Annotated in this window: 51 protein-coding genes and 1 pseudogene (1 of these 52 running past the window's edge); 33 read left to right on the top strand and 19 right to left on the bottom strand. The window is 60.0% G+C overall.

The features are described from left to right. Positions 1-194, top strand: partial view of a DUF4358 domain-containing protein gene (locus tag WMO20_RS08990; RefSeq protein WP_112090644.1) — the 3' portion only. It extends 364 nt beyond the left edge of the window; only the last 194 of its 558 coding nucleotides appear in the window; the start codon falls outside the window, past its left edge; the stop codon is at positions 192-194. 267 nt (positions 195-461) lie between these two features. Here WMO20_RS08990 and WMO20_RS08985 read toward each other — a convergent pair whose 3' ends face one another. The 3 genes and pseudogenes from WMO20_RS08985 to WMO20_RS08975 all read right to left on the bottom strand — a co-directional run bounded on the left by WMO20_RS08985 (position 462) and on the right by WMO20_RS08975 (position 4,442). Further along, the gene (locus tag WMO20_RS08985; RefSeq protein ID WP_349186537.1) at positions 462-1,787 is read right to left on the bottom strand and encodes a 6-phospho-alpha-glucosidase; all 1,326 of its coding nucleotides are present in this window, start codon (positions 1,785-1,787) and stop codon (positions 462-464) included. A 60-nt stretch (positions 1,788-1,847) separates the two neighbouring features. Next, positions 1,848-3,450 (bottom strand): annotated as a pseudogene (locus tag WMO20_RS08980) (PTS transporter subunit EIIC). Positions 3,451-3,677: 227 nt separating this feature from the next. Next, on the bottom strand, positions 3,678-4,442 hold the full coding sequence (locus WMO20_RS08975) for a MurR/RpiR family transcriptional regulator (protein WP_349186536.1): 765 nt from the start codon (positions 4,440-4,442) through the stop codon (positions 3,678-3,680). Positions 4,443-4,848: 406 nt separating this feature from the next. Here WMO20_RS08975 and WMO20_RS08970 point away from each other — a divergent pair, with 406 nt between their 5' ends. The 18 genes from WMO20_RS08970 to WMO20_RS08885 all read left to right on the top strand — a co-directional run bounded on the left by WMO20_RS08970 (position 4,849) and on the right by WMO20_RS08885 (position 23,068). Then, positions 4,849-5,415 carry a glycerol-3-phosphate responsive antiterminator gene (locus tag WMO20_RS08970; RefSeq protein ID WP_112090643.1) on the top strand — a complete coding sequence of 189 codons (567 nt, stop codon included), beginning with the start codon at positions 4,849-4,851 and terminating at the stop codon, positions 5,413-5,415. A 241-nt stretch (positions 5,416-5,656) separates the two neighbouring features. Further along, positions 5,657-7,102, top strand: a complete 1,446-nt coding sequence (locus WMO20_RS08965) for an NAD(P)/FAD-dependent oxidoreductase (RefSeq protein WP_349186533.1) — start codon at positions 5,657-5,659, stop codon at positions 7,100-7,102. Next, a complete protein-coding gene (locus WMO20_RS08960) occupies positions 7,095-8,348 on the top strand; it encodes an NAD(P)/FAD-dependent oxidoreductase (RefSeq protein WP_349186532.1) in 1,254 nt (417 codons plus the stop codon). Before WMO20_RS08965 ends, WMO20_RS08960 begins: the two co-directional genes overlap by 8 nt. Before the next feature lie 5 nt (positions 8,349-8,353). Beyond that, a complete protein-coding gene (locus tag WMO20_RS08955; RefSeq protein WP_112090640.1) occupies positions 8,354-8,701 on the top strand; it encodes a DUF1667 domain-containing protein in 348 nt (115 codons plus the stop codon). Between the two features lie 215 nt (positions 8,702-8,916). Next, entirely contained in the window at positions 8,917-9,687 is a 771-nt protein-coding gene (locus tag WMO20_RS08950; RefSeq protein WP_349186531.1) for a formate dehydrogenase accessory sulfurtransferase FdhD, read from the top strand. Positions 9,688-9,866: 179 nt separating this feature from the next. Next, the gene (locus WMO20_RS08945; RefSeq protein ID WP_349186529.1) at positions 9,867-10,784 is read left to right on the top strand and encodes an FMN-binding protein; all 918 of its coding nucleotides are present in this window, start codon (positions 9,867-9,869) and stop codon (positions 10,782-10,784) included. A 22-nt stretch (positions 10,785-10,806) separates the two neighbouring features. Then, complete coding sequence (locus tag WMO20_RS08940) at positions 10,807-11,451, top strand: ferredoxin-like protein (protein ID WP_055186098.1); 645 nt, start codon at positions 10,807-10,809, stop codon at positions 11,449-11,451. 12 nt (positions 11,452-11,463) lie between these two features. Beyond that, the gene (locus tag WMO20_RS08935; RefSeq protein WP_112090637.1) at positions 11,464-13,620 is read left to right on the top strand and encodes an aldehyde ferredoxin oxidoreductase N-terminal domain-containing protein; all 2,157 of its coding nucleotides are present in this window, start codon (positions 11,464-11,466) and stop codon (positions 13,618-13,620) included. A 26-nt stretch (positions 13,621-13,646) separates the two neighbouring features. Beyond that, positions 13,647-14,564 (top strand): YdhW C-terminal domain-containing protein, encoded by a 918-nt coding sequence (locus tag WMO20_RS08930; protein ID WP_349186527.1) that lies wholly within the window; start codon positions 13,647-13,649, stop codon positions 14,562-14,564. Positions 14,565-14,982: 418 nt separating this feature from the next. After that, positions 14,983-16,236: a molybdopterin molybdotransferase MoeA gene (locus WMO20_RS08925; RefSeq protein WP_349186526.1), complete on the top strand. Its 1,254-nt coding sequence runs from the start codon at positions 14,983-14,985 to the stop codon at positions 16,234-16,236. After that, a complete protein-coding gene (mobB, locus tag WMO20_RS08920; protein WP_112090634.1) occupies positions 16,226-16,744 on the top strand; it encodes a molybdopterin-guanine dinucleotide biosynthesis protein B in 519 nt (172 codons plus the stop codon). The genes WMO20_RS08925 and mobB overlap by 11 nt, the downstream gene beginning before the upstream one ends. Positions 16,745-16,757: 13 nt before the next feature. Further along, positions 16,758-17,777: a molybdopterin-binding protein gene (locus WMO20_RS08915; protein ID WP_349186524.1), complete on the top strand. Its 1,020-nt coding sequence runs from the start codon at positions 16,758-16,760 to the stop codon at positions 17,775-17,777. Positions 17,778-17,974: 197 nt separating this feature from the next. Then, positions 17,975-18,472 (top strand): cyclic pyranopterin monophosphate synthase MoaC, encoded by a 498-nt coding sequence (moaC, locus tag WMO20_RS08910; protein ID WP_154265675.1) that lies wholly within the window; start codon positions 17,975-17,977, stop codon positions 18,470-18,472. Continuing rightward, the gene (gene moaA / locus WMO20_RS08905) at positions 18,465-19,442 is read left to right on the top strand and encodes a GTP 3',8-cyclase MoaA (protein WP_349186523.1); all 978 of its coding nucleotides are present in this window, start codon (positions 18,465-18,467) and stop codon (positions 19,440-19,442) included. Before moaC ends, moaA begins: the two co-directional genes overlap by 8 nt. Positions 19,443-19,448: 6 nt before the next feature. Further along, on the top strand, positions 19,449-20,381 hold the full coding sequence (locus tag WMO20_RS08900) for a molybdopterin-binding protein (protein WP_349186522.1): 933 nt from the start codon (positions 19,449-19,451) through the stop codon (positions 20,379-20,381). A 74-nt stretch (positions 20,382-20,455) separates the two neighbouring features. After that, complete coding sequence (modA, locus tag WMO20_RS08895; protein WP_349186521.1) at positions 20,456-21,340, top strand: molybdate ABC transporter substrate-binding protein; 885 nt, start codon at positions 20,456-20,458, stop codon at positions 21,338-21,340. Between the two features lie 10 nt (positions 21,341-21,350). Next, complete coding sequence (gene modB / locus WMO20_RS08890) at positions 21,351-22,022, top strand: molybdate ABC transporter permease subunit (RefSeq protein WP_113992860.1); 672 nt, start codon at positions 21,351-21,353, stop codon at positions 22,020-22,022. Beyond that, the gene (locus WMO20_RS08885; protein ID WP_349186520.1) at positions 22,019-23,068 is read left to right on the top strand and encodes a sulfate/molybdate ABC transporter ATP-binding protein; all 1,050 of its coding nucleotides are present in this window, start codon (positions 22,019-22,021) and stop codon (positions 23,066-23,068) included. The genes modB and WMO20_RS08885 overlap by 4 nt, the downstream gene beginning before the upstream one ends. A 73-nt stretch (positions 23,069-23,141) precedes the next feature. Here WMO20_RS08885 and ade read toward each other — a convergent pair whose 3' ends face one another. Beyond that, positions 23,142-24,881, bottom strand: a complete 1,740-nt coding sequence (gene ade / locus WMO20_RS08880; RefSeq protein WP_349186519.1) for an adenine deaminase — start codon at positions 24,879-24,881, stop codon at positions 23,142-23,144. A 68-nt stretch (positions 24,882-24,949) separates the two neighbouring features. Then, on the bottom strand, positions 24,950-26,320 hold the full coding sequence (locus WMO20_RS08875; RefSeq protein ID WP_112090625.1) for a sodium-dependent transporter: 1,371 nt from the start codon (positions 26,318-26,320) through the stop codon (positions 24,950-24,952). A 126-nt stretch (positions 26,321-26,446) separates the two neighbouring features. Between WMO20_RS08875 and WMO20_RS08870 the strand changes: the two genes are divergently transcribed. Further along, complete coding sequence (locus tag WMO20_RS08870; protein ID WP_146746790.1) at positions 26,447-26,701, top strand: hypothetical protein; 255 nt, start codon at positions 26,447-26,449, stop codon at positions 26,699-26,701. Between the two features lie 17 nt (positions 26,702-26,718). Here the strand turns inward: WMO20_RS08870 and WMO20_RS08865 are convergent, their stop codons facing one another. From WMO20_RS08865 to WMO20_RS08840, 6 genes are all read right to left on the bottom strand, one after another. Then, complete coding sequence (locus WMO20_RS08865) at positions 26,719-28,212, bottom strand: DUF1846 domain-containing protein (RefSeq protein ID WP_112090624.1); 1,494 nt, start codon at positions 28,210-28,212, stop codon at positions 26,719-26,721. A gap of 467 nt (positions 28,213-28,679) precedes the next feature. Beyond that, positions 28,680-30,608, bottom strand: a complete 1,929-nt coding sequence (locus tag WMO20_RS08860) for a PTS fructose transporter subunit IIABC (RefSeq protein ID WP_349186516.1) — start codon at positions 30,606-30,608, stop codon at positions 28,680-28,682. Positions 30,609-30,645: 37 nt separating this feature from the next. Then, positions 30,646-31,551: a 1-phosphofructokinase gene (gene pfkB / locus WMO20_RS08855; protein WP_316544627.1), complete on the bottom strand. Its 906-nt coding sequence runs from the start codon at positions 31,549-31,551 to the stop codon at positions 30,646-30,648. Next, on the bottom strand, positions 31,548-32,303 hold the full coding sequence (locus WMO20_RS08850; RefSeq protein WP_316544626.1) for a DeoR/GlpR family DNA-binding transcription regulator: 756 nt from the start codon (positions 32,301-32,303) through the stop codon (positions 31,548-31,550). Before WMO20_RS08850 ends, pfkB begins: the two co-directional genes overlap by 4 nt. Positions 32,304-32,587: 284 nt before the next feature. Further along, positions 32,588-34,072, bottom strand: a complete 1,485-nt coding sequence (locus WMO20_RS08845; RefSeq protein ID WP_349186514.1) for a C69 family dipeptidase — start codon at positions 34,070-34,072, stop codon at positions 32,588-32,590. A gap of 301 nt (positions 34,073-34,373) precedes the next feature. Further along, complete coding sequence (locus tag WMO20_RS08840) at positions 34,374-35,426, bottom strand: ABC transporter substrate-binding protein (RefSeq protein ID WP_349186513.1); 1,053 nt, start codon at positions 35,424-35,426, stop codon at positions 34,374-34,376. A gap of 186 nt (positions 35,427-35,612) precedes the next feature. Between WMO20_RS08840 and WMO20_RS08835 the strand changes: the two genes are divergently transcribed. From WMO20_RS08835 to WMO20_RS08825, 3 genes are read left to right on the top strand one after another with little or no spacing between them, the layout of a single operon-like run. Continuing rightward, positions 35,613-36,293 (top strand): Crp/Fnr family transcriptional regulator, encoded by a 681-nt coding sequence (locus WMO20_RS08835; RefSeq protein WP_349186512.1) that lies wholly within the window; start codon positions 35,613-35,615, stop codon positions 36,291-36,293. Between the two features lie 40 nt (positions 36,294-36,333). After that, a complete protein-coding gene (locus tag WMO20_RS08830) occupies positions 36,334-37,314 on the top strand; it encodes a glycosyltransferase family 2 protein (RefSeq protein ID WP_055186158.1) in 981 nt (326 codons plus the stop codon). Beyond that, entirely contained in the window at positions 37,311-37,895 is a 585-nt protein-coding gene (locus WMO20_RS08825; protein WP_349186511.1) for a flavin reductase family protein, read from the top strand. The genes WMO20_RS08830 and WMO20_RS08825 overlap by 4 nt, the downstream gene beginning before the upstream one ends. A gap of 38 nt (positions 37,896-37,933) precedes the next feature. Here the strand turns inward: WMO20_RS08825 and metA are convergent, their stop codons facing one another. The 5 genes from metA to WMO20_RS08800 form a co-directional block, all read right to left on the bottom strand. Beyond that, positions 37,934-38,869, bottom strand: coding sequence for a homoserine O-acetyltransferase MetA (gene metA / locus WMO20_RS08820; protein WP_308564637.1), 936 nt, complete (start codon positions 38,867-38,869; stop codon positions 37,934-37,936). 136 nt (positions 38,870-39,005) lie between these two features. Continuing rightward, the gene (locus WMO20_RS08815) at positions 39,006-40,280 is read right to left on the bottom strand and encodes an O-acetylhomoserine aminocarboxypropyltransferase/cysteine synthase family protein (protein WP_349186510.1); all 1,275 of its coding nucleotides are present in this window, start codon (positions 40,278-40,280) and stop codon (positions 39,006-39,008) included. Positions 40,281-40,372: 92 nt separating this feature from the next. Continuing rightward, a complete protein-coding gene (locus WMO20_RS08810) occupies positions 40,373-41,029 on the bottom strand; it encodes a methionine ABC transporter permease (RefSeq protein ID WP_113992408.1) in 657 nt (218 codons plus the stop codon). After that, complete coding sequence (locus tag WMO20_RS08805; protein WP_349186509.1) at positions 41,026-42,039, bottom strand: methionine ABC transporter ATP-binding protein; 1,014 nt, start codon at positions 42,037-42,039, stop codon at positions 41,026-41,028. The genes WMO20_RS08810 and WMO20_RS08805 overlap by 4 nt, the downstream gene beginning before the upstream one ends. An 18-nt stretch (positions 42,040-42,057) precedes the next feature. Beyond that, positions 42,058-42,969: a MetQ/NlpA family ABC transporter substrate-binding protein gene (locus WMO20_RS08800; RefSeq protein WP_349186508.1), complete on the bottom strand. Its 912-nt coding sequence runs from the start codon at positions 42,967-42,969 to the stop codon at positions 42,058-42,060. A 560-nt stretch (positions 42,970-43,529) separates the two neighbouring features. Between WMO20_RS08800 and WMO20_RS08795 the strand changes: the two genes are divergently transcribed. From WMO20_RS08795 to WMO20_RS08770, 6 genes are all read left to right on the top strand, one after another. Then, on the top strand, positions 43,530-44,321 hold the full coding sequence (locus tag WMO20_RS08795; RefSeq protein ID WP_055186150.1) for a threonine/serine exporter family protein: 792 nt from the start codon (positions 43,530-43,532) through the stop codon (positions 44,319-44,321). Then, complete coding sequence (locus WMO20_RS08790) at positions 44,321-44,770, top strand: threonine/serine exporter family protein (RefSeq protein ID WP_349186550.1); 450 nt, start codon at positions 44,321-44,323, stop codon at positions 44,768-44,770. Before WMO20_RS08795 ends, WMO20_RS08790 begins: the two co-directional genes overlap by 1 nt. Before the next feature lie 41 nt (positions 44,771-44,811). Next, complete coding sequence (locus tag WMO20_RS08785; protein ID WP_349186507.1) at positions 44,812-45,387, top strand: nitroreductase family protein; 576 nt, start codon at positions 44,812-44,814, stop codon at positions 45,385-45,387. 208 nt (positions 45,388-45,595) lie between these two features. Next, positions 45,596-46,432 carry an ABC transporter substrate-binding protein gene (locus WMO20_RS08780; protein WP_112090610.1) on the top strand — a complete coding sequence of 279 codons (837 nt, stop codon included), beginning with the start codon at positions 45,596-45,598 and terminating at the stop codon, positions 46,430-46,432. Between the two features lie 112 nt (positions 46,433-46,544). Beyond that, positions 46,545-47,309, top strand: a complete 765-nt coding sequence (locus tag WMO20_RS08775) for an amino acid ABC transporter permease (protein ID WP_112090609.1) — start codon at positions 46,545-46,547, stop codon at positions 47,307-47,309. Then, positions 47,299-48,063, top strand: coding sequence for an amino acid ABC transporter ATP-binding protein (locus WMO20_RS08770; RefSeq protein ID WP_349186506.1), 765 nt, complete (start codon positions 47,299-47,301; stop codon positions 48,061-48,063). Before WMO20_RS08775 ends, WMO20_RS08770 begins: the two co-directional genes overlap by 11 nt. A gap of 70 nt (positions 48,064-48,133) precedes the next feature. On the opposite strand, the gene WMO20_RS08765 is transcribed toward WMO20_RS08770, so the two are convergent. From WMO20_RS08765 to WMO20_RS08755, 3 genes are all read right to left on the bottom strand, one after another. Continuing rightward, positions 48,134-48,685 carry a TetR/AcrR family transcriptional regulator gene (locus tag WMO20_RS08765; RefSeq protein ID WP_349186505.1) on the bottom strand — a complete coding sequence of 184 codons (552 nt, stop codon included), beginning with the start codon at positions 48,683-48,685 and terminating at the stop codon, positions 48,134-48,136. Between the two features lie 96 nt (positions 48,686-48,781). Continuing rightward, entirely contained in the window at positions 48,782-49,300 is a 519-nt protein-coding gene (locus WMO20_RS08760) for a transcription repressor NadR (protein WP_349186504.1), read from the bottom strand. Between the two features lie 170 nt (positions 49,301-49,470). Next, a complete protein-coding gene (locus tag WMO20_RS08755) occupies positions 49,471-50,826 on the bottom strand; it encodes an alpha-amylase family glycosyl hydrolase (RefSeq protein WP_316539438.1) in 1,356 nt (451 codons plus the stop codon). A 235-nt stretch (positions 50,827-51,061) separates the two neighbouring features. On the opposite strand from WMO20_RS08755, the gene glgB reads away from it, so the two are divergent. The 4 genes from glgB (at position 51,062) to WMO20_RS08735 (ending at position 57,405) form a co-directional block, all read left to right on the top strand. Continuing rightward, positions 51,062-53,017, top strand: a complete 1,956-nt coding sequence (glgB, locus tag WMO20_RS08750; protein ID WP_349186503.1) for a 1,4-alpha-glucan branching protein GlgB — start codon at positions 51,062-51,064, stop codon at positions 53,015-53,017. 135 nt (positions 53,018-53,152) lie between these two features. Beyond that, positions 53,153-55,096, top strand: coding sequence for a hypothetical protein (locus WMO20_RS08745; RefSeq protein WP_349186502.1), 1,944 nt, complete (start codon positions 53,153-53,155; stop codon positions 55,094-55,096). Between the two features lie 30 nt (positions 55,097-55,126). Next, positions 55,127-56,101, top strand: coding sequence for a trigger factor (gene tig, locus WMO20_RS08740; protein ID WP_316544612.1), 975 nt, complete (start codon positions 55,127-55,129; stop codon positions 56,099-56,101). Between the two features lie 5 nt (positions 56,102-56,106). Beyond that, a complete protein-coding gene (locus WMO20_RS08735; RefSeq protein ID WP_112090601.1) occupies positions 56,107-57,405 on the top strand; it encodes a 4Fe-4S dicluster domain-containing protein in 1,299 nt (432 codons plus the stop codon). Positions 57,406-57,512: the final 107 nt, after the last annotated feature.

Raw genomic sequence — 57,512 nt, 5'->3', positions numbered from 1 at the left:
CCGATGCAGTAAAGGCTGCACTGGAAGCCTATGTTGCCAGCGAACAGCAGTCCATGGAGCATTATCTGGAGGATCAGTACCTTGTTGCAAAGGCTGCCACCGTCACCGTAGCGCCCACCGGCGAGGTGGTTCTGGTCTGCGCTGAGGATCACGACACCATTCTGTCCAACATTGAAAAGGCTCTGGCCGCGTAAAATGCGTTTCTGAGAGAAGCCGCTGCACAGCGTTTTGTGCAGCGGCTTCTTTTTTTCAGAACTTCAGCCGCTCCTGCAAAAAACGGCACAGCGGTGCAAGGGCATCCGGGGCAAAGCCGGGCACCAGCAGGGTTTGCCCGTCCAGCTCTGCTGGTGCAATATGCGTCCGCTGCACAAAAGGGCTGCTGCACATCGCGGTGCAGCAGCCCTTCAGTTTACCTTATGGAAATGGGGGATATCCGGGACAACGCTTCACAAGCGCAGCCTTTAGTGCAGCTCGGGCCAGTAGTCCTTGTTGGCCACGATCAGGTCGTCCAGGATTTCCTTGGCCACCTTGGCGCTGGGCACGGTCTTGCTCAGGGTCAGTGCCTGCCACATCTTCTGGTAGCTGCGCTCGCAGTAGGCTTCGACCACCAGCTTTTCCACAGCGACCTGCTGGTTCATCATGCCCAGCTGGAAGGTCGGGATCTCACCCTGGCACAGGGGCTCCGGACCATCGTTGCCCACCAGACAGGGCACTTCCACCATGGCGTGGGGATCAAAGTTGCTGATAGCGCCCTTGTTCTCCACGATGCAGAGCATCCGCTCGTGGGTGTTGTAGGCGATGGCGCGGGCCAGATCCACAATAAAGCTTGCGTGGTTGTCGATGCTGAACTCATCGCCCTTGAACTCGCCCGAGGCGGTAATGGCGCGTGCTGCACCGAACACGTTCTTCTCGCGGCCATCGATCACCTCGTTGGCGCGGGTGTAGTTGGGGTCGCTGTGCTCCACCACATAATCCGGGTACAGATAGTACTTCAGGTAGGTGTTGGGCAGGCAGTCCGGAGTAACAGCCAGCAGATCGGCTGCCTTGCGGTGGGTCTCCTGCCAGCTGGCATCCATGTGCTGGGTCTCGATGGCCTTCTGGGTCAGGTAGCCATTCTTGCTTACATAATCGATCAGCTGCGGGGTGTAGTCCGTGCCGTCCTTGTCCTTGACGCTGGTCCACCAGCCAAAGTGGTTCAGGCCAAAGTACCGCACATCCAGATCCTGCGGGGTCTTGCCCACAATGTAGCTCATGCGGCGCAGAGTACCCACCGGCATATCACAGATGTTGATGATCTTTGCGTGGGGACGCAGCACGCGGCAGGCTTCTGCCACGATGGATGCGGGGTTGGAATAGTTGAGCATCCAGCAGTTGGGGCTGTACTTTTCCATATAGTCGATCAGCTGCATGATGTCGGGAATGCTGCGCATACCGTAGGCAATGCCGCCGGGGCCGCAGGTCTCCTGACCCACTACGCCGTGGCTCAGGGGGATCTTTTCGTCCTGCTCACGCATGGGATAGCCGCCGCTGCGGATGTGTGCCATGCAGAAATCCACGTCGGTGAAGGCCTCTTCGGGGTCAGTAGTGTAGCTGAACGCCACATCCGGTGCAACCTTCTTCATTGCCAGTGCCACAGCATCGGCAATGACCTTCTGACGCTCAGGGTTATTGTCGTACAGCTTCAGGCTGCGGATCGGAAAGCGGTCCAGGCTGTGCATCAGCATCATAACGATACCCGGCGTATAGGTACTGCCGCCGCCGGCGATCACAATAGAAAACTTTTTCATGGAAAAATGCCCTCCCTCTTATGGATGTTTTTTATAAATCAATTTAAGGAACGCAATAGATCAATCTTCGCCGCTCAGGCCAAGCTCTGCATCCACGGCCTTGCGCACGGCGTTGACCTTCAGGCCATACACCACCTGCACATTTTTGCCCTTGTGGATAACGGCAGAAGCACCGGTCTGGTTCTTCAGCACATCGTCCTGCACCTTGTCGGGGGTCTGCCAGCTCGGTGCGCAGACGGGTGTAGCAGTTGGTCACCTTCAGGATGTTCTCCTTGCCGCCCAGTGCTTCCACGATGGTGGCAGCATCCACGGCAGCTTCCTGTGCGGGAGCAGCAGTGCCAGTCCCAGCGGCAGCAGTCTTAGCCTTGTACTCGGCCTTGGTATGCAGCTTCATCTCCATGCCATCGGCTTCGCGGCCCAGCGTGTGGAGGTTCATCTTGACGATCAGAACGCGGAAGATCACATAGTACAGGAAGAAGTACAGAACGCCTACGGCAATGTAAAGCGGCCAGCGGGTCTTGGCAATGCCCAGCGGCAGGTTGTACAGCAGGAAATCGATAAAGCCGTTGGGGCCGATGGCGCGGCAGCCCAGCAGGTTCAGCACCACAAAGCTGGAACCAGCCAGCACAGCGTGCATGACGAACAGAATGGGAGCCACAAACAGGAAGCTGAACTCGATGGGCTCGGTGACACCGGCGATAAAGGAGGTGACTGCAGCGGTGATCAGCACGGGCTTGATCTTTTCGCGGTTCTCAGGGCGTGCAGTCTGGTACATGGCCAGGCAGGCACCGATCAGACCAAACATCTTGGAAATGCCGCGGGCATCCCAGATGACGGACTGGCTCAGCACAGCAACGGAGGGATCTGCGATCTCGGCATAGTAGATGTTGCGGGCACTCTCCAGCACCTGACCGCCCACGGTGGCAGTGCCGCCCAGAGAGGTGTACAGGAACGGGGTGTAGACCAGATGGTGCAGACCGGTGGGGATCAGCAGACGCTCCAGCGTACCGTAGATGAACAGACCAAAGTTGCCTGCGCTGCGGATAAAGCCGCCCAGTGCATTGATGCCAGCCTGTGCATACGGCCACACAAAGGTGAACAGCACAGCCATGACCACCATGACCGGGATCAGCACGATGAATACGAAACGGGTACCGCCGTAGATCTGGAATGCATTATTGAACTCTGTTTCACAGAAGCGGTTGTGCACATAGGCCACCACAATGCCCAGCAGCAGGCCGATGAACACGCCCATGTCCAGCACCTGAACGCCCAGGACCATGGCCTGACCGGTGCCGGAAAGGCTGCCCTCTACCAGCATACCGCGCATGTTCATGAATTTGTTCATGGCATTGAGGAACACCAGGAATGCCAGCAGGGAGATAAAGCCTGCCTCAGACTTCTTTTTATTTGCCAGACCGACACTCAGGCCGACACAGAAGATGACACCCAGATTTGTAAGGATCGCATTGAGCGAACCGGACAGCAGAGTGCCGAAGCCGATGGTGATGGGATTATTCAAAAACGGCAGAACGGCCTGCAGGCGAACATTTGTGAACAGGTTGCCGACGGCGATCAGGATGCCGGCAATGGGCAGGATCAGCACGGGGATGAACATTGCTTTGGAAAACCGCTGCAACGCATCCATGACCTTATCCTTCATGGGTTTGACTCCTTCTTTCATTTCACATTTTTCAGATATCGTTCTTGCGCGGGATGCGTCCATCCACACATAACCGGCCGGATCTGTGCCATTACTATCGCACAAAAATTTGCATTTGTAAACAAATTCTGAACAGAAGAAAACGCGTTACTCAAACCGGTAACGCGTTTCTGGCGCTTCTGTGCAAAAAACGGAGTCTTTTTTTGCACATCCTGCACAAATACTCGTTATTTCATGTCTTTTCCAAGGCACAGACGGCGGTATTCGTAGGCGATCAGCTCGATCAGCATCATGGTCTGCGGAAAAAAGGTGTTGGGCATGGTGTTCTGGTCGTCCAGCTTCCACGGGTTCTCTATCCGAAACCACAGGTCGGCAAACTGTCCGATGCTATTTTTCTGCTCGCCGGTAATGGCTACCGTGCACACGCCGTTTTCCTGCGCAGTCTTGATCTTGTCGCGCACCATCGCGGTCTCGCCGGATTTGGAGATGCAGAAAAACATCCCCATCCGTTCCAGTGTATTTTCAAAGATGCCCACAGAATCGCCGCCTGTGGCGCTGACGCACAAAATACCCATATTGACCAGCTTCTGGGTCAGGTAGGTGCACACCGTACCGGAAAAGCCGGTGCCGTAGACAAAGACGATCTTATCCTTCTGCTCCAGAATTTTTTCCGCACAGGCTTTAAGCTGCGTATAGGTATTGTAGTTCAGCAGCGAATCCACACCAAAGCTGTTAAGAAAGTTTTCTTCCTCCTTCATCGTCTGGTGCGGTGTCTCGGTAAAGGAGCGCAGCTTATAGCACATATCCACAAAGCCGCTGTAATCCATCTTGCGCGCCAGCCGCATAATGGTGGAGGTGGAGGTATAGTTCGCCCGCGCTACCCCGCGCACGCCTTCCGTCTGCACCGTGTCCAGATGATCCAGAATGTACTCCAACACCGTCTGCTCGGTATCGGTCAGGTTCTTCCCCTGCGTGATCTTTTCAATATTCACAAAAGCGCCCTCCTGTACTTGATCGTTCTGTGTCATCCGCTTGCGGTCTGTTCTGCTTATTCCGCATCCGTTTGCCTTTTCATCGCTATGCTCGTATCGTACCGCTTATTCGTGCGGACGTCAAGAACAGATTTCAGGACGATAGGCCCATCGCCAAACAAGCCTTACCGGCCGGCGCTGCACAGATAAGCACCTGCTCTCGTTGGTCAGAGCGCCGGTCTTGTCCATGCACAGCACATCCATGTTGCCAAAGCCCTGCATGGCGTTGATATCCTTGATGATGGCGCTGCCTGCGGAGGCTGCCGCAATTTCACCGGAATTTTGCTAAAAATCATTGATTTTATCTGTCAAAGCATTCATAATATTTTTAACTGTAAAAGACGTTTTCGTGTGCAGGAGGAAAAGCATGAAACAGGAGCTGATGGACGCCATTCAGGAAATGCCGGTCATTGCTGCCGTCAAGGACGATGCCGGGCTTTGCAGCGCGCTGACCAACGAGAATATCCGGGTGGTCTTTGTATTATATGGAGATATCTGCAATATCTCCTCCATCGTGCGCCGCATCCACGAAGCGGGGCGCTTTGCCGTGGTGCACATAGATCTTATTGCCGGGCTGGCGGGCAAGGAGGTAGCGGTGGACTTCATCCGCAATACCACCGAAGCGGACGGCATCATCTCCACCCGGCAGTCCTTCATCCGCCGCGCCAAGGAGCTGGGGCTGGCTGCCATCCTGCGGGTATTCCTGCTGGATTCCATCGCGCTGGAAAGTCTGGACAAGATCCCCGCAAACCTGCCGGACTGTTTGGATCTGCTGCCCGGCGCTATGCCCAAGATCCTGCGCCGCGTCTGCGCCAAGGCCAAGGTGCCGGTGCTGACCGGCGGGCTGATCGCGGACAAGGAGGATGTGATGGCGGCTCTGGAAGCCGGTGCCACCGCTATTTCCACCACCAATCAGGCGGTGTGGGATATGTGATCCGCATTCTGCGCAAAAGCGGCGGGTGTTTTTTGTAAGGGTTTCACAAAAAGTGCAAAACACCTTGCTTTTTGTGCAGGGACAGGGTATCATAAAAGCAAACAAGTGCTGTTTGTTTCAAGAGATATGAGCGAAACGGACAAGGGCAGTTGCCTTTGTTTCGGTTCGCTCTTTTTTTGTACCATCAACAGCTGCCCGGCTCCCGACAGGCCAAGGCAGAACGGACAGGAGGAAAAGAACAATGTATGATGTAGCAATCATCGGCTGTGGTGTCATCGGTGCCGCTGCCGCCTACGCACTGTCGCGCTACGACAACAAGGTGGTCATCCTTGAGGCCGAGAACGATGTGGCAGACTGCACCACCAAGGCCAACAGCGCCATTCTCCACGCAGGCTACGACCCCGCCCCCGGCACCCGCATGGCACGGCTGAACGTGCGCGGCGTAGCACTGGCCAAGGAGATCTGCGCAAAGCTGGATGTCTCCTATAAGCAGTGCGGCTCTCTGGTGCTGGCACTGGACGAAAAGGAGCTGCCCCACCTGCAGCATCTGTTTGAGAACGGCACCGCAAACGGCGTGCCCGACATGAAGATCCTTTCCAAGGAAGAGGCCCTTGCCATGGAGCCGAGCCTCTCTGAGAAGGTCTGCGGCGCACTGTGGGCACCCAGCGCCGCCATCGTAAACCCGTGGGAGTACGCACTGGCCATGACCGAGGTGGCGGTACGCAACGGCGTGGAGTTGCGCCGCAACTGCAAGGTGACCGATGCCGAGTTCATCGAGGGCGGCTACCGCCTGACCGTGCCCAGCGGCACGGTGGAGACCCGCTGCGTCATCAACGCTGCCGGTATCTGGGCAGACAAGGTACACTCCATGGTGGAGCCCGCCAACTTCCACATCATTCCCACCCGCGGCGAGTACTATCTGCTGGACAAGAGCGAGGGCACCCGCGTGAGCCACGTCATCTTCCAGTGCCCCAACGCGCTGGGCAAGGGCGTGCTGGTAGCACCTACCGTGCACGGCAACCTGCTCGTCGGCCCCAACGCAGAGCCGGTGGAAGGCAACGACACCTCCTGCACCAGCAGCGGTCTGGAATTTGTCAAGACCACTGCCCAGCGCAGCGTGCCCAGTATCAACTTCGGCGAGTCCATCCGCAGCTTTGCGGGCGTGCGCGCCAATCTGGACGTGGACGACTTTATCATTGGCGAAGAGCCGGAAGCACCCGGCTGGATCGATCTTGCCGGCATGAAGAGCCCCGGCCTGTCCGCTGCCCCGGCGGTTGCTGAGGAAGCTGTTGCCATCCTGCAGCAGCGCGGTGTTCTGGGCGCTGAAAAGGCCGATTACAAGGACGGCCGCCGCCATATCCGCTTCAAGGAGCTTTCCGCAGAGGAAAAGGCGGCACTGGTCAGGGAACAGCCCGCCTATGGCCGGGTGATCTGCCGCTGCGAGACCATCACCGAGGGCGAGATCTTAGCAGCTCTCCACAGTGAGGTGCCCGCCACCACCATCGACGGCGTCAAGCGCCGCGCCGGTGCAGGCATGGGCCGCTGTCAGGGCGGCTTCTGCGGCCCCCGCGTGCTGGAACTGATCAGCCGTGAGCTGGGCATAGACCCCTTGGACATCCTGCAGGACAAGAACGGCTCGAACGTTCTGGTCAGCGAAACGAAGGTAGGAGGAAAGAGCAATGGTTGATCTGGTCATTATCGGCGGCGGCCCTGCGGGCCTTGCTGCTGCCTGCAAGGCATGGGAAAGCGGTCTGCGCGACATCCTCATTCTGGAGCGCGACAAGGAGCTGGGCGGCATTCTGAACCAGTGCATCCACAACGGCTTCGGTCTGCACCGCTTTGGCGAGCAGCTCACCGGCCCGGAGTACGCCGGACGCTTTATTGCGATGCTCAAGAACACCGGCGTGAAGGTTCATCTGGACACCATGGTGCTGGAAGTGACCCCGGATAAAAAGGTGCACTGTGTTTCTAAGGAGTACGGCTACCAGATCATCGAAGCCAAGAGCATCGTTCTGGGCATGGGCTGCCGCGAGCGCACCCGCGGTGCCATCGGCACCCCGGGTACCCGCCCTGCCGGTGTGTACACCGCCGGTGCCGCACAGCGCTATGTGAACATGGAAGGTTATCTGGTGGGCAGGCGGGTGCTGATCCTCGGCAGCGGCGACATCGGCCTGATCATGGCGCGCCGCATGACCCTTGAGGGCGCAAAGGTGCTGGCCTGCGTAGAGGTGATGCCCTACTCCGGCGGCCTGACCCGCAACATCGTGCAGTGCCTGAACGACTTTGATATTCCTCTGTACCTCTCCCACACCATCGTGGATATTCAGGGCAAGAATCGCGTAGAAAAGGCCATTGTGGCCGAGATCGGCCCCGACCGCAAGCCCATCCCCGGCACCGAGATGGAGTTTGATGTGGACACCATCCTGCTGAGCGTAGGTTTGATCCCCGAGAACGAGCTGACCAAGCAGGCCGGTATCGAGATGGATCCCCGCACCAAGGGTGCCATCGTGTACGAGAACATGGAGACCAGCATTCCCGGCGTGTTTGCCTGCGGCAACGTGGTGCAGGTACACGATCTGGTGGACTTTGTTTCCGGCGAGAGCGAGCTGGCCGGTGCGGCCGCTGCCAGCTACGTCCAGAACGGCCCCGTAGCCGAGGGACGCGTGCTGACCGTGAAGCCCGGTGCAGATCTTGGCTACACCCTGCCGCAGCGCATCCGTCTGGAGGGCGTGGAAAAGAGCACCAACGTCTCCTTCCGCGTCCGCCGCATCTGCGGCAGGAGCACCATCCTTGTCAAGAGCGGTGACACGGTGATCGCACGCTTCAAGCGCGACCGCCTTGCCCCCGGTGAGATGGAGCACATTGCCCTGCCCAGAGTGCTGCTGGACAGAGCCCCCGTGGACGAAGTGACCATTGAGATCGAGGAGGCATGAGCGATATGAAGGAAGTAATTTGCACCTGCTGCCCGCAGGGCTGCCATCTGCAGGTGGATGAGGCCAACGGCTATAAAGTGACCGGCAACGGCTGCCCCAACGGCATCGCCTACGGCAAGGAAGAGCTGACCCACCCCACCCGCATCATTACCAGCACCGTGCGCGCCGAGGGCTGCCTGCACTCCCGCTGCCCGGTCAAGACCTCCAAGCCCGTGCCCAAGGGACAGATGGCCGAGGTTGTCGCCGCGCTGGACAGCGTGGTGCTGCACGCACCCATCCATGTGGGTGATGTGGTGCTGCACAACGTCTGCGACACCGGGGCAGACATTGTGACCTGCCGCGATATGGCATAAAAGCCTTTCTGCACAAAGTCAAAGCAGCCGCTGCACCTTGCCGTGCGGCGGCTGCTTTGCGTTGGCGGTGCAAAACACAGGTGCAGCAAGCCCCCTTCCGGGTCGTCCCGTCTCCCATCGCAGCGCAAGCTGCTCTTGACTTTTTGCCGCCGAACCGGTATGTTGGTACTGTCCGTTTGCCACACAGCATTGCATTTATAATATAAGGTAACTTTATGAAAATACGCAGCACGACCCCTTTGCAGATCACTGACCGCTTTGGCGCACAGGCGGCCTTTGCCAGCCTGCGCCTGCCGGACGGCACCGAAGCCGCCGTACCGGCAGAGCACGCCGCCGCTATTTATGTAAACGAGCAGCCCGCTTTCCGGGTGGTATGCACCCCGGCGCTGCTGCCACAGCTGGCCTTGGGGCGGCTGCTCACCGAAGGGTGGATCGCATCTGCAGACGAGGTGGAGCAGATCGCCGTCTGCGCCGAGGGTGCAAAGGTGCAGGTATATCTGCGCCACCCGCTGCCCACCCGCCGCGCCGCCGCGCAGGAAGTTGCCAGCTGCTGCACCGATAATATCGCGCTGGGCAGCCCGGTGGAGCTGCAGCCCCTGCGCCCTGTGCCCGGGCTGGCACTACAGCCGGAATGGGTGCAGACCCTGACCACCGCCATGCACGCCGGACTGCCGCTGTACCGCGCCACCCGGGCGGTGCACAGCTGCTTTGTGCTGCACAAGGGCGAGATCGTTTTTGCCTGCGAGGATCTGGGGCGGCACAACGCGCTGGATAAGGCGGTGGGCTGCGCGGTGCTGGCGGGGCTGCCGCTGGCAGAATGTGTGCTGTACACCAGCGGCCGGGTGCCGCTGGATATGGTGCGCAAGGCCATCCGCGCCGGGGTGCCGGTGCTGGTAAGCAAAAGCATGCCCACCGTGCAATCCGCAGAGCTTGCTGCGGAATACGGCCTGCAGCTGGTGTGCGGGCGCAAATTCCCTAAAGTTTAAACAAATATTACAAAAACAATAGTTATAAAACGGAAAAGCCTGTCTGTTTCTGTTGACATACTCCGCGCACGCATGTTAATATATTATCGAAGAGACCGCTCCGCTGTTGCAGCAGCCAGAGCGGCCTCAATTGTTGTCCGGGGTTACCCGGCAAAAATAAAAAACAGGCAGGTGATAACATGAAGCAGGCAACCAACCCGTTTGCGCCCGTACCGCTGTGGCGCAAGCGGCTGCCGGGCTATGCAGCCATGGGCGTTGCGACCATCGCCTTGGCGGTCGGTCTGACCACCTTGCAAAGCGCACGCACCACGGTTGCCGGTACGCTGCTGCCGGTGTCGGAGGCGGATGCAGCCACCTACGGCATCAGCGCAGTGTACCAGCTCGACGATGGCAGCTACCGCGTGGAGGGCTCTCAGAAGGGCTTCCAGAGCGATGTGCAGGCTGCCGTGACCATTGACGCCGAGGGCAATGTTTCCGCAGTAGAGATCCTCTCTCAGGACGAAACGGAAAGCCTTGGCGGCCAGTGTGTCAATCCGGAGTTCACGTCCCAGTATCAGGGTGCAGCCCCCTTCACGCTGGCGGGCAAAAGCTACACCGTAACGGATCCCGTTACCGGTGCCGCCTATGCCGCTGCCGGTGCGGCGGAGGAGCAGCCCGCTGCTGCCGGGGATTTTGACCCCGCACAGTGGCGCACCTATGATACCTCTCCTGAGGCCGAGGCGACCCGCAAGATGTATGCTGCGGGGCTTACCCTCTCGGCACTAAATGGAGAGCCCTTGGACGATGAACTGGCTCCGCCGCTGGATTCCAGCGCAGAGGCCGTAGCACGGCGCAAGCTGTACGCAGCCATGCTCAGCAAGAGCGCACTGGACGGCGAGCCGATGGCGATCCCCTTTGCGGATCTCTCGGCAGAGGAGCAGTCTAAGGTGCGTCTGGAGCAGGCCAGCCTGACCACCACCGGCAATGCGTCCGGTGCCGTCAGCGCAGACCTGACCGAGGTGGACGCCCTTTCCGGCGCGACCATCACCTCTTCGGCTGTGACGACCATCGTCAACAACTCGTATTTCTATGTGACCGAGGTGCTCAGCGCAGAGTGACCTCAACGGAGGAATGGAACCTATGGCAAAAACTGATTTCCTGACGGCTGACATGACCCGCCGTCAATTCATGAAGATCTCGGGCAAGAGCCTTGCAGGGCTCACCCTGTCCGCTTCCATGCTGTCCCTGTTCGGCTGCTCTCAGCAGCAGGTGGATTCCGGCGCAGTGGCCACCTGGGCACTGCCGCAGGGCCTGCTGGTGGTCAACGCAGACCTGTGCACCGGCTGCCAGCGCTGCGAGATCAACTGCACCCTGACCAACGACGGCGTGTGCTCCTCTTACATCAGCCGCGTTAAGATCCAGCGCCGCCTGAATCTGGACGGCGCAGGCAACGGCCTGCTGTCCGGCACCGATAACTGCTTTGTCTACTTCCCGGATACCTGCCGCCAGTGCGAGGACCCCGCCTGCGGCAACGCCTGCCCGCAGAAGGCCATCACCACCGACGACCGCGGCATCCGCGTAGTGGATACCGACAAGTGCATTGGCTGCGGTGCCTGCCATGATGCCTGCCCGTGGCATATGCCCACCGTCAACCCCGAGACCGGCAAGTCCTCCAAGTGCATCGCCTGCGGTGCCTGCGTGGCAGGCTGCCCGTCCGGCGCTCTGTCCATCGTGGACTGGGATGCCGTTACCAGCGCAGCACAGGCTGCATACTTGGATCTGTAAGGAGGAACTACAATGGCTGAAAGTTATGGCTGGGCAGGCAAGATCCTGCGCGTCAACCTGACCACCGGCGAGATCACCACGCAGGATGACGAAAAGTACCATAAGTATATCGGCGGTATGGGCATGGCCTACCGCATTATGTATGAGGAAGCTCCCATGGAGCTGGACCCCTATGACGAGAAGGCTCTGGTCATCTTCGGTGTCGGCCCCCTGACCGGCGCAGGCGTGCCCTGCTCCGGCCGTATGAACGTGACCTTCCGCTCCACCTGGTCCAAGGGTCACTCCATCATCGATGCTCACATGGGCGGCCACATCGGCTCCATGCTGAAGTATGCCGGTTACGACGGCATCGTTGTCAGCGGCATCTCCGAAAAGCCCGTTTACCTGCGTATCGAGGACGGCGAGGTCTCTCTGGAGGACGCAACCGAGATCTGGGGCAAGGGCACCTTTGCTGCCAACAAGTGGATGGTAGAGCAGAACGGCCGCGAGTTCGAGACCGCTTCCATCGGCCCCGCCGGTGAGAATCTGGTGGACTACTCCACCCTGAACACCAGCTTCGGCAACTCCGGCGGTGCCGGTCTGGGCGCTGCCATGGGCAACAAGAAGCTGAAGGGTCTGGCTATCCGCGGCACCGGCAGCGTCAAGGTCGCTGACCCCAAGAAGGTGCTGGAGCTCTCCAACTACATGATGGGCAACCTGATCGGCGGCAACAACAACCACAACGTGCCCGCACAGCCCCAGAGCTGGGCAGAGTACAGCGCCACCTCCGGCAAGAACCGCTGGTCCGGCGCTCCCGGCCGTATGTGGAAGAAGGCTCCCGGCGGCCCCGTGGATACCGGCGAGCAGCCCTACAATGATATCAACAAGGTGGCTCTGCGCTGCTTCAAGGGCTACTTCGACTTCGGCGCTCCCGCTGCCGAGTACACCGTGAAGAACGGCGGCTGCTCCTCCTGCCCCATCCGCTGCTACACCGAGTATGATGTAGATCCGCTGGCAGATTACGATCTGCCCACCCACAACTCCAACACCTGTATGCCCGTGCTGTACGGCACCCGCGTCTACCCGGACGGCGTGCACGACTTCAAGTACGAGGGCGACGGCACCATGGTCATCAATCTGGCATGGTCTCATGCAGTGGACGATATGGGTCTGTGGGACAACTACGGCAACCTGAACCGCGACCTGCTGTGGATCCTGCGGATGCCCCGCGAGGAAGCCACCAAGTACATCAGCGAAGCCGAGTACGACTCTCTGCCTTGGGAGTGGGAGAAGGCCGGCGATCCCCGCTGGGAGGTCGAGCTGATCCGCCGCATGGCTTACGGCGAGGGCGACCTGTCCGTTATCGCCAAGGGCACGCTGGCCATGATGGAAAAGTTCGGCCTGCCCAAGAGCTGGCTGGACCGCGACGATGGCGCTACCAACTCCAACCTGATCTACAACGGCTTCCCCAACCACCACGGCCCTGCTGAGGCATGGCAGGTGGGTATGCTGTACAACCTCGTCTACAACCGTGACTGCATGATCCACGAGATCGTCTGCGAGACCGGTTCCGGCGCTCCCTATGAGGTGACCAAGAAGGTCATGGAGGACTTCTTCGGCGAGGGCTGCTATGATAAGGCCAAGGCCTACACTCCCATCAACGAGAACAAGGCAAAGCTGGCTGCCTACTGCGTCAACGACAAGAACTTCCACGATTCCGCCACCCTGTGCAACTGGATGTGGCCCATGACCCAGTCTCCCTCCAAGGAGCGCGACTACCACGGCGATCTGGATCTGCAGGCAGACTTTATGACTGCTGTTACCGGCGAGACCTATACCCAGGCCGGTCTGCAGGAGGACGGTGCCCGCATCACCCAGATGCTGCGCGCGATGACCGCCATCAGCTTCCAGCAGAACTGCGGCAGCGCAAACCTGCGGCAGGAGCACGACGCCATCTGCGACTGGGTGTTTGATAAGGACCCCGACTTCAAGGCATTTGAGGAAGGCACCACCAAGCTGGACCGCGCCGACATGGAGAAGGCAAAGGATCTGTTCTACGACATCTTCGGCTGGGACCGCACCACCGGTGTGCCCACCCGCGAGACGCTGGAAAAGTATGATCTGGCTGACATGGCCGATGATCTGGAGAAGCGCGGCATCTACGCCCAGAACACCGCAGCAGCTGAATAAATCCCATAGAAAGAGGAAAGACCGTCATGTTGTTTGGCAGACGTAAACCCGGCTACACCACCACGGTGGATGGCAGCGTAGACCCGGAACAGGCCGTTCTGGAGCTGCAAAAGGCAGAGCTGGCCGCCAAGAAAAAGCCCAAGGCAGAGGTGTTCGATATCGACGCCGCAAGCGAGACTGCCCGCCGCCTGAAAGAGACCGGCAGCACCTTTGACGGCAGCGCCGCCAAGACTGGCGAGGACGTGATCGCCGCAGTGGAGCGGGAGACCGCCGAGCTTGCCGCAAAGCAGGCCGTCGAGGCCGCACCCGAAGCCGCCGAAGCTGCGCAGCCCGATGCTGCGAAGCCGGAGCTGCTGGATTTTCTGGCAAGTGAACCGGAGGCAGAAAACGATCCCTTTGCAGATCAGCCCACCAAGACCGCCCCGGAGCTGCCGGAGCTGACCCCTGCACAGGAGCTGGCCGGTTACATTCGCGCCCGCTCTGCGGCTGCGCTGATTACCCCCCACGCTTTGCTGCTGGAGGAAGTGGAAAACGCCGATGAGCTGCTGGCGCAGATGCCCGCAGACCCCCAGTGCACCGATATCGTCACCCGCGCGGGTGCAAAGGACACCTACTACTATTCCAATGCCAACATGAGCGATAACTACGCCATGATCGCGCAGCTCATCGAGGACAAGGATCTGTGTGTGATGTTTGCTGAGATGGTGCGGTTCAACGCCCGCATCTACCCCAGCGCCACCCCGCTCAAGTACTTCCAGCGCTCTCCCTACGGCCTTGCGCCGGAGGTCATCGAGCAGACTTGGAAGGCCATGCAGGAGAACCCCGCCTATGCCGATATCGAGGAGCTGACCAACAACCAGAACGAACGGTTCCTCTTTTCCACCAAGCACCTCACCCGCCGCTACGCCAAGGCTATCAGCGACGTGGACGATTTCTGCGATTAAACCATAAACTACAATTGAATCAGGGTATAAGAGCTTCTTTGAGCAAAGGTGTCTAAACCACACAGGCACTGACACCGCGCCGCAATGCTAAGGGCTGCATAAGCCGGCATTCAAGGGTGGCGGGGGAAACCCCACCGCCTTCCCGCAGAAGAAACGCTGCAATTTGAAAAAAAGAACTCCTCCCATCTTCACAGATGCTTTTTGGCTGTGTGCTGCCGCTGCAAGGGCGGCGCATAGCCAAAGGCTGCCACCGGCGTAGCAGACTGCAAACTGCCGCAGCCGGTTTTGTGGGGATATTCTGCGGAGGCGTTTTGATTTTCCAGTCAAGACGTCTCCGCTTCTTTTTCACCTGCCTTTTTTGAAAAAAGAATACCCCTGCTCCCCCGCCTGAGCCATAGCAGGCCGGGAGAGCGGGTCTATGGAGGAAGTTATCATGAATCAGCCTTTCTGCTCCCCCGTTCAGGCGCTGCGCAGCGTGCTGGACGCGGCAGCGCTTCTGCCTTCTCCGTCCCCGGAGACCATCCCGCTGGAAGCCGCCTGCGGGCGCATTGCCGCCAGTGACATTTGCGCCCGGATGGACCAGCCCCCCTTTGACCGCAGCCCGCTGGACGGCTATGCCCTGCACAGTGCGGATACCGCCGGTGCAAGCCGGGAGAACCCGGTCACCCTGCCGGTGGTGATGAAGCTTTATGCGGGCGATGCCCCGGCTGCGGCGCTGCCCGCAGGTTGTGCCGCCCGCATCATGACCGGAGCCCCCCTGCCGGAGGGCGCGGACTGCGTCCTGATGCAGGAACTGACCGACAGCGGCGAAGAGACCGTGCAGCTTTATGCCGCCGTAAAGCCGCTGCAAAACGTGGTATTTCGCGGCGAGGATGTGGCCGCAGGCGCGGTCATTGCACCCGCCGGGACGGTGCTCTCCCCCGCCCATCTGGGTGTGCTGGCCGGGCAGGGCTACGCCGAGGTAACCGTCTGCCGCCCGCTGACCGTAGGCATCCTTTCCACCGGCAGCGAGCTGCTGGAACCCGGCGCACCGTGGGCACCCGGTAAAATTTACGATGCCAACGGGTTCCAGAATGCCGCCCGGCTGCGTCAGCTGGGCTTTGCCGTGGAGCGGCAGCAGTGCTCCGATGACCCGGAGGTCATCACCGGCAAAATGCAGGAGCTGCTGACTTGCTGCGATGCTGTCATCACCAGCGGCGGCGTCTCTGTGGGGCAGAAGGATTATCTGCCCCTTGTGCTGGAAAAGCTGGGCGCACAGCTGCTGGTGGAGGGCGTAGCCCAGAAACCCGGCAGCCCCATGCTGGCGGCTACATTTAACGGTAAGCTGGTGTTCTGCCTGTCCGGCAACCCCTTTGCCGCCGCTGCCACGCTGGAGCAGTACGCCATCCCTGCGCTGCTGCGCGCCGCCGGACGCCGGGAGGAGAGCTACCTTCCCGCCCGCACCGTCTGCACCCTGACCAATGGCTTTTCTAAACCCAGCAAGGGCAACCGCTATCTGCGGGCCACCGCCTGCGGCGGCAAGGTAACCCTGCCCGGTGCGGGCAACGCCGAGGCACACTCTTCCGGTGCACTGTCTGCCATGATGGGCTGCAACTGTCTGGTGGAGATCCCTGCCGACAGCGGGCCGGTAGAACCCGGTACAGAAGTGGAGGTGCTTTGCTTTGTACAGTGAACAAAAACAGGCGCTGGCCGAAACACAGGCGCTCAAGCGCCCGGCGGTGCTGGCGGTCAGCGGGGTGCACAACAGCGGTAAGACCACCCTGCTGGAAAAGCTGCTGCCCGTGCTGCGCAGCCGTGGACTGAAGGTGGGCGTTATCAAGCACGACGGCCACGATTTTACCCCGGATGTGCCCGGCACCGACAGTTACCGTCTGCGGGAAGCAGGTGCCGAGGGCGTAGCGGTCTACTCCGGCACGCGCTACCTGCTGACCGAGGAATTCCGCCTGACCGAGCAGGATCTGCTTGCCCTGTTCGAGCGTCACGGCTATGACCTTGTGCTGCTGGAAGGGTTCAAGTCCAGCGGCTGGCCGAAGATCGAGGTGGTGCGCAGCGCCATTTCGGATGCGCCCGTCTCCTTCCAGCCGCTGGCGGTGGTGGGGGATATTCCCGGCGCAGATTTTGACCTGAACGATATTCCGGCACTGGCAGACTGGATCGAAGCCCAGATGCCCGCGCTGTAAGGAGAATGCCATCATGAAACTGATCCGTACTGTTGACGCCGCAGGGCAGGTGCTCTGCCATGATATCACCCAGATCATCCCGGGCGAGTACAAGGATGCCCGCTTCCGCAAGGGGCACGTCATCCAGCCCGAGGATATTCCCGTGCTGCTTTCCATCGGCAAGGAGAACCTCTACGTCTGGGAAAAGCACCCCGGCATCCTCCACGAGGACGAAGCAGCCGCCCTGCTGTACAAGGCCGCTGCGGGCAAAAATATCCACGGCACTGCGCCGAAAGAAGGCAAGATCGAGCTGATCGCAGACTGCGATGGGCTGCTAAAGATCAACCGCAGGGCGCTTCTGGCTGTGAACAGCACCCCGCAGATGATGATCGCCACCATCCACGGCGACCTGCCGGTGAAAAAGGGCCAGAAGCTTGCCGGTACCCGCATCATCCCGCTGGTCATCGAGCAGGAGAAGATGGACGCCATGCAGGCCGCTGCCGGGGCAGAGCCTATCCTGAACGTGCTGCCCATGCAGGCCAAAAAGGTGGGCATCATCACCACCGGCAGCGAGGTGTTCAAGGGACGCATCGAGGATAAATTCACTCCCATCCTGCAAAGCAAGCTGGCCGTCTACGGCTGCGAGATGGTTTTCCACAAGGTCTGCGATGACGACCCCGCCGGGATCACCGCCGCCATTCTGGAAGCCAAGGCCGCAGGGTGTGAGCTGATCTTTACCACCGGCGGCATGAGCGTGGACCCCGACGACCGCACCCCGCTTGCCATCAAGAACACCGGGGCGGATATCATCACCTACGGTGCACCGGTGCTGCCGGGCGCGATGTTCCTTGTCAGCTATCTGGACGGTGTGCCGGTGTGCGGTCTGCCCGGCTGCGTGATGTACGCCAAGCGCACCATTTTTGACCTGCTGCTGCCTCGCCTGCTGGCAGATGACCCCATCACCGCCGAGGATATCGCCCGCTTGGGCGAAGGCGGCCTGTGCCTGAACTGCGAAGTGTGCCACTGGCCGAACTGCGGCTTTGGGCACTGCTAAGGGCAGCTTGCTCGCCCTCTCCGTCACGGCTTACGCCGTGCCACCTCTCCCAAAGGGAGAGGCCTTGGCAAAGAGATGAAGTTTGCGTGGACTGCCAAGGGCTCCCACTTTGGGGGAGCTGGCGAATGAAATGAGCCTGAGAGGGCGAGGACGTTTGCAAATTTGATTCATTTTAAAATAAGAAAGATACGATCTTTATGAATGATAATAATCTGACGCATTTTGATGCCGCCGGCAACGCCGTGATGGTGGACGTAAGCGCAAAGCCCGTCACCACCCGGGAAGCCACTGCCCACGGCATTATTACCATGAACGCCGAAGCCTTTGCCGCCGTGCAGAGCGGCACCGTGAAAAAGGGCGATGTGCTGGGCGTGGCGCGCATTGCGGGCATTATGGCCACCAAGCGCACCAGTGAGCTGATCCCCCTGTGCCATCCGCTGCCCCTGACCAAGGTAGGCATTGAGTTCCGTCTGCTGCCCGAGCGGCAGGCCGTGGAAGCCCTTTGCACCGTAAAAACCAGCGGCGTGACCGGCGTGGAGATGGAAGCGCTGACCGGCGTTTCCACCGCGCTGCTGACCATCTACGATATGTGCAAGGCCGTGGATAAGGGCATGGAGCTGGGCGAGATCCATCTGGTGGAAAAGACCGGCGGCAAAAGCGGCCACTATATCCGGGCGGAGGGCGGCTATGTTTGATCGCTACCAGCGCGAGATTCATTATCTGCGCCTGTCGGTGACCGACCTGTGCAACCTGCGCTGCCGCTACTGTATGCCGGACGGCGTGGAAAAGCTGGAGCGGGAAGCCGTGCTGACCTACGAGGAATTTCTGCGCTTGGCCGCGCTGTTTGCCCGGTGCGGCATTGACACCGTGCGAGTGACCGGCGGCGAGCCGCTGGTGCGCAAGAACGTGGCGCAGCTGGTTGCAGGGCTTAAAGAGACTCCGGGCATCCGCCGGGTCACCCTGACCACCAACGCAGTGCTGCTGGCAGAGCAGCTGCCCGCCCTGCTGGACGCCGGGCTGGACAGCGTGAACATCAGTCTGGACACTCTGCGCCCGGAGGTGTTCCGGCAGATCACTGCCCGGGACGATTTTGCCGCCGTGCAGGCGGGCTTGCAGGCGGCGCTGGAAAGCGGTCTGCCCGTCAAGCTAAACTGCGTGCCGCAGGCGGGCGTCAACGAGGGCGAGCTGGAAACGCTTGCCGCGCTGGCAAAGGACAACGCCATGCAGGTGCGGTTCATTGAGATGATGCCCATCGGCTACGGCGCTGCCATGCCCTGCATCTCCGGCCCGGAACTGCGGGCGCGGTTTGCCCGGCGCTGGCCGGAGCTTGCGCCCCTTTCCCCGGCGCAGGAGCACGCCTTGGGCGACGGCCCGGCGGTGTACTACACCGTGCCGGGCTGGCAGGGCAGCATCGGCTTTATTGCAGCGGTGCACGGCAAATTCTGCGCTTCCTGTAACCGGGTGCGGCTGACCAGTCAGGGCTTTTTGCGCCCCTGCCTTGCCAGCGAGACCGGGTGCGACCTGCGCGCCCTGCTGCGCAGCGGCGCGGACGATGCACAGCTGCTGGCCGCCATCCGGGAGACCATCTGGGCAAAGCCCCGGGAACACCATTTTAACGACAGTTCCATGCCCGCTACCCGCGGGATGTATCGCATTGGAGGATAAATAACTATGGGTAAGCTTCTGGCAATCTGTACCAGCCCCAAGCGGGGCACCGTAAAAACCGAGGTGCCCAGCGCCGTTTTGACCCCGGAATGGGGCATCGTGGAGGACGCCCACGGCGGCAACTGGCACCGTCAGGTCAGTATGCTCAGCGCCGAAAAAATCGAGGCGTTCCGCAAGAAGATCTGGGTGGACTACGGTGCCTTCGGCGAAAATCTGGTCATCGATGGCTTCGATTTCCGCAATCTGCCGGTGACCAGCCGGTTCGCCATCGGGGACGTGGTGCTGGAAATGACCCAGATCGGCAAGGAGTGCCACAACGACTGTGTCATCAAGCAGCAGACCGGCGAGTGCATCATGCCCCACGAGGGCGTGTTCGCCCGGGTACTCACCGGCGGCGAGATCCATGTGGGGGACGAGGTGACCCTGCTGCCCGCACTGGAAAACCCGCCCCTGCGTGCCGCCGTTATCACCCTTTCGGATAAGGGCAGCCGCGGCGAGCGGGAGGATAAAAGCGGCCCGCTGATTGCCCAAATGCTCACCGCCGCAGGCTATGTGGTGGAGGAGACCATGATTTTACCGGACGAGGCCAAGGCGCTGAAAGCACAGCTCATCCGCATGGCAGACGGCCGTCAGGTGAACCTTGTGCTCACCACCGGCGGCACCGGTTTCTCCCCCCGGGACATCACCCCGGAAGCCACCTGCGCCGTTGCCGACCGCAACGCCCCCGGCATTGCCGAAGCTATGCGCTACCACAGCCTGAGCATCACCCCGCGCGGGATGCTGAGCCGTGGCGTCAGCGTGCTGCGCGGCAAGACCCTGATCGTCAATCTGCCGGGCAGCCCCAAGGCAGTGCAGGAGAATCTGGAGTACATCCTGCCCAGCTTGGAGCACGGGGTACGCATCGCCGCAGGTCTGGACGGCGAGTGCGCCCGTAAGTAAGGTTTCCTGCCCTGTTTTCCTTTACGGGGCGTAGAAATATACTATTTTTTCACTTGAAGTAAGGAGAAACAGATATGAACAACCATCGCATTTCCCGCCGGAGTTTTCTGGCCGCTGCCGGTATGGCCGGTGCAGTCGCTGCCCTCACCGCCTGCGGCGGTGCTGCTTCCAGTGCAGCATCGTCCGTGGCTTCCTCTGCCGCCGCTTCCTCGGAGGCTAGCCAGAGCGTGGAGCTGATCGTGTTTGCCGCCGCCTCCCTCACCGAGACGCTGAACGCCATCGGCGAAAGCTACATGGCAGAGCACCCGGAGGTGACCTTCCGGTTCAACTTCGACTCTTCCGGCACCCTCAAGACCCAGATCCAGGAGGGCGCGGATTGCGATCTGTTCATCTCTGCCGGTCAGAAGCAGATGAACCAGCTGGACATCACCGCTTCTGCCGATGTGAACAAGGATGGCCTTGACTTTGTGGATGCCGATAGCCGCGTGAATCTGCTGGAAAATAAGGTGGTGCTCTGCGTGCCGGAGGGCAGCGACAAGGGCATTGACAGCTTTGACGCACTGGCCGAGCACCTGAAGGCGCAGGATATCCTGTTCTGCATGGGCAACAGCGATGTGCCCGTGGGGCAGTACACCCAGAAGATCCTTGCCTACTACCAACTGGACGAAGCTGCACTGGCCGCTGCGGGCGTGATCACCTACGGTTCCAACGTCAAGGAGGTGACCACGCAGGTCACCGAAGGCAGCGTGGATGCCGGTGTCGTTTACTGCACGGATGCGTACAGCGCCGGTCTGACCCCCGTGGACGAGGCCACCAAGGAGATGTGCGGTCAGGTCATCTATCCCGCCGCTGTGCTGAAAGCTGCCCCCAACGCGGAGACTGCCAAGGAGTTTTTGGCTTACTTACAGACCGACAAGGCCATGACCGTGTTCGAGGGCGTGGGCTTCAGCGCCGTATAAAGGAGCAGGCATGGACTGGTATCCGTTGTGGAACAGCCTGCGCATTGCTTTGATCAGCTGCGCGGCGGTGTTCTTTCTTGGCATTTTTGCGGCCTATTATATTGCTCGTCTGCCCCGGGTGGTCAAGGGTGTGCTGGACGTGCTGCTCACCCTGCCCATGGTGCTGCCGCCCACGGTGGTGGGCTACTTTCTGCTGCTGCTCTTCGGCGCAAAGCGGCCGCTGGGCATCTTTTTCATGCAGCATTTCGGGGTAAAGCTGGTCATGAACTGGTACAGCGCCATCTTTGCCTCCATCGTGGTGGCTTTTCCGCTGATGTACCGCACCGCGCGCGGCGCGTTTGAAAGCTTTGACGAAACACTGGCGTGGTCGGCGCAGACGCTGGGACAGTCCGATACATGGATCTTCTGGCGGGTGCGGATGCCCGCCTGCCGTCAGGGCATTCTGGCGGGCACAGTGCTGGCTTTTGCCCGGGCACTGGGCGAATACGGCGCTACCAGCATGATCGCGGGCTACACCCCCGGCAAGACCGCCACCATCGCCACCACGGTCTACCAGCTCTGGCGCACCAACGATGAACTGGGTGCCATGCGGTGGGTGCTGGTGGATATCGCCATTTCGGCGGTGGTGCTGCTGGCGGTGAACCTGCTGGAGAAAAAACAGAAAGCGGGTGCCCGGAAATGAGCCTTGAAGTCAACATTGAAAAAAAGCTGGACGGCTTCACCCTCCGCGCCGCCTTTACCGCCGGTAACACCTCCACCGCTTTGCTGGGAGCTTCCGGCTGCGGCAAAAGCATGACATTGCGGTGCATTGCAGGCATCGTAAAGCCGGACTGCGGACGCATCGTGCTGGACGGGCGGGTGCTGTTCGACAGTGCACAGCACATCGACCTGCCGCCGCAGCAGCGGGGCGTGGGGCTGCTGTTCCAGAACTACGCCCTGTTCCCCAACATGACCGTGGAGCAGAATGTCCTTTGCGGCCTGAAGGCGGAAAAAGACCCCGCTGCCCGCCGCGCCGCCTGCGCCGAAATGCTGCGTGCCATGCGGCTGGAACCGCTTGCCAAGCGCTACCCCGCCCAGCTTTCCGGCGGACAGCAGCAGCGCGCCGCGCTGGCGCGCATTCTGGTGGGCAAGCCCCGCATTCTGATGCTGGACGAGCCCTTCAGCGCATTGGACAGCTATCTGCGGGAAGAGGTAGAAGGCGAGGTAGGCAGCCTGCTGGCAAGCTTTGCGGGCACCGCCCTGCTGGTGACCCACAACCGGGACGAGGCCTACCGCCTGTGCAAAGAAATGATCGTGCTGAACGAGGGGCAGGTGCTGCGCGCCGGTACCACCAAGGCCGTTTTTGCCGACCCGCAAAGCATTGCCGCCGCACGGCTGACCGGCTGCAAGAACATTCTGCCCTGCACCCCGCTGGACAGCCACACCGTCCGGCTGGACGGCTGGAACACCACCCTGCGGCTGGCGCTGCCCGTCCCGGCGGGCTGCACCGCTGTGGGCATCCGTGCCCACGACTTTACGCCCTGCGCTGCGGACGCGCCCAACGCCATCCCGGTAAAAGCCGTTTCCACCAGTGAGAACCCCTTTGACTGGAACCTCATCTGCACGCCGCCGGAGGGCACGGCGCAGCTGTGGTGGAAGGTAAGCAAAAAAAGCCTTTCTTCGGCAGCGCCCGCCGCACCGCAGCACCTGTGTGCCGCGCCGGAGAGCATCATGCCGCTGAAAGGCTGAAAAAATATTTATCTAAAATTCAATGCGCCAGACCTGCGGGTCTGGCGCATTGAATTTTATTCTTCTACTTTTTTCAGAACACCGCCGGGACGATCTGCTGGGCATCCACATCCACGATGCCGTAGGTGTTCAGCCGCAGCTTCGGGATGACCGGCAGGCTGACGAAAGCAAGGGTCATAAAGGCGTCGATGTCCTCCGAGATGCCGTGGGCTTTCAGCGCTGCCTTGAGCGCTTGCAGCTTTTCCTCCACGGCTTCGGCGCTCTCGGTGCTCATAAGCCCTGCCACCGGCAGCGGCAGCTCGCCCACTACCTGTCCGTTCAACGCAAAGGCAAGACCGCCTTTATTTTTGCGCACCGTGTTGCCCGCCAGCACCATGTCGGCATCGTTGGTGCCCGCCACGATGAGGTTGTGGGAGTCGTGCGCAATGCTGGAAGCCACTGCGCCGCATTGCAGCCCATAGTTGCCCAAAAAGCCCAAGCCCACATGACCGGAGCGGTGATGCCGCTCGAACACCGCCAGCTTGACGATCTTTTGCGTCACGTCCACGCCGGGCGCTGTGCCCGGGTGCTGACAGAACGGAACGATCTTTTCGGTGGTCAGCAGGGAATGCGGGGTCAGGCAGATCACCCGCTGCCGGGTGCCGGTCTGTTTCAGCTGCAATTGCTCCGGGGTGATCTCGTCCATATTGAAGGAATCGAACACCCGCGCAAACCGTGCTTTGTCCACAGCAAGGGCGGCGGGGTGCAGCATTTTGCCCTGCTGCGCCACCAGCTTGCCCTTTTTGTACACCTGCTCCACCGTGAACTTTTCCAGATCGGACAGCACGATCAGGTCGGCGGTATAGCCGGGAGCTACCGCGCCGCTGTGCGCAAGACCGAAATACTGGCACGGAACAAGCGTGCCCATGCGCACCGCCACCACCGGATCTACCCCGGCGGCAATGGCCTTGCGGATGATATAATCGATGTGCCCGCCCTGCAACAGGTCTCCGGGGTGCTTGTCGTCGGTCACCAGCATACAGCGGCTGCAATAAGGCTCCCGGAACAGGGGCAGCAGGCTGTCCATATTCTGGGCTGCCGTGCCCTCCCGCACCATGATGTACTGTCCGCGCCGCAGCTTTTCCATGGCTTCGTGGATGTCCGAGCATTCATGATCGGACTGCACCCCGGCGGCGACATAGGCGTTCAGCTCCTCCCCGCTGAGGAAGGGTGCGTGCCCATCGATCTTTTTGCCCGCAGCGGTGCAGTCGCAGATCTTCTGCAGGATCTTTTCGTCCGCGCGCACTGTGCCGTAGGAGTTCATCAGCTCCGCCAGACCCAGTACCCGGGGCTGCTGATAGTAGGGGCGCAGCTGCTCCGCTTCCAGCACCGCGCCGGACTCGTCCAGCCCGGTGGCAGGCACGCAAGAGGGCAGCATAAAGTAGACCGAAAGCGCCAGATCTTTTGTGGTTTCCAGCATAAAGTCCAGCCCTGCCGTACCGGCCACATTGGAGATCTCGTGCGGGTCGGTGACCACCGCCGTAGTGCCGTGGGGCAGCACCGCCTGTTCAAAGGCCGGGCCGCAGAGCATAGAGCTTTCAATGTGGATGTGCCCATCCACAAGCCCCGGGCAGACATACTTGCCCTGCAAGTCCAGCTCGGTCTCGCCGGTGTAGTGCCCCACGCCAAGGATGATGCCCTGACAGATGGCTACATCGGCCTGCTCGATCTCGTTTGTGAACACGTTGATGACCCGGGCGTTTTTCAGCACCAGCTCTGCCCGCACGTCACCCTTTGCTGTCAGGATCTGCTGCTTCAAGGTTTCCATTTTCATAAGGGCCCCCTTGTCCTGCTTTTACTGTCAAAAACTTGCGTTCTGCTGCCGGAAATACTGTTTTTGGTTTACATGGCGATCCAGCCCAAGGCGTTTGCCACCGAGCTTGCCAGAATGATAGCTGCAAAAATGGGGCACAGCCAGCGGATCATAAAATTGAACACCGGCTTGCGGCGGAACCGCTGACCGTCCTGCTCCACCTCCTGTGCGATCTGTTCCACGCCGATGACGCGGGACACCAGCAGGCAGGTGGCAATGGCTGCAATGGGCATCATGACCGAGTTGGTCAAAAAGTCGAAGAAGTCCAGGAACTGCATCCCGAACACGGTCACCCCGGCCAGCGGGCCGTAGCCCAGTGCCGACAGGCTGCCCAGCGCCACCATGATGGCGCCGATGAGCACGGTGGAGCGGGTGCGATCCCAGCCCAGCTCGTCCTCAAAGGTGGAGACGGCGCTCTCGGTCAGGGCGATGGAGCTGGTAATGGCTGCAAACAGCACCAGCACAAAGAACAGCACACCCACCACAGTGCCCAGACCCATACTGGCAAACACCTTGGGGATGGTGATGAACATCAGTGCAGGGCCGGCCTGCAGGGTGTCCGGGTCGCCGCCGGAGAAGGCGAACACCGCCGGGATGATCATCAGACCTGCCATGATGGCAATGGCGGTATCGAACACCTCCACGTTCTCGGTGGACTCCTCGATGGAGACGTCCTTCTTCATATAAGAGCCAAAGGTGACCAGAATGCCCATGGCAATGGACAGAGAATAGAACATCTGCCCCATGGCGGTGACCACGGTCATCCAGGAGAAGTTTTTGGGGTTGGGCACCAGAAAGTACTTCACACCCGCCAGTGCGCCGGGACGGGTGACCGAGTACCCCGCAATGATCAGCGACAGCACCACCAGCACCGGCATCATCACCTTGGAGACCCGCTCCACGCCGTTGCGCACACCGGCAAAGATAATGCCCAGCGTGAACAGACTGAACAGCAAAAACGCCAGCTCGGCCTGCAGACCGTTGGTGATAAAGGCAGAGAAGTAGCCGTCCGCTGCCAGATTGCCGCCGCGTCCGCACAGATACTCGGCCAGATAGTGGATGACCCAGCCGCCGATGACCGAATAATACGGCACGATCAAAATAGGGATAATGGCGTTGATCCAGCCGCCGAACCGGATGCCCCTGCCCTTGCCGAAATGGGCGTAGGCGCTGACCGGGCTTTTGTGGGTCATGCGGCCCAGTGCAGTCTCGGCCACGATCATGGTATAACCGAATGTAACTGCCAGCAGAATGTATACCAGCAGGAAAATGCCGCCGCCGTATTTGGCTGCCAGATACGGGAAGCGCCAGATGTTGCCCAGACCCACCGAAGCGCCTGCGGCCGACAGCACGAACCCGATCTTACCGGAGAACGCGCTGCGCTTGTGTTGTTGTTCCATGTTTTAAATCCTCTTTTCCTATCTGCTATAAAAATTAAGCAAAACAAGTGTACCACATCTGCGGACAAGTAGCAAGCAACAGTACGAAATGCCGCTTGCACAGCGGCCTTTGGGAACGTAGGACGATTGGAAATATCCTCCGCTTACGCTCTGGATATTTTCAGCGGAATGATTATTTTTATTTCGCGTTTGTCGCGCTCTGCGGAGCGCTCCAAACGCATTTTCACAAAAAAAGGTTATAAAGGCAAAATGCAGTTTCCAATCACGACCCCCAGCTGTGAAAAAGTGGCTCAGAAACGCCCGCAGGCGTTTCTGAGCCACAAATCAAACAAAGCTTATTTCCTTAAACAATGGCCAAAGCGCACGCGGCGGCCATTCTAAATCGTCCGGCTGTATCCTTACAGCTTATGGTACTTGCGGTCCTCTTCCTCGTAGACGGGGTCGCAGGTCAGGTACATCCCCAGACGGTTCAGGGTGCTGCTGTCCACGCTGGAAAGCAGCACGGTGGAGTGTACATCACAGCCCTTGAGGTTGGGCAACTGGTGCATGGCTGCTGCGGCAAGCTCGCTGGAAGCAGCAGAGCTGGACAGGGCGATCAGGATCTCGTCGGTGTGCAGGCGGGGGTTCTTGCCGCCCAGATAGTTGGTCTTGAGGGTCTGGATGGGCTCAATGGCAGTTGCGCTGACCAAATCTGTCTCCTGCGGGATGCCCGCCAGATACTTGAGTGCATTGATCAGGGCGCTTGCGGTAGCACCCAGCAGCGGGCCGGTCTTGCCGGTGATCACGGTGCCGTCGCTCAGCTCAATGGCAGCAGCCGGTGCGCCGCCGGTGGCTTCGCTGCGGGCGTGGGCCTGCTTTTCCACCTCTCGTGCACCCATGGTCAGCCCGGCCTGATTCATCAGCAGCTCCAGCTTATAGCGCTCGCTCTCCTTGGCGGTGCCGGTGATCTTCTGCTGGCACAGGCACTTGTAGTACCGGCGCACGATCTCCTTGCGGGAAGCTTCGCAGCAGACTGCATCGTCCACGATGCAGTTGCCGGCCATGTTCACGCCCATGTCCGTGGGGGACTTATAGGGGCTCTGGCCTGCGATCAGTTCGAACATGGCGTTCACCACCGGGAAGATCTCAATGTCGCGGTTGTAGTTCACGGTGGTCACGCCGTAGGCTTCCAGATGGAAGGGGTCGATCATGTTCACATCGTTCAGGTCGGCGGTGGCGGCCTCGTAAGCCAGATTGACCGGGTGCTTCAGGGGAATGTTCCAGATGGGGAAGGTCTCGAACTTGGCGTAACCGGCCTTGACGCCGCGCTTATATTCATGGTACAGCTGGGACAGGCAGACCGCCATTTTTCCGCTGCCGGGGCCGGGCGCGGTGATGACCACCAGCGGGCGCTCGGTCTCAATGTACTCGTTGCGGCCGTAGCCCTCGTCGCTGACGATGCGTGCCACGTCGTTGGGGTAGCCGGGGATCTTGTAGTGACGGAAGGTGCGGATGCCCAGACTGTTCAGCCGCTTTTCAAAGGCTTCCACCTCGGCGGCGGCGGTGTACTTGGTCACGCACACGCTGCCCACATACAGCCCCACCTCCTGAAAAGCGTCGATCAGGCGCAGCACGTCCAGATCGTAGGTGATGCCGTAGTCGCCGCGCACCTTGCTGCTGATGATGTCCTCGGCGCTGATGACGATGACGATCTCGGCCTGCTCCTTGAGCTGCAGCAGCATCTGCAGCTTGGAGTCCGGCTGAAAGCCGGGCAGCACGCGGGAGGCGTGGTAATCATCGAACAGCTTGCCGCCGAATTCCAGATACAGTTTATTGTCAAACTTCTTGATGCGCTCGCGGATATGCTCAGACTGCATGGAAAGATATTTGTCGTTGTCAAATCCTATTTTCATCGTTCGTTTCCTCTCTGGTGGCCCGGCACACCATACCCGGGCGTTAAATCACAAGCATAAGTATACCACAGCCCGGGATGGGGTGCAATGCAAAACAACGCGCAGAATGCAATTCCGGCAGGATAGGCCGTTTTGGGCGGTATATTGTCCTGTTTTTTGTGAAAATGGCGCTTGTGCAAACGTGCTCGCCCTCTCAGGCGCTAACGCGTCAGCTCTCCCAAGGGGAGAGCACTTGGCAATCCACGCAAGCTTCATCTCTTTGCCAAAGCCTCTCCCTTTGGGAGAGGTGGATTTGCGAAGCAAAGACGGAGAGGGCGAGGATGCTGACCTTGTTACAACAGTTTTTTCGCGAGAGAGTCGTAGTGGAAAGCATTCGCTTGTGCAAACGCAAAAGGGGCCGCCGCGGTGTGCGGCAGTCCCTTTTGCGTTTATGGAGAACTTATCCGTATGGAGAAGAGAATGGCTTGTTACTTTACCTCGGCAGACTGGGTCTTTTTGACAAGGCTCAGGATCACTGCGCCCAGCACACTGCCCACAGCCAGCGCCACGCAGTACAGCGCGGCGTGATCCACCACCGGGAATACGAAGATGCCGCCGTGGGGTGCGCGCAGTGCGCAGCCAAAGGTCATGGAGAGCGCACCGGCGACTGCAGAGCCGATAACACAGCTGGGCAGAACGCGCAGCGGGTCAGCTGCCGCATAGGGGATGGCACCCTCAGACACGAAGCACAGACCCATGACGTAGTTCACGATGCCGTTGCGGCGCTCGTCCGGCGTCCACTTGCGGGGGCAGAAGGTAGTGGACAGGGCGATGGCGATGGGAGGAACCATGCCGCCCACCATGACGGCAGCCATCACCTCGTAGTTGCCGGAAGCAAGGGCTGCAGTGCCAAAGACGTAGGCTGCCTTGTTGACCGGGCCGCCCATATCCACGCTCATCATACCGGCCACGATAGCGCCCAGCAGCACCTTGGAGCTGCCGCCCAGTGCGTTCAGCCAGTCGGTCATGGCGGTGTTGATCATACCCATCACCGGGTTCACGGCGCACATCATCGCACCTACGATAAGAATGCCGCCCAGCGGGTAGATGAGCATCGGGCGGATACCGTTCAGGCTGGCGGGCAGCTTTTCGGTGATCTTTTTGAGGAACTGCACGATGTAGCCCGCTGCAAAACCGGCCAGCAGCGCTGCAAGGAAGCCGCCGGAGATGCCGGTGGTATTGCCTGCGGCAAGGTCGGTGAAGTTGGTGCCGTTCATAGCCAGCACGCCGCCGGCAAAGCCTACGGCAAGACCCGGACGGTCGGCGATGGACATGGCGATGAAGCCTGCCAGAATGGGCAGCATATAGCCGAAGGCTGCGCCGCCCACCGTCTTGAAGAAGGCGGCAACGGGGGTGTTCATGCCGAAGTTTGCGGGGTTGATGCTGTAATCATCCAGCAGGAAGGCCAGCGCGATCATAATGCCGCCACCCACCACGAAGGGCAGCATATGGGAAACGCCGTTCATCAGGTTCTTGTACAGGCTGCGGCCGAAGCTGTCCTTGCCGGAAGCGTCATCCTCGGCTGCTGCGCCGCCCTCGGCGTGGAACACGGGCACCTCACCGTGGGCGATCTTCTTAATGAGCTCCTCCGGCTTATGGATGCCGTCGTCCACGCGGGTGAACAGCACCGGTTTGCCGTCGAAGCGGGCGGCATCCACCTTTTTCTCCGCTGCTACGATAATACCGTCACAGGCGGCGATCTCGGCGCGGGTCAGGATATTCTTTGCGCCGTCCGAACCATTGGTCTCCACCTTGGTGGGCAGGCCCAGCTTGTCTCCGGCCTTGGTCAGTGCTTCTGCCGCCATGTAGGTATGGGCAATGCCGTTGACACAGGCGGTCACAGCCAGAATGCGGTAGCCGTCCTGCGGGATGGCCTGCTGGGTAAAGCTTTCTGTACCGAACTGCGCTTCCTCCTGTGCATCGATGCACTCCAAGAACTCCTTGGGGCTCTTTGCAGCTTTAAGCTTTTCCACAAAGTCCTCGTTCATCAGCATCTGCATCATACGGGCCAGCATATCCACGTGCAGGCTGCCGTTTTCCGGGGCAGCAATGGCAAACAGCAGGTCGGTGGTGCCGTCATCCTCGGCGTTATACTGCACCGGGGTGCTCAGCCGCAGGGCGGCCAGACTGGGACGGGTGACCACATTGGTCTTGGCGTGGGGCACAGTGATGCCGTTGTCCACATAGGTAGAGCCCTCGGCCTCGCGGGCATAGAGCGCCTTTTTGTAGGCCTCCTTATCGGTGATGTTGCCGTGGGTAGCCTGCAGTTCCACCAGACGGCTCAGGATCTGCTCCTGCGTCTGCAGCGCTTCGTCCAGCGCAATGGACTGTGCGGTAAATAACTCAGTAATGCGCATAAAACTTCCTCCTTTGTTCCTTTTATCTTAGGGTGTATCAAAGCTGCGCCAGCAGCTCGTCGATCTTCTCTTTTGTGGCAAGCCCAAGGCTGAAAGCCGTTGCGCTGCCGCAGGCGGTGCCCAGACGCAGCGCCTGCGCGTAGCTGCGGCTTTGCAGATATCCGGCCACAAAACCGGCCACCATGCTGTCACCTGCGCCCACGCTGTTGACCACCTTGCCCTTGGGGCAGCCGATGCGGTGCACCTGTCCCTGCTCGTCCAGCAGCAGCGCACCGTCCCCTGCCATGCTCACCAGCACGTTGCGGGCGCCCTTTTCCTGCAGAGTGCGGGCAGCGGCCACGATCTCGGCGTCAGTGGTCAGCACCTTGCCCACGATCTCGCCCAGCTCATGGTTGTTGGGCTTGATGAGGAAGGGGTGGTAGGGCAGCACGTTCACCAACAGGTCGCGGGTGGCATCCACCACTGCGCGCACGCCCCTGCCCTGCAGCCGCGCCAGCAGCCGCTCGTAGACGCTTTGCGGCAGGCTTGCCGGGATGCTGCCTGCCAGAATGAGAATATCACCCTCGGCCAGCTTGTCCAGCTGGGCTTCCAGCTGCTGCAACGCACTTTCCGGGATGGCAGGGCCTGCGCCGTTCAGCTCGGTCTCCTGCCCGGCCTTGATCTTGACGTTGATGCGGGTCATGCCGTTTTCCAGATGCACAAAATCGGTTTTCAGTCCCTGCGCCGCCAGACCGCGCTCCAGCCATGCGCCGGTCTCGCCGGCCACAAAGCCCAGTGCCACGCTCTCGCAGCCCAGCTGCGCCAGCACGCCGGACACGTTGATGCCCTTGCCGCCCAGCACACAGTCCTCGCCTTTGGCGCGGTTCACTTCGCCCACCTCCAGCGGTGCGTCCAAGCGCACAACGTAGTCAATGGCCGGGTTAAAGGTAACGGTATAGATCATACTTCTGCCTCCTTTACAAATGTTTGCTGCTTATACTTGGGGTTCGGGCAGCGGTTGGTCAGGATAGCACCGCCGTGCAGATCCGTGATGACCGCCGGATAAATTTTGGCAAACTTGGCGTCGTCCACAAGGAACCAGCTTTCCCTTGCGCGGCGGACGGCTGCGGCCTTTACGGCTGCTTCCTCGGGGTCCGGGGTGGTAAAGCCCGCTTCCAGCGCTACGCCGTTGGCTCCCATAAATGCTTTGGTAAAGTTATATTGCTGGATGCTGCTGACCGCCGGGGCCCCCACGATGGCTTCGGTCTGGGGGCGCAGCAGCCCGCCGGGCAGATACACCCGGCAGCCCTTTTGCGCCAGCAGCCGGGCGTGCGCCACGCCGTTGGTCACATAGGTGGCCTTGAGCGCCGCACCCGTCAGCGCCCGCACCAGCTCCAGCGTGGTGGTGCCTGCATCGATGAACACAAAATCCTCAGCGGTGATGAGCGCTGCGGCGGCTGCGGCAATGCTGCGCTTTTCTGCCACTGCCAGCGTCTCCTTGGCTTCCATGGTGGGCTCGTCTGCCAGAAAGCGGCTGTCCGGCAGGGTAGCCCCTCCGTGCACCTTGGTCAGCCTGCCCTGCCGATCCAGCTCGGTCAGATCGCGCCGGATGGTGGATTCGCTGGTGTGCAGCGCTTCGCACAGCTGCTGCACCGTCACGGTGCGCTTTTCGTTCAGCTGTTCTAAGATCAGTGCAAAACGTTCCTCTGCCAGCATGGTGTCTTTCCCCTTCTTTCCTTCCTACGTCTGACCGGTTTTGCACGGTCTTGGCGTGTTTTGGTTGTCTGTAGCTTTATTATAGCAAAAAATCAGTCAAAATCAATCATTTTTAGTCATTTTCGCTCACAAAAAATGTCCTCGATTTTTGTGCACGGTTGCTAACATCTAGGATACAAGAGTGTCTTTACGCCAAAAAAGACCACCGCACTTGGGTATGCGGTGGTCTTTTTTGCGTTTATGTGACCGGTCGTGACCGGTTTTAGTGCTCAGGCTGGTTTCAATCAGGCGTCCGAGCGGGAGTAGGCGTTCTTCATCTGGCTGCTCAGCTCAAACAGGACCTTGTCCAGCGTGTCTGCGGCCTTCTCCTGCAGCATGGCGGCGATGGCGGTGTTGGCTTTCTCCCGCAGGGCGGCGCGGCGGGCAGCGTCCGACTCGGCGGCAAGCTTTGCATCGTACTGGTTCACCAGGGCGCGGCCGGCAGAGAGCACGGCTTCCTCGTAGCGCTCGAGGTGGAACAGGGACTTGTTATAGGAAGCATCTGCCATGGCGGCGATCAGACGGCTGGTCCAGTAGAAGTTATCGGTGGACACAGTGCCGGTGGTGTTTGCCAGATACTCCGGGGTGCGCTCCACGTTGGCGTAGAAGGGCACCATGGTGTTGAAAGCGTTGGATGCATAGGCCACCCACTCCACTGCGCGGGACTCCTCCGGCTGGTCGGGGCGCATCTGCAGCAGCGCCATAAAGTCGTTGCGGTTGATGCCGATAGAACGGTATGCGCCCTTTGCGGACTTGTCGCCGTAGCTCAGGTAGGGGTCGTAGGGGGTGCCCTGATAGTGGCTGGACAGCATATACTTGATGTCCTCCGGGGTCACCTTGCGCTCCGGCACCATGCACCACGGCAGGTCATCGGACATGGGGGTGTAGTCGGCATCGGCACCCTCCCACACCCATGTGCGGGGGTTGAGGTAGCGCAGCATATACCATGCGCGGGGGGTGTTGTAAACGTGGTCGGCGTCATCGTGGCTGCCAAAGGCGTCCCGGGGGTTCAGTGCGCCGTCCAGCGAGAGGTCGAGGTGGTTTTTGGCAATAAACTCCCGCAGGTCGGCGGAGCAGAGGTAGTTTTCCTGTGCACCGAAGGCATCTTCCAGATCAAAGTTGTCGATACCCAGCTGGTTGGGCATGACCACATACACATCGTCCGGCACGCGGCGGGCGATCCAGTGGTGACCGCCGATGGTCTCCAGCCACCAGATCTCGTTTACGTCCTGAAAAGCGATGCCGTTCATCTCGTAAGTACCGTACTGCTCCAGCAGACTGCCCAGACGCAGCACGCCCTCGCGGGCAGAGTGGATGTAGGGCAGCACCAGATAGACGATATCTTCCTCGCCGATGCCGCCGGGCACCTCAGGCTTTTCGCCCTTGGCGGGCTGATACTCCACCAGCGGGTCTGCGCCCAGCACGCGGGGGTTGGAGGTGATGGTCTCGGTGGCGGTCATGCCCACGTTGGCGGCATTGACGCCGGAAGCTGCCCAGATGCCCTTGCCCTCCACGGCATTGGGCATGGCGGTAAACCGCAATGCGCCCTCCGGCAGGGGGATCTCCACATGGGAGAGGACGCTGCGGTAGGTCTTGGGAAGCTCCTCCGGGTGGATCACGGTGAATTTTTTAGCAGTGAAATGGCCGGAGCCGGAGTCATCGTTGCGGGCGATCATGGTAGAGCCATCGTACGATGCTGCTTTGCCGACCAGAATGGTAGTGCAAGCCATAGGTTTTCCCTCCATATTCTATAATGTGCTTCTATTGTAGAACTTTTGCAGCGGAATTGCAACCGGGACGAGCTGAAATCCTTATTGTACCCCCTCAGGCTCACTACGTTCGCCAGCTCCCCCAAGGGGACGCCTTTGCGCTATGCCGGAAACTTTCCCGCTACCGCCAAAAGCCGTCCCCTTGGGGAAGGTGGTTTGACGCGAAGCGGCAAGACGGAAGGGGTACATCGTTCCAAAACAAAAACCGCCGCGCTGCGTACCACGGCAGAGCGGCGGGAGATGGAATGCTTTTTTCAGGCTGTTACTGGGCTGTCCAGTAGAAGTCCTCGCCGGGCAGCGTACCGCCCACGGCGGCGGGGTCGGCATCGTAGAGCACCTGCAGGTAACCGGAGACGTCCGCCTTCAGTTCCTCGCCGGTCAGGCAGACGATGTTGCAGTTGGGCAGTGCCTTTTTGGCGATGGCGGCTTTTGCCACCACGCCCTGCTCCTCGCACAGAGCGGCGGTGCCGTCCAGATCGGTGTTGGCGGCGTTCACGCTCTGGGCGTAATCTGCCAGAAAAGCAGCTACCACGTCCGGGTGCTCCTCGGCGTAGGCCTTGCGCACCACGGTCACACCGGTGATCAACTGGGTGTCTGCTACCTTGTCCCACTCGGCGGTCAGGTCAAGGGCTACCCGCAGGGTGTCGTCCTTCAGCCCGGCGGCAGTCACATAGGGCTGGGGCAGCACTGCAATGGCATCCTGCGTGCTGGCCATCTGGGCGGTCACCTCGGTGGCTTCGCTGTAATACTGGATGTCCACATCCTTGTCCGGGTCAAGTCCGTTGGCGGTAAGCAGATAGCGCAGCACATACTCCGGGGTAGTGCCCTTGCCGGTGGACAGGATGGTGCGGCCCTTGAGGTCTGCCATGCTGTGGACGGTGTCGCCCTGCTCCACCACATACAGAACGCCCAAGGTGTTCACTGCCACGGCCTGAATGCCGCCATTTGTTTTCTGGTACAGGGTCGCCGCCAGATTAGCCGGGATAGCTGCCATGTCCAGCTCGCCCTTGATGAGCAGCGGCACGATCTCATCCGCAGCGCCGTAGAGCTGCAAATCGTAGTCCATGGCGGCGGTACCGGCCTGCTCCATCGAAAGCAGGTTGACCAGCCCCATGGTGGTGGGGCCCTTCAGCCCGGCGATGCGCAGCGGCTCGGTGGCAGACAGCGGCGCAGCAGTTTCTTCCTCAGAAGCAGCCGCAGAGGAAGCAGCTTCGGACACCGCCGTGCTGGAAACGGCAGAGCTTGCGCTGCCGCCGCAGGCTGCAAGGCTCAGTGCAAGGCTGAACGCCAGCAGTAAGGACAGGATCTTTTTCATGAAATACTCCTTTTCACACCCGGCACACCCCGGTACGGGAAGCGGAAACCGGTCTTTTTTAAAAAATTTTGCAAAATCATTTGCTTTGCGCGTTCCAGTTTACTATAATAGGGGTAAAAATACCGTTGCGTGTGCAACGCAATTGCAGGAGGCTGCGGAGAACGCTATTTTCTCTGCGGAGTTGCGATGAATAATTATCTGCCGCTGTTACAAACCACCACGCTGTTCGCAGGTCTTTCCGCTGCGGAGCTCAGCACGCTGCTGTCCCGGCTGGGGGCAAGCGTGCGCAGCTACGGCAAGGGCGAAGCCCTTGTGCTGGCGGGGGAACCCAGCCGCCGGGTAGGCATCGTGCTGTCCGGCGAGCTGGAAGCCTACCGCCCGGCACCGGGCGGGGCACGCATCCCCATTGCCCGGGTAGAGCCGGGCGGGGTATTCGGGGATGTGCTGGGCGGTTCCAGCCTGTCCAGCCCGGTCACCGTGCTGGCTGCTGCCCCCTGCGAGGTGCTGTTGCTGCCCTACGAGCGGCTGCTGCTCTCGGACGGCAGCCCCGCCCACCAGCGGGTGGTGCAGAACCTTGTGCGCACCATCAGCGATAAATATTTTTCCCTCTCCCACCGCATCGACCTGCTGGTGATGAAGAGCCTGCGCGCCAAGGTGGCGGCCTATCTGCTCAGCGAAGCCGCCCGCGCCCACAGCCTGACCTTCAGCATCCCCTTCTCCCGCATCCAGCTGGCGGACTACCTCAACTGCGACCGCAGCGCCCTTTCCCGGGAGCTGAGCACTATGCAGAGGGAAGGGCTCATCGATACCTACCGCAGCAGCTTCAAACTGCTGGAGCCGGATGCCTTGCAGCAGATGGTGCAGTAGCCTTTTGCCAACTATCTTATATTTAAGGAGCAATCAAGCAATGTCCAAACCTGTTCTCTGGATCGTGATCCCCTGCTACAATGAGGAGCAGGTGCTGCCCATTACAGCACCCATGTTTCTGGAAAAGATCCACAGTCTGACCGCACAGGGGCTGGTCAGCGATAAAAGCCGGGTGCTCTTTGTCAACGATGGCTCCCGCGACAAAACGTGGGAGCTGATCCAAGGCTTTGCCGCACAGGACGAGCACTATATCGGCATCTCCCAAAGCCGCAACCGCGGCCACCAGAACGCCGTGCTGGCGGGGCTGATGGAGGCGCTGCACAGCGACAGCTGCGATATCACCATCTCCATCGACTGCGACGGTCAGGACGATATCAACGCCATGGACGAGATGGTGAAAAAGTATCTGGACGGTGCCGAGGTGGTGTACGGCGTGCGCAGCCGCCGGGACACCGATACCTTCTTCAAGCGGTTCACCGCCGAGGGCTTTTATCATGTGATGAACGCTTTAGGCGCGGATATCGTGTTCAACCACGCAGATTACCGCCTGATCAGCACCCGCGTGCTGGAAAGCTTTGCGGATTACAAGGAGGTCAACATCTTTTTGCGGGGCATGGTGCCGCTGGTGGGCTTTGCCCACGATGTGGTCACCTACGAGCGCCACGAGCGCCTGGCCGGTGAGAGCCACTACCCCCTGAGCAAGATGCTGGCGCTGGCCTTTGACGGCATTACCAGCCTTTCCAACAAGCCCATCCGCATCATCACCGGGGCGGGCATCGTGGTGAGCCTTGTCAGCTTTATCGGGGTCATCTGGGCCATCGTGTGCGCCGCCATGGGCAGCAGCGTGGCAGGCTGGGCGTCCACCGTGTGCATCGTCTGCTTTATGGGCGGTGTACAGCTGGTGTGTCTGGGCGTGATCGGCGAGTATATCGGCAAGATCTATATGGAAACCAAAGCCCGCCCGCGCTATATCATCTCGGAGCGCACATGGGCTCCCTACGAAAGGAAATATCACGGATGAGCAAGCAAAGCTGGAAGGGCAGCACCCTTCTGAACCCGGAGCCGCCGGTACTGGTATCCTGCGGCGGGCTGGATAAGCCCAACCTTATCACCATCGGCTGGACAGGCACCATCTGCACCCAGCCCAGCATGGTATCCATCAGCGTGCGCCCGGAGCGGTACAGCCATCAGCTGCTGTGCGAGAGCGGGCAGTTCGCCATCAACCTGCCCACCGAAAAGCTGGTGCGCGCCATTGACTGGTGCGGTGTGAAGAGCGGCCGCGATGTGGACAAATTTGTCGCCTGCGGCCTGCACGCCGCCCCGGGCAGCGTGCTGACCGACTGCCCGGTGCTGGAGGAAAGCCCGGTCAATCTGGAATGCCGCATCACCCAGCGCATCCCGCTGGGCAGCCACGACCTGTTTTTGGCCGAGGTGGTGGCCTGCGATGTGGACGAGAGCCTGCTGGACGAAAAAGGCAAGCTGTGTCTGGACAAGGCAAACCTCATCGTGTACAGCCACGGCGAGTATCTGGCCCTTGGCAGAAAGCTTGGCACCTTCGGCTACAGTGTGCGGAAGAAAAAGCCCGCAAAACGTAAGAAATAACAAAAAGGCGATGCCGTGCGGCATCGCCTTTTTGTTATTTACTTCTCGTGTTTTACCCGCTGGATATCTCCCAGATCGTAGGGGGTGTTCTGGTAGACATAATAGTTCAGCCAGTTTTCATACAGCAGGTGGGCGTGGGCGCGCCAGCGGAACAGCGGCGGCTTTGCGGGGTCGTCGTCCGGGTAGTAGTTGGCAGGCACATGGATGGGCAGACCCTTGGCTACGTCCCGCTTATACTCGGCATCCAGCGTGTACTTATCGTACTCCGGGTGGCCGGTGACAAAGATCTGCCGTCCGTTCTCGGTGCTCATTAGGAAGGGCCCGGCGGCGTCGCTCTCGGCCAGAATGCGCAGGGCGGCGCAGTTGTCCACATCCTCCCGGCAGATGCCGGTATGGCGGCTGTGGGGGGCGTAGAACACCTCATCAAAGCCGCGCACCAGCGGGTTTGCCGGGCGGGTGACCCGGTGCTCGAACACGCCGAACATCTTTTCCGGCAGCAGCTGCTTGCGCACGCCGTAGTGGTAGTACAGCCCGGCCTGTGCGCCCCAGCAGACATGGAGGGTGGAGTAGACGTTCGTTTCACTGAAATCCATGATCTCGCACAGCTCGTTCCAATAGTCCACCTGCTCAAAATCCATGGTCTCCACCGGCGCACCGGTGATGATCATGCCGTCGTAGCGGTTGTTCTTCACCTCGTCAAAGGTCTTGTAAAAAGCCTCAAGGTGAGCAGCCGACACATGGGTGGCAGAGTGGCTAGCGGTCTGCAGCAGGGTCATGTGCACCTGCAGCGGGGTGTTTGCCAGCAGCCGGGCGATCTGGGTCTCGGTGGCGATCTTGGTGGGCATCAGGTTCAGGATCAGAATTTCCAGCGGGCGGATATGCTGCGCCAGCGCCCGCTCCCGGTGCATGACAAAAACGTTTTCTTCGTACAGGGCATCAAAGGCGGGTAAGGTCTTGGGGATGATCAGCGGCATAGGATGGTTGCTCCTTTGCTAGATGATCCAAAAATGGCTCCGCGTTCGCTTTGCCATCTTCAGAGGAATCATGATTTTTGATTTCACATTTGTCGCTGCCTGTTGGCCGCGGCAAATGTATTTTCACGGGAGGGAATCATACCTTATCCAGCGCCTGCGCGATATCGGCGATGAGGTCCTCGGCAGACTCCAGACCGCAGCTCATGCGCACCAGCTCGGCGGGCACACCGGCGGCAGCCAGCTGCTCATCGTTCATCTGACGGTGGGTGCTGGAAGCGGGATTCAGGCAGCAGGTGCGGGCATCTGCCACATGGGTCTCGATGGCGGCAAGCTTCAGCTCCTTCATAAAGGTGCTGGCAGCCTGACGTCCGCCAGCCAGACCAAAGCTCACGACGCCGCAGCTGCCGTTTGGCAGGTACTTCTGCGCCAGTGCGTGGTAGGGGCTGCTTTCCAGCCCGCAGTAGTTCACATAGGCCACCTTGGGGTGGTTCTCCAAAAACTGTGCCACCGCCATGCCGTTGGCGCAGTGGCGCTGCATCCGAACGTGCAGGCTTTCCAGACCAAGGTTCAGCATATAGGCATTCATGGGGGACTGCATGGAGCCGAAATCCCGCATGAGCTGCGCGGTGGCCTTGGTGATGAACGCCCCCTCCTTACCGAAGCGTTCGGCGTAGGTGATGCCGTGGTAGCTGTCGTCCGGGGTGCACAGACCCGGGAACTTCTCGGCGTGCGCCATCCAGTCGAACTTGCCGCCGTCCACGATGGCACCGCCCAACACTGCGCCGTGGCCGTCCATGTACTTGGTGGTGGAGTGGGTCACGATGTCCGCGCCCCACTCGAAGGGGCGGCAGTTGACCGGCGTGGGGAAGGTGTTGTCCACCATCAGCGGCACACCGTGGGCGTGGGCGGCCTTGGCAAACTTTTCAATGTCCAGCACGGTCAGGGCGGGGTTTGCGATGGTCTCACCGAACACCACCTTGGTGTTGGGCTGGAAGGCAGCGTTCAGCTCCTCCTCGGTGCACAGGGGGTCTACAAAGGTGGCAGTGATGCCCATCTTTGCCATGGTGACCGAGATGAGGTTGAAGGTGCCGCCGTAGATGGTGCTGGAGGCCACGATGTGGTCCCCTGCTTCGCAGATATTAAACAGCGCAAAGAAGTTTGCAGCCTGTCCGCTGGAGGTAAGCATGGCGGCAGTGCCGCCTTCCAGCTCGCAGATCTTTTTGGCTACCATGTCGCAGGTAGGGTTCTGCAGGCGGGAATAGAAATAGCCGTCTGCTTCCAAATCGAACAGCTTGCCCATGTCCTCGCTGGTGGCGTACTTGAAGGTGGTGGACTGGATGATGGGAATCTGACGGGGCTCGCTGTTGCCGGGGGTATAGCCGCCCTGCACGCAGATAGTATCACGGTTCATACAACATACTCCTTTGCTGGTTTTTTGGTCGGGAAGGACGATTCCCCGCAGGAGAGCTGTCTCCGGCGGGGAATCGAAAAATTCAAAGTTTTTTATTTCCGCAGGCGCTTATCGCTCTTGGTGGCCCACAAAGTACCCACAGACTGGAACGCCTGCACCATCAGCACCAGCAGCACCACACAGACGATCATGATGTTGGTCTGGTAGCGGTAGTAGCCGTAGGACAAGGCGATCTTGCCCAGACCGCCGCCACCGATGACGCCGGACATGGCGGAATAGCCCAGAATGGTGGTCAGTGCGGTGGTCATGCTGGAGATCAGGCCGGGCAGGCACTCCGGGATCATGACCTTGGTGATGATCTGGAAGGGAGTAGCGCCCATGCTCTGGGCAGCTTCCACTACGCCTTCATCCAGCTCCCGCAGGCTGGTCTCCACCAGACGGGCCACAAAGGGGAAGGCGGCGACCACCAGCGGCACTACGGTGGCCTTGGTGCCCACCGTAGTGCCCACGATGGCGCGGGTAAGCGGGAACACGCAGATCATCAGGATGAGGAACGGCACACTGCGCAGAATGTTGATGACGATGTTGATCAGGTGCATCAGCCAGCCGGGCAGGGGCAGAATGCCGTCCTTGTCACCGGCTACCAGCAGCACGCCCAGCGGCAGACCCAGCACCAGCGCAAAGGCGGTGGAGAGCACCGTTACATAAAAGGTCTCCCAGATGGCAAAACCGTAATCTGCGATATTCATATACCGGTCACCTCCTCTACCGTTACGCCGGACTGGCTGCGCATATACTCCATAGCCTGCTGTGCGACAGCAAGCTCTGCGGGCAGCTTGAGCAGCATGGAGCCGTAGCACTGGCCGCTCAGATCGCGGGTATCGGCGCTGAGCACCGACACCAGAATGCCCTTTTCGGCGGCAAGGCTTGCCACCAGCGGCTTTGCAGTGGAGGAACCGTTAAAGGTAACGCGCACCACATGGTCATCCGGCGCAAAGCAGGAAAGATCCCGCGCTGCGCTGCCGCCGTTGGGGGCTACCAGACGCTTGGCAGCTGCCGTTTTGGGGTTTGCAAAAATTTCCTGTACCGAGCCCTGTTCCACGACCACACCGCCATCCAGAATGGCCACGCTGTCGCAGATCTCCTCCACCACGCTCATCTGGTGGGTAATGACCACCACGGTGATGCCCAGCTTACGGTTGATATCCTTGATCAGGGTCAGGATGGAGTGGGTGGTGTTGGGGTCCAGCGCACTGGTAGCCTCGTCGCACAGCAACACCTTGGGGTTGGTTGCCAGTGCGCGGGCAATGGCGATGCGCTGCTTCTGACCGCCGGACAGCTGTGCCGGGTAGGCGTTTGCCTTATCCGGCAGACCCACCATCTCCAGCAGCTCCATGGCGCGCTTTTCCGCCTCCGCCTTCTTTACGCCTGCCAGCTCCATGGGGAAGCAGACGTTCTTCAGGCAGGTGCGCTGCATGAGCAGGTTGAACTGCTGGAAGATCATGGTGATTTCCCGGCGGCGCTTGCGCAGCGAGGCGGGAGACAAAGTCTCCATTGCCACGCCGTCGATCACCACACTGCCGCCGGTGGGGCGCTCCAACAGGTTGATGCAGCGCACCAGCGTGGATTTGCCCGCACCGGACATACCGATGATGCCGTAGATGGAGCCATCGGGAATGGTGAGGTTGATGTTTTGCAGCGCTTTCACCGCGCCATCCTTCATCTGGAAGGTCTTGGAAAGGTACTTGAGTTCGATCACAGAAATTGCTCCTTTAGCTTATCCCTCGATGGGTGCCAGACTGTCCTGCTTGCCGCCGTAGATGCCCATGGGCTCTACGTGAATGCCGGCAACAGTGACCAGATGGGTACCCTTTTCGGCGTTGAAGTTGTCCAGATACGGCTGATGCTGGAAGTAGTTGGTGTCTACCTGACCGTCCTCGACGATCTGGTTGGGGATCACATAGTCGTCGTACTCCTGGATATCCAGCGTGATGCCCTTGGCGGCAAGGATCTCCTTGCACACCTCCAGCACCTCGCAGTGGGGAGCGGGAGTAGCGGCGCAGCTGACGGTCTGGCCGTTCAGAGCGTCATAGTCCACAGTGGAATCGTAGCCGTCGGTGGGGTTCTCCACAACGGACACCACGGAGCCCTTGTAGGTCTCGTCCATGAAGTCCTTCACCTTCTGGCTCTGCAGGGCAGCAGCCAGAGCCTTGATCTTGGGCTCCTCCTGATTGCCGTCCTTGCACACCAGAATGTTGACGTAAGCAGAAGAGCCGTCCTCCATGGCCAGTGCATCGGTCATGGGGTTCAGACCGGCAGAGATGGCGTAGTTGGAGTTGATGACGGCGTAGTCCTCGTCCTGCAGGACGTTGGGCACCTGAGCGGCCTCCACCTCGTCCACGGTGACGTTCAGGGGGTTCTCCTCGATGTCGTTCTTGGTGGCGGTCAGGCCGGCATCTGCCTTCAGCTTGAAGAAGCCGTTCTTCTCCAGCAGGGTCAGGGCGCGGGCCTCGTTGGTGGTATCGTTGGGCACAGCCACCTTGATCTTATCCAGCTTAGCTGCGGCAGAGGATGCCACGCTGCCGGATGCAGCAGAAGAAGCAGTGGAAGAAGAACCACCGCAGGCAGTCAGGGCAGCGGCTGCGGCTGCCACACCGGTAACTTTCAGAAAATCGCGACGAGTAATCATAGTTTTGTTCCCTCTCTATTGTTCTCTATTATGTACTGTGGCCCGCACGGCACCTTTCCGCGCGCGGCCTTGAACGGACGCATGAAAAAATGCCCCCGTCCTTACGAGCCCTAGACTCTGCAAGGACGGAGGCATGAACATACTTCCGTGGTACCACCTTGGTTCACTGCATCCTTACGGATACAGCCTCGATGCTGCGGCAGCGTGTGCTGCTTACAGCCGGACGCTGTAACGGGCGCATCCCGTTGCGGGCTTAGCACTCCTGCGCCTCGTCCGCACGGCTCCGAGACCATTTTCAGCTTCCTGTTTCCTGCCCTTTTTCACCGCCCGGGCTCTCTGGTAAGGATCAATGCGAAGGCCTACTCTTCTCTTCACAGCCATTTTTGTGATATTAACACTATAATAAACCCATCGGCGGCATTTGTCAACACCCCTAACGAAGTTTTTGGGTAGGGATATGGCTTCCGGCCTTTTGCCGCGCCCGTTTTTTTGATACACCCTTGTATGCGGCTGGTGCACATGATAAAATAGGGTATCATCTTTTGCAAGGAGAGCAGGCAATGAACAGCAGAGACCCTTTTCCCGATGAAGAGCTGCGCCGCCGCATCATGGATTTTATCATGGCCGCAGGGCAGACCCTGCTGGAAAACGGCGCAGAGGTGTTCCGGGTAGAGCAGACTATGGAGATCATGGCGCGCAGTTTCCATCTGCGGGAGTTCCACGTTTATGTGCTGACCAACGGCATTTTTGCCAGCGCCGGCACTGCCGAGATCAGCGAAGTGCGCAACGTACCGGTGCGCACCACCCATCTGGGGCGGGTGGCGGCGGTGAACGAGCTTTCCCGCCAGATCGCCCAGACCGGGATGACCTTAGACGAGGCCGAGAGCCGTCTGGTGCTGGCGCGGCAGCTGCCCTTCCCTAAAGACCATGTGCAGCTGCTGTCCGGGCTGTGCGGAGCGTTCTGCTTTGCCATGATGTTCGGCGGCAACCTGCGCAGCGCGCTGGCTGCTGCCGGGGCGGGACTGGTGGCCAGCTGGTATCTGCTGTGGTGCGGGCGGCATGAAGTGCCCGGCGGCTTCCAGAAGATCAGCACCGCCGCGTTGATCACGCTGGTGTGCATCCTGCTGTGCAATCTGCTGCACACTTCTGCCAGCCACGCCATCATCGGTACGCTGATGATTTTGACCCCGGGCATCGCCTTTACCATGGGCATCCGGGACTTTGTGCAGGGCGATTACCTTTCCGGCACCATCCGCATGATCGACGCTTTGCTCATTGCCGCCAGCATTGCCATAGGCACCGGCCTTGTGCTGCGGCTGTACACGGTATTTACGGGGGTGGTCGTGGTATGATGTCCCTTACAGCTGTACAGATCAGCGAGCTGACCGCGCAGTTTTTTCTGGCCGCGGCGGGCACGCTGAGTTTTGCCATTCTATTTGCGTGCCCCCGGCGCTGCCTGCCTTACTGCGCACTGGTGGGCGCTGTAGGCTGGCTGTGGTACGAACTGCTTACCCTGCTGGGCGCAGACGCCGCCACGGCCTCCCTGCTGGCGGTCATTCCGCTCGCCATCCTTACCCGCGTGTTTGCCATTACCCAAAAAACGCCGGTCACGGTGTTTTTGCTGACCGGCATTTTCCCGCTTGTGCCGGGCGCGGGCATCTACTACACCGCCTACTATTTCATCCAGAACGAAAACGCCCTTGCCCTTGCCAAGGGCATCAGCACCTTTAAAATCGCCGTGGCGCTGGCTATCGGCATCAGTCTGGTGCTGTGTGTGCCGCTGCCGAAAAAGCGGAAATAATCTGTTGTTTTCCAAGCTATTTATATAAAGGAGTGATCTCTATGAACGCAATGGAACTTCTGACTACCCGCCGCACCTACCGCCGGTTTGCACAAAAGGCCGTGCCGCAGGACGTGGTGGACGATATCGTACAGGCCGTGCGGCTGTCCTCCTGCGGGGCAAACCGGCAGGCGGTGCGTCTGGTGCTGGTGCAAAGCCCGGAGATGGTGGCCAAGGTACAGCCGCTGGTCAAATGGGCTGGCTATCTGCCGCCGGAGCAGGGCACGCCCAAGGCGGACGAGCTGCCCACCTTTTATGCAGCTGTGGTGCAGGATACCGCCATCCCCGGCGACCTTGCCACCGACACCGGCATCGCGCTGGCCAACATGACCCTTGCCGCATGGGACAAGGGCGTGGGCAGCTGCATTATGGGCGCGATCAATAAGCCCGCCCTGACCACGCTGCTGGGCATCGAGGAGCCGCAGAAGCTGGCCTTTATGGTGGCTTTCGGCTACCCCACCCACAAAGCCGCTATCGTGCCCATGACCGAGCAGACCGGCGTAAAGTACTATCTGGACGAAAACCGCGACTACTGCGTGCCCAAGCGCAGCGCGGAGGAGATTGCAAGAAGCCTGTAAAAGCCGGTTTATACTGCATATATTCACATATTTTCTCCGTCATTGCATAATTGTTTGCAAAATCGTTTCAATTTCACGGATTATTATGCACAAGTATTGACTTTTTGTTTTGTACAAACTATACTAAGTGCGTTCCCCGAAAGCGCGATGAATCGCATCCCATCGGGGCAAAGCAAACTATATTGCATAGATTGAGGAGTGTTTGAATATGAAAAAGATCTCTCGCCGCAGCTTCATGGCTGCCGCTGCTGTTTCCGTTGCTGCTCTGGCTCTGACCGCCTGCGGTGGTTCTGCAAGCTCTGCTGCATCCTCTGTGGCAAGCTCTGCCGCTTCCTCCGAGGCTGCTTCTTCTGCCGCTGCTGCTGAACTGACCACCGTGGAAGCCGGCAAGCTGACCATGGCTACCAACGCCGCCTTCCCTCCGTACGAGATGACCACCGATGCCGGCGAGTTTGAGGGCATCGATGTGGACACCGCCAAGGCCATTGCTGAGAAGCTGGGTCTGGAGCTGCAGATCGATGACATGGACTTTGACGCCGCACTGCTCAGCGTGCAGCAGGGCAAGGCCGACATCGTGATGGCAGGCGTTACCGTGACCGACGAGCGCAAGGCTGTGATGGACTTCTCCGACAGCTACGCCACCGGCATCCAGTCCATCATCGTGCCCAACGATTCCGATATTGCTTCTCCCGATGATCTGGCCGGCAAGACGATTGGTACCCAGCGCGGCACCACCGGCTACATCTACTGCTCCGATGACTTCGGCGATGAGAACGTGGTTGCTTACGACGACGGTCTGACCGCTGTGCAGGCCCTGAACAATGGTCAGGTGGACGCTGTGGTCATCGACAACGCTCCCGCACAGGAGTTCGTGGCTGCCAACCCCGGCCTGAAGGTGCTGGATACCAGCTACGCCGAGGAGGATTACGCCATCGGCATGGCAAAGGGTTCTGCTTTGGAGGACGCTGTCAACAAGGCTCTGGAGGAGCTGAAGGCTGACGGCACTCTGCAGGCCATCGTGGACAAGTACATCAACGCAAACTAAGCTGCGTGCCTTGTACCATTCCTGTACCCAAGGAGGCGCCCCGCTCCGGGGCACCTCTTTTTTTAGAAAAAAGTGGTTACAATTTATTGACAAACAGAAAGTGAGGATGTGAATGGCTGCGCAATACGAACTGCTCAAAGAGCTGCTCAACAGCGGCACAAAGCTAAGCTTTGGACAGGATTTCTTTTTTAAGTTTTATCAGGCCTTTCTGCTGAAGGACCGCTGGATGCAGTACATCAACGGTGTGGGCACCACCCTGCTGGTCACCGCACTGGCGCTGGCGCTGGGCGTGGTGCTGGGCAGTGTGGTGGCGCTGGTGCGCGTGACCCACGACCAGCAGCGCCCCGGCCACAAAAACGCGGTACTGGGCTTTTTTAACGCGGTGTGTCAGCTGTACACCACCATCATCCGCGGCACGCCCATGATGGTGCAGCTGCTGATCATGAGCATGGTCATTTTTTCCAACAGCCGCAACTTTACTATGGTTGGTGCACTGACCCTGGGCATCAACTCCGGCGCGTATGTATCCGAGATCATCCGCGGCGGCCTGATGGCTGTGGACCCCGGCCAGATGGAAGCCGGACGCAGCCTTGGCCTGAACTACATGACCACCATGGTGGTCATCATCATCCCGCAGGCTATCCGTGCGGTGCTGCCTGCACTGGGCAACGAGTTCATCGTCCTGCTCAAGGATACTTCCCTGATCACCACCATCGGCGGCAAGGAGCTGCTGTATGCTGCACAGGGCATTATGAACCGCACCTACGAAGCCATGTTCCCCCTGCTGGGCGTTGCACTGATCTACCTGATCCTTGTTATGCTGTTTACATGGCTGCTGAGCAAGTTTGAGAGGAGGCTGGCACAAAGTGACCGATAAGATTTTGGAAGTACGCGGCCTGACCAAGACCTATGGCGGCGTAAAGAAGCGCGGCGCAAAAAAAGCCGACCCCACGCTGGATGTGCTGAAAGGCATCGACCTTGATATCTACCGTGGCGATGTGGTGTGCCTGATCGGCCCTTCCGGCTGCGGCAAGTCCACCTTTCTGCGCTGCCTGAACCGGCTGGAGACTCCCACCTCCGGTTCCATCAAGTTTGAGGGTGTGGAGGTAAACGAGACACACATCGATGCCGTGCGCCAGAAGATGGGCATGGTGTTCCAGCACTTCAACCTGTTCCCCCACCTGACCGTGAAAAAGAACCTTGAGCTGGCACCCAGCCTGCTGAAGCTGAAGGACAAGGACGCCATCTCTGCCCGGGCAGACGAGCTGCTGGCCCGCGTAGGTCTGGCCGACAAGGCCAACGCCTACCCCAAGAGCCTGTCTGGCGGTCAGCAGCAGCGCATCGCCATTGCCCGTGCGCTGGCCATGGACCCGGACGTGATCCTGTTCGATGAGCCCACCAGCGCCCTTGACCCCGAGATGGTGGGCGAGGTGCTGGAGCTGATGAAGGAGCTGGCACACACCGGCATCACCATGCTGGTGGTCACCCACGAAATGGGCTTTGCCCGCGAGGTGTCCAACCGGGTCATCTTCATCGATGACGGCAAAATTCAGGAGGACGAGCCGCCGCAGGAGCTGTTCACCAATCCCAAGCACCCCCGTCTGAAAGCCTTCCTCTCCAAGATGCTGTAAAGAGTTTTTAAACAGAATGCCGGACAACCTGCGGGTTGTCCGGCATTCTGTTTTCTTTATTTTTCTTACATTACATCCGTATCCTCTGCGCGGCGCGGGCGATGGAGGCCAGCAGCGTCACAAGGCGTTTTTCGTCCATCTGACCGCAGTAGCTGGTAAAGGTGTAGTAACACCCCTGCACGCAGAAGGACAGCACCACCTTGCGCACTACGTCCGTCTCAAAGGTGGGGTCGGTCTGGGCGATGCACTGGCACATAGCCTGCTCCACCCGGTTGATGAATAGCCCCTGCCGGGAGCCGGAGAAGAGCACGGTGATCTCCTCCCGATGCTCGGCAAAGGCGCGGAACATCTCCCGCGCAAGCCACTCGGTGCGCTCGCTCACATCGCTGGCGGTCAGGCGGGGCAGGCTTTCCACCACCGCCTGCACCATCTCGTCCTCCATGGCGTTGGCCAGCGCATAGATATCCTGATAATGGGCGTAAAATGTGGATTTATTGATACAGGCGCGGTCGCACAGCTCCTTGACACGGATCTTCTCCACCGGCTTTTCGCGGCGCAGCTCCATAAAGGCCTGTTTGATGGCGCGCTCGGTCTTTTCAATGCGGATATCCAGAAAACCCACCTCTTTTGCTTTTTTGTTGATTTTCCAACATTTTTCCGGTTTTGCGGATAGACAAGCCCCGCAAGCCTTTTTATACTGGGTATAAGCGCCGCAGCGTTACTCCTTGCGGTACAAAAGCCCCTGCTGCTCCAAAGCTGCGTGGATGCGGGCAAAGGTGTCCTTATCCGGGCAGCGCAAAGTGTGCAGGTGCACGCCGCCGGTCATGCGGCTCAAAAGGCTCTCGGGCGCATCCGCCGCCTGACGGATAAAGTTGTCCACGTCGTACCGGTTGCACAGGTTCAGCGTGGCGCGGATCTCGCCGTACAGGCTGTTTTCCACCGCCACATCCACCACTGTGCCGCCCTGATCCACCACAGTGTACAGCTCCCGGCGCATCTCCTCCTGCGTGCGGTGCACACAGGCCAGAATGCCGGTATAGCCCTTTTCCGCCGGGTGCAGCTGATAGCCCCGGGGGGTGGCATCGATCTGCGCCCCGCCGGCGCGCAGCAGTGCCACATCTCCTACCACGATCTGCCGCGAGACCCCCAGCTCTGCCGCCAGCGTGCTGGCGCTTAAAGGAGCACCGGCGCTGTTCAGCCGGGTCAGGATGCGTTCTCTGCGCTGTGCTGCATTCATAGGGGTTCAGGCTTCCTTTCCGTAAAACAACTTTTCTCTCCTTATTGTAGCAAAACGCGGCAAAATGTGCAAGGTTATTCCAGCCACAGGCACGGAAATCCATTTTCCTCTGAAGGCTTCCCCCGGCCGGGGGAAATCTGTCCCCAAGGGGTGAAGGCTTAAGCGTGGGTTTATTCCAATCTCAGCAGGGTGGCGTAATTGGAGGGCAGCTGCACCTTCATGCGGTTCCACTCGGTAGAGACCAGCACTTCCTGTGCGCCTACGGTGTCCGCCATCAGATCGGTGACCTTGGCAGCTTCCACCGGCAGCTGGAACTCCAGCTGTGCGGGGGTATCGCCGTTATTCAGCACCGCTACCACCGCCTTGCCGTCCAGCACCCGGGCAAAAGCATAGCACTGGGTGGTGAGCTGCAGCTCTTTTACCTCGCCGTAGGTCATTTCCGGCAATTCAGCCTTGCATTTCCCCAGAACTTTGTATACACTGGTAACAGGATTTGTGCGTTCTGCATCAGCGTAGTCGCTAAGCTCCAGACAGGGGCGCAGCGGCCAGTCGCTGCCCCACTCCTTTTTGCCCTCGATGCCGAACTCCGAGCCGTAGTAGATGGACGGGATGCCCCACAGGCTGTACACCAGAATGGCAATGTGCCGGATATGCTCCCGGTTGCGCAGCTTGTTGGGCAGGCGCTCCACATCGTGGTTATCTGAGAAGAGATACAGCCGGGTGTCGTGGCACAGCCCCTGCAGTCGGCGCATAGTGTGGGCAATTTCAAAATAGTTATGGTCGTTGTGTCCGCTCCACAGACCCTTGTGCAGCTCGTAGTTGGTAACGGAGTGCAGCATTTCCGGGTTTGCCCAGCGGCTGTAATCGCCGTGGATGACCTCGCCCATCAGCCAGAACTCCGGTTTTACCTCGTTTGCCAGACGGCGCAGCCCGCGCATGAAGTCGAAGTCCAGCACGTCGGCAGCGTCCAGACGGATGCCGTCGATGTCGAACTGCTCCACCCAGAAGCGGACGGTATCATAATGGTACTGCTGCACCTCCGGGTTGCGCTGGTTCAGCTTGACCAGCAGGTTGTAGCCGCCCCAGTTGCCGTAGGAAAAGCCATCGTTATACTCGTTGTTTCCCCAGAAGTTCACATCGCAGAACCAGTCCTTATAGCGGGCGTTCTCGCGGTTCGACTTCAGGTCCTGGAAGGCAAAGAAATCGCGTCCCACATGGTTGAACACGCCGTCCACGATGACCCGCTGCCCGCGAGCGTGGCAGGCTGCCACAAAGGCCTTGAACTCCTCGTTGGTGCCAAGGCGGCGGTCCACCAGACGGTAGTCGATGGTATCGTAGCCGTGGGAGCCGCTCTCGAACAGCGGGCCGATGTAGATGGCCGTACAGCCCAGCTTTGCCGCGTGGGCTGCCCATGCTTCCAGCTTTGCAAAAGCGCCCGGGGTGGGCTGGCCGTCGTTTTCGTGCGCACAGCCGCACAGCCCCAGCGGATAGATGTGATAAAATACTGCTTCGTCATACCAAGCCATGATCGTTCGCTCCCATTCTATTGCTTAAAAAGTTGCGCCGCTTGCACGGCGGTAGCAACAGTATACCACAAGATTTGGCAAATATGTGAAAATTTGCCGATTTTTGTCAAGATTCGCTAAGATTATCGGCTATCATGCCGGTAAATAGCCGTTTTTCTTGGATAGTTTGCCCAAATAGCTTTGTACCAACCGGCGCACGGCGCCGATCAACATAGAGAAGTAAGGAGATCTTTGCATGAATTACCCTGTGATCCCCCGCACGTTTTTCAGTGGCGACTGCTTCGATGCCTACCGCATTCTGGGTGCGCACCCCTGCACCGACCCAAACGGCGCCGAGGGCTGGCGTTTTGCCGTGTGGGCACCCGGTGCCACCGCCGTGGAGGTGTGCGGCGGCTTTGACGGCTGGGAGCGCGGTGTGCCCATGGAAAAAGCCGATACCGGCGTGTGGAGCGCCTTTATCCCCGGCCTTGCGGAGGGGGACCTGTACAAATACCGCGTGCACGGCGCGGACGGCAGCACCGTGATGCGCAGCGACCCCTACGCCTTTGCCACCGAGCTGCGCCCCGGCACCGCCAGCAAGCTGACAAAGCTGGATTTCACCTTTGACGACACCGCGTGGATGGAGCGGCGGGACAAATGCCGCAACCGCCCGCTGAACATCTACGAGCTGCACGCCGGCAGTTGGAAGCATAAGCCCGGCACTACCCAGCCGGACGGCTCGGACGGGTGGTACAACTACGAGGAGCTGGCGCGGGAACTCATCCCGTGGCTGCTGGAGCATCACTTTACCCATGTGGAGCTGCTGCCGCTGGCAGAGCACCCCTTTGACGGCAGCTGGGGCTACCAGACCACCGGCTACTTCTCGGTGACCAGCCGCTACGGCTCCCCCGCCCAGTTTGCCAGCTTTGTCAACGCCTGCCACCGCATGGGCATCGGCGTCATCATGGATTTTGTACCGGTGCACTTTGCCGCCAATGCTGACGCGCTGGCAAAGTTTGACGGCACCTACCTATACGAGTACGACAGCGACGTGGGACAGAGCGAGTGGGGCACCTGCAACTTCAACTACTACCGCCGGGAGGTGTGCAGCTTTTTGAGCAGCGCCGCCGGGCTGTGGATGGACGTGTACCACTGCGACGGCATCCGCATGGACGCCATCTCCCGCGCATTGTACTGGCAGGGCGACCCCAACCGCGGCGTGAATCAGGGCGCGGTGAACTTTTTGCGCAGTTTGAACCACGGCCTGAACGAGCGCTGGCCCACCGGCATCTACATGGCGGAGGACTCCACCAACTTCCTCAAGGTGACCGCTCCCACCCGCTACGAAGGCGTGGGCTTTGACTACAAGTGGGATATGGGCTGGATGCACGACACGCTGGACTACTTTGCCACCCCCTTCGGCGAGCGCCCAGGCTGCTACGGCAAGCTGCTGTTCAGTATGCACTACTTCTACAACGAGCTGTACCTGCTGGCGCTGAGCCACGATGAGGTGGTGCACGGCAAAAAGACCATCATTGATAAGCTGTGGGGCAGCTACGCGGAAAAATGCGCCCAGCTGCGCACCCTGTACTTTTATATGTACACCCATCCCGGCAAAAAGCTGAACTTTATGGGCAACGAGCTGGCACACTTCCGGGAGTGGGACGAAAAGCGGGAGCTGGACTGGAATTTGCTGGAATACCCCTTCCACGATGCCTTCCAGAAATACTTTGCCGCCCTTTGCCGCACCTACGCCTCCGAGCCTGCGCTGTATGACGGCGAGTACAACCCGGACTGCTTTGAGTGGGTGGCAAGCGAAAGCTGTGCCGAGGGCGTGTACGCATGGCTGCGCAAGGGGCGCGGGCAGAACCTGCTCTGCGTCATGAACACACAGGACAGCGCCCACAAAAAGTTCCCTCTGTACCTCAAGTTCCCCTGCAGCGCAGAGCTGGTGCTGGATACCGAGGCCGGCACATGGGGCGGCGTGCACAAGGCGCACCGCAAGCAGAACTTCCACACCACCGACGGCGGTGTGTTTGGCAGGGACTACACCCTGACGCTGGATCTGCCCGCCATGGGCAGCTATCTGCTGCGGCTGTCCCCGGAAGCCCCCAACCCGGACGCCGCCCGCCTGAGCGCCAACAAGGCGCTGGCGCAAAAGCGCAAGGCGGCAAAGGCTGCAAAAGCCGCCGCAGAAGTTTCCAATAAGTAATATTTGTATAAAAATGTCCCGTCTGCTTTGAAAGCGGCGGGACATTCTGCATTTTTCGCCGCCGGGGTGCTGGACAGTGCCCGGGGGAGTTGTTATACTGTAGAATGTGAAACTTTGCAAGGAGGGTCTTGTTCCATGACCGATACTATCACAAAGCCCCGCGTTTCCGCTGCGGCGAAAACTGCGCTGGTGCTGGCTGCAGCGGCGGTGCTGCTGGCTGTTTTTGCGCTGGCTGCGCCCGGCAGCAGATTCTTTTTTCCGCTGGTGAGCCTGTGGTGCAACTTAGCGCTGTTCGCCTGTGTGCTGCTGGTGCTGCGGGTAGCAGGGATAAAATTTGACCTGTTCCACAAAGCGGTGATCGTCGGCCTGTGGGCGGCGGCGCTGATCTACTTTTTCTGGGCGCTGAACCGCCGCAGCTTTGTATACATCTGGGATTATGTCAACTATATCAACAAGCAGTACAGCGCCGAAGCCGCCTTTTTGCAAAGCCCGACGGCTGGCTTCCATTACATCTTCGGCTCTTTTGCCGAGGACTACACCAACTTCATTACCCTGTTTCTGGATTTTCCCTTCTGCCTGAGCGACCGCACCGGCGACAGCTTTGCCTTCTGTCAGGTGTTCAGCATCCTGCCCATGCTGCTGGTGCTGCTGGCAGGGCTTACCATCAAGGTGGGGCAGATGCTGCAGGTGAAGAACCGCTTCTGGTACTTCCTTATTGGAATGTCGTGGATGGTCACCTACCCGTGGCTGCGCATGAGTGCCATGCTCAGCCAGCCGGACTGGTTCGGCCTGATCTTCGGCTTCAGCATCCTGCTGCTCACGCTGGATTTCCGGTTTGAAAAACTGGAGCCGGTGCGCTTTTGCCTGCTGTTCCTTGCCACGGCAGCCATCATCCTCTCCCGCCGGTGGTACTTATATTTTGTAGTGGGCTACTACTTTGCCTACGCGGTGCTGGTGCTGGTAAGCAGCGTGCGCATTGCCCGCGCCGGGCAGAAAAAGCAGGCACTCGTGCAGGTGCGCAACCTCGTGCTGTTCGGCCTGATGAGCATGGTGGCCATGCTGGTGCTGCTGTGGCCGATGGTCAGACACATCCTTGCTTACAGCTACGCCGACCGCTACGCCTACTATAACGGCGGCGGCATGGTCACGGAGCTCTACCTGCAATACGCCCGCATGGGCCTGATGAACCTTGTGCTCATCGGTCTGGGCCTGTGGTTCTGCCTGAAAGTGCACAAAATGCCCGCGCTGCCCTGCCTTGCCGGGCTGGAGATCCTGCTGAGCATGCTGCTGTTCACCCGGGTGCAGACCACCGGTTCCCAACATATGCTGCTGTTCCTCCCGGGGTGGTTTATCCTGTTTTTGCTGGGCGCTGCCGCGCTGGCCGAGGGCATCACCCGCCGCCGGAACCTGAAGATCGGCTTCTGGCTGTTCACCATCGCCTTTGCCACCTCGGTGCGCTGCTCCCCGCTGACCACCGTCGCTCTGCCGGATTTTCTCATCGGCCGCACTATTCTCTCGGCCTCTCTGCAGGAGAGCGCCCGCGATTTTGCCGCCATTGATGACCTGGTCTATGACCGCAAGGATCTGCCCCAGATCAAGGCCATTGCCAACTGGATCGACACCCACTGCGCCGAGGGCGAGATCAGTTACATGATCCCCCACGACACGCTGTACTGCCCGGACCACTTCAAGAACTGCCAGCTGCCCGCGACCCCCATCAACGATAAGCTGGCCTTCGGCTTCTCGGTGCCGGGCACCCACAACTTCCCCATGCAGTTCTTTGAGGCAAAATACGTTCTCACCGCTGATCCTTTCCCGCTGACTCATGTAAATGACCCTGAGAACGAGATGTCCCACAAGCTGAACGAGAGGTTCCTTGCGGTGCGGGACGAGTACTTTACACAGGAAGCCACCTTTGATATGGGCAACGGCACCACCTTTACCATCTGGCGGCGTACCGTAGCCCCCACCCGCGCCGAGGTGGAGTATTACCTGAGCGCCTTTAAGAAAGAAGATGCCCAGTACCCGGAGATGTTCTCCGAGATCGCAGAAAGCTGGCTGGCCGCCCGCGGGCTGTAACGCCGCTTTTATAAAAAGGAGTGTTCGACTATGGAACAAACTGCAAACACCATGCCCGCTGCCGCCTTGGGGCAGTACAAGGGGCTTGCCTTCACCCGCCGGGTGCGCCCGGTATCGGAAAAGGCCGTGGAAGCGGATATCGGCAATCTGGCGCGTGTCCATGCGCCCTTTGTGCCCACTGACGCTCCCGCCGCGCGCGGGATGCGGGTCACGCTGGATTTCGAGGGCTTTCTGGAGGGTGCCCCCATCCCGGACAGCCGGATGGAGCAGGTGACCGTGGTGCTGGGCACCGGGCAGCTGATGCCCGCCGCAGAAGAAGCGGTGTACGGCCACTGCGCGGGCGAGACTTTCCGCTTCGACTTCACCTACCCCGCCGAGTTCCGCGTGCCGGAGCTTTCCGGCAAAACCGCACAGTTTGAGATCTGCCTGCACACAGTAGAGCGCAAACAAGTGCCCCCGGTGGACGATGCCCTTGCAAGATCCCTGGGCTATGACGATCTGGACGCCCTGCGGGAGAGCCTGCGGGAGAAAAAACGCCTTTCCCACGAAGCCAACGCCGACCGCATTGCCGGGGCGGCGCTGCTGGATATGGCGGGCGCAAACCTGACCGTGGAGCTGCCCGCCGAACTGCTGGCGCAGAACGCCGAATACCAGATGAACCAGCTGCGCCAGCGGCTGCGCAAGAGCCAGATGACCATGGAGCTGTACTGCAAGAGCGCCGGGCTGACCCCGGAACAGGTGCGGGAGGGCTACCGCAGGGAAGCCGAGCGTCAGCTGCGGGCGGTGCTGGCGGTGCGCGCCATTGCCGAAGCCGAACAGATCACTGTGACCCAGCAGGAGGTGGACGCCGAGTACGCCCGCCTTTCCAAGCTGCACGACACCCCGGAGGAAGAGATCCGCAAAGTGCTGAGCCGGGACGCCGTAGCCGCCGCCGTGACCAACCAGAAGGTGCAGCGCTTCCTGCTCGACCACGCCGCACTTACCTCTGTTGTGGAAAAGGAGTAAAGACCATGGGCTTTTTTACCAGAACTGCAATGGATGCCCTGATGAAGACCACCCATCCAGAGATCAACCGCCGCCAATGCTGGAATTTGCACCCCCACCGCAAGCCCTGCACCACCTGCAAGGATATCTGCCCCTACGGTGAGGAAATTTTCTCCCGCCCGAACCTTGTCAAGGACTGGGACCCCTGCACCGACTGCGGGCTGTGCGTTTCCGCCTGCCGCAGCGGCTGCATTGCACCCTCGCCGGAGCAGGTGCAGCGGGATACCGCCGCAGCGGACTCCGACAGCGATACCATCTGGATCGGCTGTGAAAGATCCACCCGCAAAAACACCGTAGTGCGCAGCTGCATCTGTGCGCTCTCGTGGGAAGCGCTGGCGTATCTGGCGCTGAACAAAAAGATCGTGCTGGACCTGACCCCCTGCGGACAGTGCGAGAACGATCTGTGCGCCGAGCAGCTGCGCAAGGAGCTGACAAGACTTGTGGACTTTTTCGGTCAGCCGATGTTCGAAGCGCGGTTCTCGCTGGCATACGAGGAAAAGGAGTACCCCTACCATGTGCAGGAGCTGACCCGCCGCGAGATGCTGGAACAGGTGAGCCACGGCTCCAAGAGCGGCACCAAAAAGCTGCTGCAAATGCTGCCCGGTCTGCGCAGCGAGGAGGACAGCGGGGTGGACTTCCGTCTGCTGCTGCACCAGCGCACAAAGCAGCTGAAGGCCGCCATGGAGACGCCCCTGCAGTACGGCTACTATATGCCCAAATTCACCGATAACTGCTTTGGCTGCGGCCGGTGCGAAAAAGCCTGCCGTGCCAACGCTATGAAGTTTGAGGATATGCCGAACGGCCAGACCCGCATCGTACTTACCCCGTGGAAGTGCAGTGAGTGCGGCGTGTGCATGAACGTGTGCTCCAACAAGGGCTTTGACGGCATGAAGCTGTACCAGCTTACCACCCTTGGCCCCGTGGTGCTGCACAAGTGCACCAAGACCCTGTGCAAACAGTGCGGCAAACCCATTGCCCCGGACAGCGCCGAGGGACTGTGCTCGGTGTGCCGCATCAAGGCACGCACCCAGAAGCGGCAGGAGGAAGCGCGTCTGCGTGCCGAGCAGCTGAAAGCCGAACGCGCCGCCAAGGCCGCAGAGGATGCCGCCAAGGCAGCGGAAAACGCTGTGGAATCCACCGCCGAAGCTGCCGCTCAGACCGCAGAGACCGCCGCTGCCGCCCTGCCCGATACCATCCCCGCCGGGCAGAGCGCTTCCCCTGCCAACGTCACTGCGCCCAGTCTCGGAAAGCAGGTTTCCGAATAATAGCCGGACGATTTGACGATTCAGAATGCGCTCCGCGTTGCTTTGCGCATAAATAGCGGAAAAAAGATTTTTATTTTCGGGATAGCGGAGCGCCTGCGGGCGCTCCG

The sequence above is a fragment of the Faecalibacterium intestinale genome (genome assembly GCF_040096575.1).
In the GTDB taxonomy this organism is placed as follows: domain Bacteria; phylum Bacillota; class Clostridia; order Oscillospirales; family Ruminococcaceae; genus Faecalibacterium; species Faecalibacterium intestinale.
Note: the sequence above shows the minus strand (reverse complement) of the source record. Positions and strands in the feature narration are given on the sequence as shown.

What these genes read in the sequence shown, in the direction of transcription:
- WMO20_RS08790 (WP_349186550.1), top strand. Translation starts at nt 44,321, where the DNA reads ATGTCCCTTACAGCTGTACAGATCAGCGAGCTGACCGCGCAGTTTTTT.
- WMO20_RS08940 (WP_055186098.1), top strand. Translation starts at nt 10,807, where the DNA reads ATGGCAAAAACTGATTTCCTGACGGCTGACATGACCCGCCGTCAATTC.
- WMO20_RS08915 (WP_349186524.1), top strand. Translation starts at nt 16,758, where the DNA reads ATGAAACTGATCCGTACTGTTGACGCCGCAGGGCAGGTGCTCTGCCAT.
- WMO20_RS08935 (WP_112090637.1), top strand. Translation starts at nt 11,464, where the DNA reads ATGGCTGAAAGTTATGGCTGGGCAGGCAAGATCCTGCGCGTCAACCTG.
- WMO20_RS08760 (WP_349186504.1), bottom strand. Translation starts at nt 49,300, where the DNA reads ATGAATGCAGCACAGCGCAGAGAACGCATCCTGACCCGGCTGAACAGC.
- WMO20_RS08780 (WP_112090610.1), top strand. Translation starts at nt 45,596, where the DNA reads ATGAAAAAGATCTCTCGCCGCAGCTTCATGGCTGCCGCTGCTGTTTCC.
- WMO20_RS08795 (WP_055186150.1), top strand. Translation starts at nt 43,530, where the DNA reads ATGAACAGCAGAGACCCTTTTCCCGATGAAGAGCTGCGCCGCCGCATC.
- WMO20_RS08925 (WP_349186526.1), top strand. Translation starts at nt 14,983, where the DNA reads ATGGAGGAAGTTATCATGAATCAGCCTTTCTGCTCCCCCGTTCAGGCG.
- WMO20_RS08885 (WP_349186520.1), top strand. Translation starts at nt 22,019, where the DNA reads ATGAGCCTTGAAGTCAACATTGAAAAAAAGCTGGACGGCTTCACCCTC.
- WMO20_RS08840 (WP_349186513.1), bottom strand. Translation starts at nt 35,426, where the DNA reads ATGAAAAAGATCCTGTCCTTACTGCTGGCGTTCAGCCTTGCACTGAGC.
- WMO20_RS08785 (WP_349186507.1), top strand. Translation starts at nt 44,812, where the DNA reads ATGAACGCAATGGAACTTCTGACTACCCGCCGCACCTACCGCCGGTTT.
- moaC (WP_154265675.1), top strand. Translation starts at nt 17,975, where the DNA reads ATGAATGATAATAATCTGACGCATTTTGATGCCGCCGGCAACGCCGTG.
- WMO20_RS08850 (WP_316544626.1), bottom strand. Translation starts at nt 32,303, where the DNA reads ATGCTGGCAGAGGAACGTTTTGCACTGATCTTAGAACAGCTGAACGAA.
- WMO20_RS08825 (WP_349186511.1), top strand. Translation starts at nt 37,311, where the DNA reads ATGAGCAAGCAAAGCTGGAAGGGCAGCACCCTTCTGAACCCGGAGCCG.
- WMO20_RS08815 (WP_349186510.1), bottom strand. Translation starts at nt 40,280, where the DNA reads ATGAACCGTGATACTATCTGCGTGCAGGGCGGCTATACCCCCGGCAAC.
- WMO20_RS08985 (WP_349186537.1), bottom strand. Translation starts at nt 1,787, where the DNA reads ATGAAAAAGTTTTCTATTGTGATCGCCGGCGGCGGCAGTACCTATACG.
- WMO20_RS08860 (WP_349186516.1), bottom strand. Translation starts at nt 30,608, where the DNA reads ATGCGCATTACTGAGTTATTTACCGCACAGTCCATTGCGCTGGACGAA.
- WMO20_RS08875 (WP_112090625.1), bottom strand. Translation starts at nt 26,320, where the DNA reads ATGGAACAACAACACAAGCGCAGCGCGTTCTCCGGTAAGATCGGGTTC.
- WMO20_RS08970 (WP_112090643.1), top strand. Translation starts at nt 4,849, where the DNA reads ATGAAACAGGAGCTGATGGACGCCATTCAGGAAATGCCGGTCATTGCT.
- tig (WP_316544612.1), top strand. Translation starts at nt 55,127, where the DNA reads ATGGAACAAACTGCAAACACCATGCCCGCTGCCGCCTTGGGGCAGTAC.
- glgB (WP_349186503.1), top strand. Translation starts at nt 51,062, where the DNA reads ATGAATTACCCTGTGATCCCCCGCACGTTTTTCAGTGGCGACTGCTTC.
- WMO20_RS08950 (WP_349186531.1), top strand. Translation starts at nt 8,917, where the DNA reads ATGAAAATACGCAGCACGACCCCTTTGCAGATCACTGACCGCTTTGGC.
- WMO20_RS08800 (WP_349186508.1), bottom strand. Translation starts at nt 42,969, where the DNA reads ATGATTACTCGTCGCGATTTTCTGAAAGTTACCGGTGTGGCAGCCGCA.
- pfkB (WP_316544627.1), bottom strand. Translation starts at nt 31,551, where the DNA reads ATGATCTATACCGTTACCTTTAACCCGGCCATTGACTACGTTGTGCGC.
- WMO20_RS08930 (WP_349186527.1), top strand. Translation starts at nt 13,647, where the DNA reads ATGTTGTTTGGCAGACGTAAACCCGGCTACACCACCACGGTGGATGGC.
- WMO20_RS08810 (WP_113992408.1), bottom strand. Translation starts at nt 41,029, where the DNA reads ATGAATATCGCAGATTACGGTTTTGCCATCTGGGAGACCTTTTATGTA.
- WMO20_RS08865 (WP_112090624.1), bottom strand. Translation starts at nt 28,212, where the DNA reads ATGAAAATAGGATTTGACAACGACAAATATCTTTCCATGCAGTCTGAG.
- WMO20_RS08735 (WP_112090601.1), top strand. Translation starts at nt 56,107, where the DNA reads ATGGGCTTTTTTACCAGAACTGCAATGGATGCCCTGATGAAGACCACC.
- WMO20_RS08955 (WP_112090640.1), top strand. Translation starts at nt 8,354, where the DNA reads ATGAAGGAAGTAATTTGCACCTGCTGCCCGCAGGGCTGCCATCTGCAG.
- WMO20_RS08945 (WP_349186529.1), top strand. Translation starts at nt 9,867, where the DNA reads ATGAAGCAGGCAACCAACCCGTTTGCGCCCGTACCGCTGTGGCGCAAG.
- WMO20_RS08845 (WP_349186514.1), bottom strand. Translation starts at nt 34,072, where the DNA reads ATGGCTTGCACTACCATTCTGGTCGGCAAAGCAGCATCGTACGATGGC.
- WMO20_RS08960 (WP_349186532.1), top strand. Translation starts at nt 7,095, where the DNA reads ATGGTTGATCTGGTCATTATCGGCGGCGGCCCTGCGGGCCTTGCTGCT.
- modA (WP_349186521.1), top strand. Translation starts at nt 20,456, where the DNA reads ATGAACAACCATCGCATTTCCCGCCGGAGTTTTCTGGCCGCTGCCGGT.
- WMO20_RS08835 (WP_349186512.1), top strand. Translation starts at nt 35,613, where the DNA reads ATGAATAATTATCTGCCGCTGTTACAAACCACCACGCTGTTCGCAGGT.
- WMO20_RS08900 (WP_349186522.1), top strand. Translation starts at nt 19,449, where the DNA reads ATGGGTAAGCTTCTGGCAATCTGTACCAGCCCCAAGCGGGGCACCGTA.
- metA (WP_308564637.1), bottom strand. Translation starts at nt 38,869, where the DNA reads ATGCCGCTGATCATCCCCAAGACCTTACCCGCCTTTGATGCCCTGTAC.
- WMO20_RS08775 (WP_112090609.1), top strand. Translation starts at nt 46,545, where the DNA reads ATGGCTGCGCAATACGAACTGCTCAAAGAGCTGCTCAACAGCGGCACA.
- WMO20_RS08745 (WP_349186502.1), top strand. Translation starts at nt 53,153, where the DNA reads ATGACCGATACTATCACAAAGCCCCGCGTTTCCGCTGCGGCGAAAACT.
- WMO20_RS08755 (WP_316539438.1), bottom strand. Translation starts at nt 50,826, where the DNA reads ATGGCTTGGTATGACGAAGCAGTATTTTATCACATCTATCCGCTGGGG.
- moaA (WP_349186523.1), top strand. Translation starts at nt 18,465, where the DNA reads ATGTTTGATCGCTACCAGCGCGAGATTCATTATCTGCGCCTGTCGGTG.
- WMO20_RS08830 (WP_055186158.1), top strand. Translation starts at nt 36,334, where the DNA reads ATGTCCAAACCTGTTCTCTGGATCGTGATCCCCTGCTACAATGAGGAG.
- WMO20_RS08965 (WP_349186533.1), top strand. Translation starts at nt 5,657, where the DNA reads ATGTATGATGTAGCAATCATCGGCTGTGGTGTCATCGGTGCCGCTGCC.
- ade (WP_349186519.1), bottom strand. Translation starts at nt 24,881, where the DNA reads ATGAAAATGGAAACCTTGAAGCAGCAGATCCTGACAGCAAAGGGTGAC.
- modB (WP_113992860.1), top strand. Translation starts at nt 21,351, where the DNA reads ATGGACTGGTATCCGTTGTGGAACAGCCTGCGCATTGCTTTGATCAGC.